This window comes from Mucilaginibacter tolerans, from assembly GCF_030519375.1.
In the GTDB taxonomy this organism is placed as follows: domain Bacteria; phylum Bacteroidota; class Bacteroidia; order Sphingobacteriales; family Sphingobacteriaceae; genus Mucilaginibacter.
In genome coordinates, this window is sequence record NZ_JAUMKB010000011.1 from 1 (window position 1) to 57671 (window position 57671).

Sequence of the window (57671 nt, forward strand, 5' to 3'; positions counted from 1 at the left end):
CTGAAATTGGGGATGAGTTTCAGCACTAACTCACTGAAGAGTATTCAGAATCAAAATGAGCAACTTTCGTGTCGCAAAAGAGCTTCTTGTTTCATGCCACGTAACTCGCGAATGCGGCTTATTTTTCTTCCTATATGTAAAGTCTCTGCCATCGGTTAAAGGTATTGGTATTTTGTAAATGTAAGAAACAACTTTCGGTTTGTAAAACACAACCGCAGATGGTTCGGTACGACACCACAACTGATTTCCTTTGAATATCCGGACAATGTCGCCCGGTCTCAGATTTTTTGCAATGGAAACTGAATTCAACGAATGGGCCATTTGTCCGGTTACTTTTAGTCCTAATGAAATAAAAGCCCCTTAGAAGAACTAAGAGGCTACACACTTTTGGTGAACCCCATGGGACTTTTTTCGAACCAATTTATACAGAATCTAAAAGCTTTTGCCAACATTTAAAGGGGTTTGATTCCCTAGGGGCCAGTTGTTTCATGGAAATATCTTTGAGATTTTTATTGTCTGCGTCACAGTATAAGACTAACTATTGGGAGTTCAGGCTAATATCCGTAAATTTAACCAGTAGAATCTTGATTAAAAGGTCTTTATGGATGTTGAATTAATTAAGTTGCCGACTGAAACTCTCCTTGGAAAATTCGGACTGGGAAATCACGTTCCCGGCTCCGGAAGTGCCACTGCTTTACAAGGTCTGTTGTCTGCTCAATTGATTTCGACCGTAATAAACCTGACAAGCAGCGAAAAGCATAGAAATAAATATCAATCAGTTCTACCACAACTTAAAAAAATATCTTCAGAAATTGATGCTCGTATTTATCCTAGACTAGAGGAACTATTCCAACAAGATTCCGACCAATTCGATTCCGCTATAAAATTGCGCATAGCAAGAGACAAAGAAAATGGATTTAGAAAAAGTAAAGAGTTAGATCAAGCATCTCAAGTCGCGCTAAAATTGGCAACAGAAACATTAGTTGAGGTCGCGAAATTATGTGTCGAATTGGGCGACTTTGCGATATTTATATTCAACAATGGGTTTAGATCTGCCAGAGGAGATTCGGGTGTCGCTTTGAATAGTGCAATTGCTGCTGTTGCGGGCTGTTTATCGATAATCAATTTAAACTTCCTTACTATCGACGATAGAAGTTGGGTTGAAGAAATTAGATTCATCACGAGCGAGATAAAACTACATCATGAGAGATTGCTTGTGATGGCAAATGACAACCTTAGGGCTCTTGAAAGAGAAGTCGAAAGGAATCTATCCCTTAGAAGCGAAGTTGAAATACTTCAAGATAATGCCTTAAAGTCCAAAAACTTATCGAACGCCGACATTGAAAATATTGCCAAGAACCTTCAAAATATTTTATGGAAGTACCGGGATATTGTTTGGAAAAAAAATAAGCCAGAAGACCCTCGGGAAATCTTAAGGCCTAATTTTGCTATTGAAAAGCTGTTAGATTACAAAATTGTAAGGCGGGAATCGCTCGGCATGTATAACATATATGGCGAGTCAGCTGAGGTTGCTGGAATAATTGATAATAAAAATAAGGCAATTGGTATTTCTGAAAAGTTTTCACCTGAAGTTCAAAATTTTACCTTAGCGCACGAACTTGGCCATGCACTTTTACATAGGGAAACGGTTTTACATCGCGATAGAGCAATGGACGGCTCTGGAGGGGCGCCAAGAGAATCAATCGAGCTACAGGCAGATAAGTTTGCAACATATTTTTTAATGCCGGAGAAGCAAGTAAGAAAGCTTTTTCAAGAAATGTTTTATATGGATAAATTCTCTATTAATGAGGATAATGTCTTTGCATTAACCGGGGGCAGTGTACATTTATTTCAATCTAAGTTAAAGAGTCCTCGCGACCTATCAAGGATTATTTCTTCTGCAGAGTCATTTTATGGAACCCCATTCAAATCCATCGCGAAGGTATTTAATGTTTCTGTCGAAGCAATGGCTATTCGGTTGGAAGAACTTGGTTTAGTCGATGTTGAATCGGCTGTTTTTTCCAAATTGTCAGCATAGTAAAACTGAAACCAACTAATTTTGATATTTGGTCACTGTCCATTTAGCCCCTGGGGAAACTTTTCGAACCCCTTTTTAGCAGATTTACGCCTTTTAGCAAGCGTCTAAAATGTCGGCACAAGCCTATTCACTATTCGCTTTGCTGTTTTAATATTTTCACACTTTTGATAATAATATAAACGAGGCATCTTATTCCAAATAAAATTACAAGCAGAATAATTAATAAATTCACACTGTAATCAAGTTGATTTTGATGGGATATTATTTCAGTTTCTTTGATATTCCTTTGTTGATTTAATTGTATTAACAGTTTATTAATATCAATTCTTTTATTGTAATTAGTGATCTCTTGATTAGTCAAAATATTTGACTCTATAAACTTCTTAAAACTTATGGGGTTGTTATAGCCTAGTTTAATATGAAAGGTTCTAAAATTTCCATTTTGCTCATCCCATCTATTTTTAATACTGTCAGTTTTTGCTAAAAACGCTAATCTCTCCCAAAGCTTATCGCTTGTATTGTATTCGCTTTTGGTTAAATCAAACTCACTCGTAACGCTATTGAAATAGCTTTCTTGATTATTTAATTTAGTATCATAAGTTTTTTTGAGACTGTCAGCCCGGAACGAATTCAGAAAAATAACGTTATTTAACCGGTTAAGTTGATAGTGTTTAGAATAATTATAGATATATATTGAACAAAAAAAGAGTAAGGTCAATATGACTGCTGACATTAAAATTAGGAATTCGCGCGCTAAAAGCTTTTTTGTTTTAAGGTTCAAGTGTTTCTGGCTTTACTAATTATAAATTTAGCAATTTGTATCTAATTTATAATAGTTTAATTTTCCTGTTGGGGCTACTTTTCTTTTCTTCAAACGCCTCAAAGAAAAGTAGCAAAAGAAAATGGCTATATAAAAGTGCCTGGGAGGACTACAAATAAATTTAGAGATGTATTTTGATCAGATCGCTATTTCGATAATTGTAGTACCTGGAATGTCGCGTCGAGATTTCTCATGCTTTTTGTTAGCTCGTTCAATGAGAATTTGGCGATATTGGATTCAAAATCAGTCATATTACCAAGTAAGGTACGGGTGCCTGCCCGGGAAGTGTCCATTACCGCAAGAACGAAAACGATCTTTCGTGCGATGAATAAATCGATAAATTGCTGGCGGGTGATTGTTTGCAGCTGTTTTTTCGCTTTTTTGATGTAGGGGGAATTGCCATTGTTATTAGCTAGTTTGTCATATAATTGCCCGACAAAATCGAACTTGATTTTTGAATCTTCTATCACTTTTCGAGCGGAAATAAATACCTGGTTGCACAAGTCCCGCATCGAGTTGTCAAACCCTTGTTTCACGTGATATAGATAAATATTGTCCTTATCCCATCTAACAATGTCACATACCTCAATATTGGATGGAGTGATTTTATCAAACACGAGGCTGTTAGGTTGCCCAATATAGGAAGCGTTGTATTTATTTTCGTCAGTGTGGGTGGCCCGCCACTTGTTAACTTGAGGTCCTTGATATTGTCGATCTTTTACAAAGCCGGTGCAGGTCTGATTTATGCTATCTATCATGGTAACGCTGATCTCATACCAGTCTTTTTCGATGAGGAAATAACTTTTTCCAGCATGTCGAATTTCGGTACAATAATGATCGCGGATAAAATCGTTTGTTAATAGATTTCCATCGGCATCTTCCGTACGGATTATACCTCGGTCAATCACCTTGTCAAAATCTTCTTTTGACAAGGTTGGCAGTTTATCACGAAATACGCTAACAAGTGATTGGATATCACGGATAGGATCATCAAATGATTCGCTATGCAATTTTCGCGCGTACCAAAACGTGATCGTCGTTCTTTGTGCCTGGAAATATTTTTCAAAATCTTTATGGCCTATTTCGATACTGTATGATGAGGTTGGTTTTTGATAGACAGCGAATACATTTTGGTCAATGGTGGCATTTAAACTGTTAATAAGAGCGGTTTTGTTTTTGTTGACCTTCGTGACGGCGTTAATCTGCACGATAGGACTATTTTTCAGAATCTTTTCACAGGCAGATATCACCCGGAGCAATTCCTTGAAATTCAATGATTTTTTGAGGGAAAATGAATTCTTAGCAATACAAGTGCTGTTTGAGCGCAAATCTTCAATTGAAAAACCAAACATGTTAACCAGCTTGGATTTGTCAATAGAGGCAGTTAGCTCTTGATAAATGACCCCGAAACTTTCGTTGTCGTTAAGATTGTAGTCATTTCTGAAAAACTTAATTGCGCCTTGTACACCGCCGGTAAAACTTTGTTCCTTAGTTGCTCGCAAGGCTTTGTCTTCCTTTTTTACAATCCGTGAAAGGATTTCAATACCAAGGTCGGTTGTGGCAACTTCCTGAATATCGATATGCCCGAATCCTCCAGTAACTGCAAAAAACTTGTTTGTGACCTTGCTGATAAGGATAAGAATAAAACTTTCGGCAATGGCATCGGGGTATTTGAGAATATCAGCGTCAGGGTCTGCAATAGTCGCAATGAAATCTTTCCATTTTACAGCGGACGGCTTTCGCCTGTAAAAGAGGCTGATATCATAATCTTTATAGGTAACGGGTTTCAGCTTTTGTTCTTTGTAACCCTTGTTTTTAAAACGTTTCTTAAGATAAGGAAGATCAATTTGTTTTTGCGTGCGTTTGCCGCTTGCTTCCTTGAATTCAATTACTTGCTCTTTAAGCAAGTAAAAGCTGTTTTGAATTCTGTCTGACATAAGCTAAAAAGGTTAGGTTTAATAAATTGCTGGTAATTACGCAGTTAAATTTACAATAATATTGAAAAATAATAATATCTGACTAATGTCGTGGTTAGTTTACAAGTTGCTCGTGAGGAAGTTATTCGAAGTGGAGAATTCGCTGATATTGATAACTCAGCTTCCGGTAACCCTAACAAACCATCAAACAGAGCTGATCGAATGGCCGCATTGAATAGCATGATGGATAAGTCCATTACTATTTCACTGACTGCATATAAAATTGATCGTTAACTTGCGGTAATCTGCTCCCCTATGCTTCGATTCTAACATCACGGAAACAGATTGATATTTTCAGCGCTATAGTTATATTTGTTTTACTTAAATCGAAGATGTTGACTCTCCATCGATACGCTACCCACAAAGTGAAAGACTTCATGGACTATATGAAATGGGTACACGCGGATGCCAGTGTTTCTGGGTTTGTATCAGAAAGCTTACTACTTTATCGGGGTCAAGAGGATGCAGATTGGAGATTAATGCCACGAATCGCTAGACTTAGTGTAACTACTGGATTCACTGATCGTGAGAACGACTTGATTGAAGAATTTAAGCTACAAGGCCGAAGTTGGATACCAAACGATGTTTTAAACAACCCCTGGGATTTATTGGCTTTGGCACAGCATCACGGGTTAAAAACTAGACTGTTGGACTGGAGTTCCAATCCACTGGTAGCGCTTTGGTTTGCATTTGAAAAGGAATCAACGGTTAAAAAGAGATCTGTGTGGATATTGGAAGTATCAAAAGATGAGCTCGCCGACATACACAAAGGTTCACCCATGAATCAAGGAAAGACGAAGGCATTTAAACCCAGCCATATCACAAAAAGGATAACTGCTCAAGCCGGTTGGTTTACAACCCATAAGTATCTAGACGACAAGGGTAAGTTTATACCCTTGGACAGGAACAATACCTATGTCACCAAGTTGGTGAGATTAGATATTGACAATGAGAAGAGAGAAGAAATACTGTTGGTATTGGACAAACTTGGGATCAACTCATCTTCGCTATTCCCTGACCTTGAAGGCCTAACGCAATACCTAAATTGGCGATATTAATAAGCCCCCGCCTGCCTTACTCGATTTGGTTGCTTAGACCGAGAAAGGCAGGCTTTGCTTATTCCTTTCCATCGCAGAGGCCTCACACACACCAGATAGAAAGGTATTCCGCAACTGAAATGCTGTCAAAGCACAATGCCTGATTTCGTTTCGTCCAAAGAGGCTACGCCACATTGAACTACACCGCTCTCGCGATCTGTCATAGGCTTTGAATCAGCAAATGACGTTGCTCCATATTCGCTCTCTTTGTCTGAAGATTAGTTTCACTTTGTGCTGCGCTTTTCACTTGGTCTATCGACCAGGTGAAGCTTGCAACGCTCAACAGATCTTCAGTCAATCGCTCATCTATATTTTACTCGCCTGCGCCAACGTTTCGGGCTGCGCGATTGTCATAACATTTGAATTAGCCCAAGCTGTAGCCTTACAGGTCAAATGTTTCGCCAAACGCTTGTGCATAGCATACCCAGCGGTCGCCTATCGGCTTTCTCCGCTGAGACCCTTCACTTAACTCGCACCACCTCCGTTTCTCTACGGTGGTTTGGACGGCTCGCATTTGCGTACCTAACAACAAGTGGCTATCTTGCTCCTCTATTATTTACAACCGTTCTTTGATAACAGCAGGGCTAGTACACTGCTATAGTTCCAGCCCCACACATGAGTATCTTTACAATAAGAAAGAGCTACAAGAGGAATTAGGTGAGTATGATTATGGCGCGCGCTTTTACGATCCTGTTATAACAAGGTGGAGCATGATCGATCCTTTAGTTGAAGCAGGACAAGAAGCCGTTACACCATATGGCTATGTATTTGATAATCCAATCAAGAATACCGACCCAGATGGTAGATATCCGGATGGAGGTCCCGGAGACGATAATGGACAATTAGATGCTGTTAAGATAGGACTGGCATTCGGAAGCTTTGTCCAGAGCGTTAAAGAATCAGTTATGAAACTCGCTTACAATGCAGGAGATGCTGTTGGAATTACTCCGAATAAGCCAGGAATGAAATGGGAAGCGACGCAAGTGTTAGGTTCAGACGGGACATATTCAACTGTTATGCAAGAGGTGCCGAGAGGAACCCTTATGCAGGACTTAGGTGGGCACGCCGTTGACGGAATAACCGTGGCCGGTGGTTTGTCAATGCTTAGCAAAGGAACGACAGGGTCTTTTTTTGCCAAACAAGAACCAGAGGGTGTGACAGCTGGGTCTGCGGCACAGGCAGCTAAGAAATCATTTACTGAACCTACATTACCCGGCAGAACGATCGCAAAAAAAGATGGAGGTGAGATTGTTCATTATACTAAGAGCGGCGATCACGGTCCTCCTCATTTACATGTCAACGGAGGAGGGAAAGGTACAAAAATTGGCTCTGCGGGAAAACCTTTAAAAGGAAGCCCTGAATTAACAGGCCAACAACAAGGTGTAGTCGATGAGTTTAAGTCTGAAATAAGATCAGCTGTAAGAAAAATAGGTAAATGGTTTAATTATCAATCAAAATAAAATGAATAAAGAGTTCAATAACGGATCAATTTGGGTGTTTCATGGAGAACAGGGAAGATTCTCTAGTGGGGTTTTTACTTCTCAACAAATAGCAGAAGAATGGATTAAAAAACATAAATTATCAGGATTACTAACTGAATATCCATTAAATAAAGGTGTTTATGATTGGGCGTTAGAAAATGATCTCTTTTCAATAAAAAAAGATAGTCATAAAAGTTCACAATTTATTCAGGGCTTTACATCAGGCAGTCAAGAACATTTTCATTATGAGTACGGAGAGTTGATATAAATGAATACTAAGCCCAACCACAGTGTTGGGCTTTTACTTTTTATAATCACGCCTGGTCTTAGCATGCTGTAACAAACCATCTATAACCCACAATAAGTTAAAGTCATGCTGCGCTTCGTTCTCACTACGCTGGTGTAAACATACTCCATAGTCGCCTGGCGGCTTACTCTATGGAGACCTGAACTCAGCTCGTCGACAGCTTCGTTTCTCTGCGCTGTCTTAGCGGACTCGTCGAACTTCTGATCGCATTCGATTAGGTTTGTAATTTCAAGTATATCAGTTATCTTAGCATCACCTTAACCATTTAAATCCATGCATCCAATCTTACTTGACATTACCGATGCGCTGAGAGACTTATCTGATAAAGTACTTGGCGCAACCGAAGAAAATAGGCCACTAATAGAAGTATATGGTTGGCAATCTCCGGCAGTCACCAGAAGAGAACTTTCATGGTTTCCATTGGCACTTTCGAACAAAATTGTTGCCGCTGATGTATCAAACCTTCCTAAGCCGCTAGAAGAAAATCTTAAACTGGTACCAGCTCAACTGTCGTTACTACATGCCACAACGATTGCTCAGATGTTTACATCGAATTCAGCAACTGCGATCAGTTCGTATTTATTGACGCTTGAAGTATTAGAGCGCACTTTAGATCCTATTTTGGGCTGGGAACAAATATCAGATAGCAAGGCAATTCCATCAAAGCTCGCGTCACGGTTAAGGTCTATGCAATCAGCGATAGATGATTTGCAGCCAGATAAAGAAAAGTTAGAACGCCAAATCAAGCTTATTGAAGAAGCTACTGAAGCAGCGGAGTCTCTTCCTACTGATCTCCAAGCCTTGAAGGCAGCTCGTTCACAGGTAGCCGACGTTTCTACGGACGCAGCAGAAAATATAGGAAAGATACAAATTCATGAAGCTGATGCAGGAAGAATAGCGCTATCTTTAAAAGACTTAGAAGCGGAAGCAGAAAAAATTGTTGCTCAGTCTCAGGAGGTATTGAGAATTGCTACATCTACAGGCCTTGCAGCTGCGTTTGACGAAAGAGCGGAGCGGTTAGATACTTCAATGTGGTGGTGGTTGGTCGGTTTAATATTGGCTCTTAGTGGCGGTGTAACGATAGGAGTTTTGCGATACCAATCTCTTGAGGCATCGTTAGCCGCTCCACAACTAAATTGGAGCATTATTTGGTTACAATTGCTGTTGTCGTTATTCAGCGTTGCAGCACCGGTGTGGCTAGCATGGCTGGCGACAAAGCAGATCTCGCAGAGATTCAGACTATCTGAAGATTATGCATTCAAATCTTCGGTGGCGAAAGCTTACGAGGGATATAGACGAGAAGCTGCTAGAATAGACACTGAGTTAGAAGAAAAACTATTTGCTTCAGCCCTCTCTCGCTTTGATGAGGCTCCTTTGAGATTGGTAGAAACAGAAACACATGGAAGTCCACTTCATGAATTAGTTGCTTCTGATGCATTTCTGGCAGCACTCAAAGCAGTTCCTTCTCTTGCAAAAGAGCTAGCAAGGGTTTATGGCCCAAGCAAAAGGCCTGCGCTGCTTAAAAAGAGAAAAGAGAGCAAGGATGTCAACATCGGTGAGGAGCCAGCGACTGAGTAATGTGTTAAGTAATGCCCTAGCCACTTTACTTTTCAATATCTCGTATGAACAGACTCATTCTTCTTGGTAATGGTTTCGATTTAGCACATGGATTAAAGACTGGATATACCCACTTCATAAAGTGGTATATTGCACAATCTATCCACCGATGCAGCAACGATGGTGAATATAAGGATGGACTATTAGAGGTGTCTGTAAACGATGACTATCGAGGTTCAGCAGAAGGAAACCGCAATTTCGATGATATATTGTATTGGGTGAATCAATCATACAACGAAAGCCTTGATCTACGAAGTATTGGGCCTGTCTGGATGGGTTGGGATGGGAGAACGCCTCATTATCCCTACATAATCAAAAGTAACACATCTCTCTTAGACGCTATTGTTTATCAGTGCAATGTTCATCGTTGGGTTGACGTGGAAGCAGTCTTTTACCGCACAATCACCAGGCTTTTGCAGGGAAATGATAATTATCCTGACCTAGTCGAATCTGAGCTTAGGATAATTAATGATGGCATGCGAACTATAATTGAAAACCTTAGACTGTATCTACTTTCCTTACCTGCACCTCAACTAATACAATCATATTTTAAAATATTTAGTGACTACGTTCATAAAGACGACCTCGAATCCTTAACCAGTGAGTTGAGTGGCGATCAGTTCAAAGATCACGCGCCAAATCGAACCATGGTAGTCAACTTTAATTACACTTCCACTTTTGAACAGTATTACAGTGAGCGAGAGAGAAATGAACAAAGAATAGAACTTAACTACTTGCATGGAACACTAACTGATAGTTCTAATCCAATTGTGTTCGGTTTTGGGGATGAATTAGACAGGCGATACGAACAGATTGAGCAGCATCCTTCTAAAGGATGGTTTGAACACATTAAATCTTTTTGGTACTTGAGAACTCGGAACTACCAGAACCTGATTCGATTCGTCGACGGGGAAGAATTTCAAATTCTCGTTCTTGGCCACTCTTGCGGTCTGTCAGATAGAACCATGCTGCATATGCTATTCGAACATGTTAACTGTAGATCACTGAAAGTATATTATTGGGGCACGGAAGAAGCAAACAACTATACTGATACTACCTTTGAGATAGCTCGTCACTTCAAGGATAAGGCCCTAATGCGTAAAAGAATTGTGAAAATGCCACAATGTGAACGTATGCCTCAGCATGACGATGCCTAAATTACTTTGTAAGCATAGATTAACTTTAGTGGTAAGCTCAGACTATGATAGTGACTTACCTCAAATTAACGCCAAGATGCCACTCATTATAAATTTACGTAACATGAGTCCTCTTTTAAAGTTAGCTTCTCATTCTGTCATAGCCGTTTCACTTCAAGGTAGTATCTAGTAATTGGGTATCATTCGTCGGACATGAGCCTTCGCAACCACTCAATGACAAGCTTGCCTTTGATTTTCTATTCTTAATAGCTTCTAAAGGAGATCGGTAAAATATTTTCTTCTCTCTTATGGAAAATTAAAAACATCTGCATCCTACTGTAAATTAATGGACGTAGCCGAAAATCCTAAGAGTAGGCATCACAATTAGAACTGACGATATGAAAACCTTAGCATTAGTAGTAATATTGCTGCTGTTATCTTGCGTAGGCTTCGCGCAAGTACGAAGTGTAGAAACAAATGTGCGACCTGACGGAACAAGGGAAATCAAAACCATTGATTTTAATGGTAGAACACAAGTAACGGTCGATCATGTTAACCCACCTGGCCCACATGATATAGTTCATACCGAAGTTTCTTTATCGAACGGTGTACGCACTGAATTCGAGCAAAGAGCAGATGGGAATGTTGAGTCTAGAAATATTAATGATTCTCATCCTCATGAAGGTGGCGGCGAACCACACGGTGAACATGGTGGAAATGGAGGTGGCAGTGCTGATCGCGAGCCTCATGCACACGAACCGCACGAAGGTCATATATAAGATCATAGTAAATGAGAACACTAGGCTACAGCCTAGTGTTCTCATTTAGTCAGTTCATCTACTCCTCTCATCAATTCTATCAAGTTACCACGGTTCTGTAAATAGCGCCTAATTAACTTTCCATCTAGCCAGGGTAAGCCATCTTGCTCTGAATACTGCTGAGTTAAGGTATCTTAAAGCTAAGCTTCTCCTCATCAGACATAAGAACAGTTTTGTTGTGACACCATTGATGTGCTAACGTTTGCCCAATTTCAGACTCTTCTTTAAAAGGTAGATTGATAATGGACATTCTTGAATATGAACTGAACTTCTTATACAATGGCTGGCCTTCAGATATAGGGTTAATATTGAAGTTCAACCCACAGTAATAACATTTGCAATCCACAGCAAGCAGTTGAGCCTTGACTTCTTTCTTTCTAATCTTCATCGCCCAAAGGTATAATTATGAATAGATGTGGGTTAGTCAATGTAGCACCTTAATATGTAAATGTCCCTCACCAAGTTAGCTTCTCATACCCACATAGCTGCTACGCTGCAAGGTAGTATTTCGTAGTTGGGTATCATTCGTCGCTCACGAACCTCTGCGTAGTCGAATCAATGTTATACAAGGCACTTTTTTTTAGTAAAAAGGTTTATATTTGGGTTCAAGCCTAAACATATGCTCAATATACCCAACGACGTTCTCGAATTCATGAGGGATGAATTTGCACAATGTAATTATGAGATAAGTAAAGACTTGTCGCTTCATCCATCTACTTCTGAAGACAGTATTAACGAACATTTCGTTAAATATTGGTTAGGCAGACAAGGTCCAGTCAAACTTCCCTCAAATTGGACGATTTACGTCAAAAGCTATTTTATGGGTAGAGGTAGGCACTACGGTATATGGGAAGTAGCCGATATTGGGCTGATTTTAGTTTTTAGAAGAAAAGGAAAGATACTTAGAAGCAAGATGGTCTACCTGCAATCAAAGAATCTTTATGCTGACCCTTTAAAGTATAACGAAAGCGTGGAAGAACGATACTATGGATTGGGAAGTTTATTAATGCCAGAACAGTATCATAATGAATTGGTTGCCGACAAGGTGTATATGTTTACCACGAAATCCAAATATCAGGCATTTAGTGTTGAAAGTGAACAACAACAGGCAATGAAAGCATTTCAAGATAAGTTCAAAATGACAATGCATTATATGCTATATAATCCTTTGACAATTCCAATGACAATGTCAGTTCCATACAACTTTAATATCGAAGTGCCACACGAGAATGAGGTCGGTTGTCGGATAATGCGTAAAGACCATCTTGCAGAAGCGTTAAAATCTTACGGTAAAGGCTACATACCTACTTATGGCGATATCTCAAACCTTTTGCCGATAGAATTTTATGGGGAACACACAGCTGGCTGGAAGCTGGAATATTTCATAGCCGACTTGATGATGCAATGCAAGGAAGGCATAATTGATGACTCGCCAAACTTTGAAACCTTATACAATATGATGAGCAGGAAGGACAGAATTATGTCTACAGGAGTAATGTTTACTTTTGATGTTGATGAATGAAATTGAGAAGCAAAAGAAATGCCCTCAAAGCCAACTTAAGCCTATTTTCTGAATTTACGACAGTTCATAAAAGGAGGTTTAACAACCCATTCTTATATTTCTTATCGTCCCTGTCACATTGTGGTTGACGTTGGGTTAACGTCAAGGGTTAATTTATCGTATAAATATATTACCTTAGAGAAAGATCAGAACTTTATGAACGAAAGAGAAGAACGTGTCTTGCTTTTCGGAGAAGATCGGGTGAAAAAAGAGGAAGATTTTGATGCTCTGCTAGATAATATCGAACAAGAGTATCATCATTGGTTTGAACAGCGCCCGCCAATTAATAATAACTTTAAACACGATCAACTTGGCAATCATATTATATGGGGATACAATAACCGATGGTTTATTTCTCAGGTCAAAGAATCTGAGTTGCCAGGCGAAATTTGGAAAGATATTGTCCAAGCATTTAAATCCGTATTTGAAGCATAACGTTTTTATTTTAACCTCACTATCTATTCGTATATAAGATGAAAATCTTGCCTAAAAGAAACAAGCATACAATGAACAAACTTCTTATTAAGGTTGAGAATGCTAACCAGCAATGGTTTTTAGATAATGCCGGCAGGGGTGGAATATTTGACTACTTTGAACTAAGGGAAGACGATAACTTCCCAATATTTAAAGACGAAAATAAGAAGCCTCCTTGTTGGATTTGTAATCAAATCTATGATGCATTGATCGAATAAACATAGTCCTAACTAAAAACCTAATTTCGCTATCAAGGCTATCATAACCCTTTATACTCGATTAAAAGACACGATATAGATGATGTTAGCAACTCTGAACATTTCTTATTATAAGGGGCATTCTTAATACACCTTGTCAAGAAAATGTTCTTTAACTGTTTACTGGCGAAATATACCTTGTAAAAAGTCAGGATAATACAGCAATAACAATTATTTTCGAGAATCTCATTTTGCGACAGTTAATAAAAAGGGGCTTAATAACCACTATTTTCGAAAAAGTGTAGCAGTAAATATGGGTGTTTTTACGGTATAAATTAATCTGATCTTTTATTACATTGTCTTCACGACCAGCATTCGAAGAATGCTATTTATTACAATAAGCATCTAAGGCTTTAGATTTCAATTTGTTTTCTTAAACCACTTTGGAATTCTAAAGTAACGCATAGAAATCTTGTTATTAACTCTACGAAAAATGAATATGGACAAAGAAAGAATAATTAACGTCATCGTTGATAGCGCTGAATCAAATCAAGCTAAGAACGCATTTCCTGATGTAAATAAGATTTTGAACGAAACTTCCTCGCGTATAAAGCAATTCACAATCGATGAGATTGGTGATAACCTGGCTTTCACCGTATCGAGCATCAAAGAAATGATTCAAAAGATTCCCAATTCAGAGAACCCTAAAGTCACAACAATTACGGTATCACTAGCAATTGAGGCATCAGGCGAGGTGGGGTTAATAGGCAGCTTGAAAGGAGGCCTTAAATCAAGCTCTGCAATAACTGTATCCTTTGATTTAAAATGATATATTCGGACGACAATATAATTCGTACCTATTTCCTTATTTTGGAAGAATCTCCAATTACGCAAGAGGTAATTCGAGCCAATCGTGTTATTTACGAATTGATTTTTGAACGAAACAGCTCTACCCCTTATGACAGAAATGAATTAATTAATGCCATTAAAAGCTTTCGGAGCCATCCGATATTAAGTGGTGCTAATTTATACAGCATTCATAGAATTCATGAAGACCTTTGCCGTCAAGTAAACAACGAGTATCCAAATCTTCCTGATATAAATTGCTATTCTGGCGAATTTCCAACCCATTCAATGAATGCGGAATGTCGTTTAACGACAAGCGGCTATCTTTTTTTAATAAACTCTGGATTTATTTATTTAACCCACGAAGTATCAAAAGTTATGACATTATTGGCGTTAAATGCGTCTAATAATATTAATGAGGGCTATACTGATCGAGTTTTCGCGATGAATTTAAGCAATCTACTGATTACCTATCTTTTTTTAGATTTCAATGCGAGACCAAGGGCACGCTTAGAAATTAGGTCGAGGGAACAATATGTTATTTTTAGTCTTGTCTCAGCTGCTTGCACAAAATTTGTTTTGGCACATGAGTTCGGTCATGCTTTATCTGGGCATCTAACAAGTAATCTGGTCATTAATGACCAGGATTTTATACAAAAGAACTTTGAAGAGGAATTAGAAGCAGATCGGGTAGGCATAAATTTACTTCTTTTCCATAAGGAAAGTATTCACCAAGATGAAATTGATCTTTCTAATACAGTGTCCGTCGCGGCAATTACACTTCTATTCGAATTAGACAATTTATTGCAATTTCTTATGAATGATCCGATCATAAAAACTTTATTCGTAAATAGATTTGAAAAGAATAATCCTCACTTTACACATCCATCTTCAACGATTAGAATGACCCAAATGGTCGATTTGCTAGATTCAAATTATCCTTTTATTGATATACAGCTAGCATTGTCTTTAGCTGAATCATTTAAAAAATACCGTGAACCAGTACTTTTAAACCTGCAAGAATTCTTGATAAGAAATTCTTTATGATGTCGATTAGGAGAAATGAGTTTGAATAATCATGAGCGCAATTAACGCTGTATCTTATAAGAAGACAAGTAGGAAGGTCTAACTAACATTCCACCAATCCAAGTTTTAACATACCTCTATAAAGTAAGATTTTTTAAATTTCATGGATTAATAAGGCGAGAGCACAATGTATATTTGGCTCATGAGTAGTATGAACATTTTTCAAATCTGGGATTCAATAGGTAGAAAGACCCCATTCGCAGTACGAAGAGCCAATTGGCGAGATGAGTTTTACGCCGTCGTAGAAAGAATAGATTGTGAGCAATTGCCTTATGGTAAAGCTTATGGCTATCCTACAGTCAATGGGAAATACTCTGATCATTGGGAACATGACAAGAAATGGAAAGTAGATCGCTGGATTCCCAATGGCGGAAGTTACCAATGGACCTTAGTTGAAGACGTGGCAATTACCACGAACAACCTATATTCATCGAACGAGGTCGATGGCGCTTCCGAATTCACTAATCCAGGAATTTCTATACCCCTATAAAGCAGAATATCTTCATTTTCTTGGATTGTAACGTAGGGCTGTAGGTGGTTGAAAATGCATAATTATCTTAGCAAAGTTAGGGCTGGTGCTTCTGAAGCGCAAGAAAGACTACGGCATAAACCCACATGCCTTACATTGCCCATTTATTCCGTTTCCTTCCTTGCTTGATCGCACCAAACCTGAGTGATGGCTAAAATAATTATTCATTCACACTTAGCTTATTTATCATGAAAAACATAGTTCAACTACCACCTTAAAAGTAAAACTGCACCCAAACTGCACCAAAGGCAATCCTTTACTGATCCATTAACATATATTTGAATCAGCTTGAAGTATGACAAAACAATTAATTAATAGATTTATTAACTGTGTACTTTGCTGTAAAACAGTACATTAAGGCAATAAAAAACCCCTCAGTCAAGACTAAGAGGTTAGTACGTTTCAGTGACCCCGCTGAGGCTCGAACTCAGGACCCACAGATTAAGAGTCTGTTGCTCTACCAACTGAGCTACGGAGTCGGATTTTTTGGTTGGCAAATAAACGAAAAATTTCCTTACTCCGAAAGCACGAAGCCGTAATAAAATTGTAACATTCAATTTATGGATCTGCCACCTTCCATTTAGGCACATAACCGGTCTGATCGTTATATACTACCTTATAAAACTGCCTGCCTTTTTCTACCACAGTAACTTTAGAGTGGTCCGGGATTTTGCTTATTACCGCAGAGGTATAATTTGGTAATTCGTGCAGGTAGATCACGCCTGTTGCATTTGCCTGCAAATAAATGGAATAGTTGGAAGATGATTCGTTCTGAATTGTATCTTGTTGAATGACTGTTGGTTTGCTGGCGATAATCGGAGCAGGTTTTATACTATGATGAATCACAGTGTCCTTTGCCAATACCGCTAGTTGATTAATAAGAGGTGCTTCTAACTTAACCTTGTGCTTTTTCTTGTGATGAAAGCCTGGCGGTGAAGTTATTACCGGAGCTTGCGCCACAGGCGCTAATGCGGCTACTTTTTTCTGTTTATTGCTACTTCCGAGCATTTTCATCACATACCAGCCAAATAAGCCTGTAAACAACAGCAGTGCAATGGTAGCAACAATATTTAGGTGCCTGATCTTGAAATAATATAAACGCCGCTGATAGTTCTTTTTAAAGGCCGCATCATATTTGCGGCGTTGATCGGGGTCACTTAATACCTGATAGGCTTCTGTGATCTCCTTAAAATGATCTTCGAGAAAATAATCATGTTCCCTTTCGTCGGGCTGAAGCTTCCGGGCCAGCTTTTGATAGGCAGCATTCAACTCACGCGGAGTACAGTTACGATCAGTTCCGAGGATGTAGTACAGATCCTTCATTATTAATCAAATACGGTATGTTGTTTTGATTAATTTTCTAGATTATAGTTTAGTCGTGCCAAAAATATGCCAACAAAAAAGGCCCTCAAATGAAGGCCGCTCTATATGATTCGTCTGCAGATTATGCAGTTGCGTACAAGTCGTCTCGTTGCTTCTGCACGACATCACTATCGATATATTCATCATAATCCATCAGCTTATCGATATAGCCGCCTGGTGTTAGTTCGATGATACGGGTAGCAACGGTTTGTGTCAACTCGTGATCTCGTGAGGTGAATAGAATAGTTCCTCTGAAATCGCGCATGCCATTGTTCAATGCAGTGATGGATTCCAGATCGAGGTGGTTGGTTGGCTCATCAAACAATAATACGTTTGGCTGTTGCAACATCATCCGGCTGATCATGCAGCGCATTTTTTCGCCACCTGACAGTACATTGCTTTTCTTCAGCACTTCTTCGCCCGAGAATAACATACGACCTAAAAATCCACGGATAAACTGGTCGTCTTTTTCGCCTGGAGAATATTCACGCAACCAGTCGATCAGGTTATCATCTTTCCCTTTAAAATATTCAGCATTGTCAGCAGGAATATCCGCGGGATTGATGGTGACACCCCATTTAAATTCGCCCTTAAAATCTTTATCGCGGCCCATCAGGATGTCATAAAAAGCGGTAGTAGCCAAACTGTTTTGAGACAAGACAGCGATCTTGTCGTTTTTATTAACAGTGAAAGTGATGTTGTCAAACAACAACTCACCATTCAACGACTTGCTCAGGTTTTCAACCCGTAGTATCTGGTCTCCGGCTTCGCGTCCCAAATTATTAAATATGATGCCAGGGTACTTACGATTTGATGGCTGTATCTCGTCCAGGTTGATTTTATCCAAAGCCTTCTTACGGCTGGTCGCCTGTTTCGATTTAGAAGCATTGGCGCTAAAGCGGCGAATGAACTCCTGCAACTCCTTCACCTTATCTTCCATTTTCTTATTCTGATCGGCACGTTGTTTCAATGCCAATTGGCTCGACTCATACCAGAACGAATAGTTACCAGTATAGATAGTCATCTTGCCAAAGTCGATATCCACTACGTGGGTACAAACCGTGTCCAGGAAGTGCCTGTCGTGGGATACCACCAATACGATAGCCTCATATCCGGCCAGAAAATCTTCCAGCCAGCTAATGGTGTGGATGTCCAAATCGTTGGTAGGCTCATCAAGCAATAATATATCTGGCTTACCAAACAGTGCCTGCGCTAATAATACACGCACCTTTTGGGTATTATCAATGTTTTTAACCAATTGATAATGGAATTCTTCTTTGATGCCAAGATTGCTTAATAATGTGGCGGCATTGCTTTCAGCATTCCAACCATCCATTTCAGCAAAAAGGTTTTCCAACTCCCCAGCACGCTCACCATCAGCATCAGTGAAATCTTCTTTCAGGTAAATGGCGTCTTTTTCCTTCATGACGGCATACATTTCTTTATGCCCCATCATCACTGCTTCTATAACGGTGAATTCGTCAAAAGCATAATGGTTCTGGCTCAAAACAGCCATACGCTCACCGGGTGTAAAACTTACCGAACCGCTTGTTGGGTCGATTTCACCCGAAAGGATTTTGAGGAAAGTAGATTTCCCGGCGCCATTGGCACCTATGATGCCATAGCAATTGCCCTGGGTGAACTTTAAATTAACCTCTTCAAACAGTGTACGTTTACCGTAGCGTAATGAAAGATTGGATACTGTAATCATGCTGCACTTTAATTTGCCGCAAAAGTACGGTTATTATGCCGAATTTCATCGGGTTCAGCAACTTATATTATTCAGAGCGGGGTAATATTTCAGTTTGAAATTTGATAAATGAACATAGTTCTCCTTTTATTATCAAATAAAAATTAAAACCACTTCATACAAAAATAGAGGCCGGTAACCAATAGTATTTGGATGCAAATTACCGCCGAAAGTCTCCTAATACCATTCATTTTGGAAGGGCCGAATGCATATGCCACATAAGATAAAAAATATACAGCCAGTGCCAGACCTACAACTACTAAAAGATTTGGGCCTTCAGGGTCATTGAAAAAGAAGAAAAGCATTCTGGAACAAATGATGGCCGTTACCGCCAATATGATCATCGAAATCTTTTTTGACTTGAAATATGGATTTGCGATGTTATCACTCATGTCTATTAGATGAGTATTTTCACAAATATAATGTTTCGCAAAAATTCCTCACCTGCATATTTGCCAATCTAAGCTTTAATTTTCAAACTGAGACGCTACCCATGGCTGTAGAGTACGAAGTTTACGTGGGTTACGAACAACAAATTACCCAAGCACTTCAGCTAAACTCTGTACCTCGTGATCTGTTAGTTTTTGCAGCGGTCCGCTTGCCAGCATTTTCATCATCATATTTAAATCGGCAGCGATTGTAAGGAGAACCTCGGTATGTGTTCCGGCATCGGCCAGTTTCCAGTTGAGTTGCAGATCGAAGGGCGGTTTCTCAGAAGGGATGATGTTTATTTCAGTATTCTCCATCCGTCTATCAATCTTTAGCGCTAATTTCCCCATATTTTGAATATCGAACCGGGCTTCATCAGGCGTTGATGTCCAATTCACAATATTCTCAGGCATCAGTTGCTGATGATTATTCATATCAGCCAGAAACTGATATACCTCATTTACTGACTTGTTAATATTGGTTTTGCTTTCAAAAATAGTCATAGGTAGTTTAGAGTGTTAAGTATCGAGTTATGAGTAAAAGACTCATAACTCAGTACTCTTGACATAAGACTTTAATTATTGTCCCCAGGTAGAGGGCGATACACGCCATTTTCTCAATATTTCTGATTCATCAGCGGAGATATAGCTGTTTGCCTCAGCGTATTTTAATAGCGCATTATAGTTTGATAACGTATAGAATTTACATTTGGCTTCATGAAAGTTTTCAGTTGCCTGATCGAACCCATAGCTGAAAATGGCAGCAAGGCCGGCAACTGTACAACCCGCATCTCTCAAGGCCTGAACTGCCTGAAGACTGCTTTTGCCGGTCGAGATGAGGTCCTCAATAACTACTACTCTTTGACCTGGGATTACTTCACCCTCGATCATGCTTCCGGTGCCGTGGTCTTTTGGTTTAGAGCGAACGTAAATAAAAGGGAGTCCTAATTCCTGCGCAACCAATACACCCTGTGGGATACCTGCTGTTGCAACTCCAGCAATACAGCCCGCAGAACCAAATTCTTCCTGGATAACTTGCACCAGTTTTTGCCTGATATAGGTGCGTATGGTTGGATGGGATAGGGTGACACGATTGTCGCAATAGATTGGTGATTTCCAGCCTGAGGCCCAGGTAAAAGGATTATCAGGTTGCAATTTAATTGCTTTAATTTGCAGCAGGAACTCCGCTACTTGTTGTTCTATCTCACTTTTATTAAACATGGCCCAAAAGTACAGAATTTATATCAACGAAAAAGTTATATTGATAACCCAGTCAGTTCCTAAACATGTGGAAAGATATCAAAAAATTGATGCTCAGACATTTGATCTGAAAGCTTTTTACACTAAGTATAATGGAAAGCCGGGGAATAAATTCTTTTTCCTACACTGTACAGACGCTAAAGAATATCTTAAAAAGGTGATGAATAGCATCACGGTGATCGAAGCAGCGGGCGGAATGGTGATTAATTCAAAGGGAGAATACCTGTTTATTTATCGCAATAAAAAATGGGATCTGCCCAAGGGCAAGCTTGAAAAGGGTGAGCTTAAACGCGAAGGCGCGGTACGCGAGGTGGAAGAGGAGTGTGGGATTATGGTAAACAGCATTGGCGCACGTATATGCAAAACTTATCATACCTATACTTATAAAGGCGAGGTGGTGTTGAAGAGAACCTACTGGTACCAGATGGGTTATAAGGGTAGCGGCAAACTTAAACCGCAAAAAGAAGAAGGAATTACGTCGGTACGCTGGTTCAGGAAAGGGCATATCGAGGCTATTATAAAGAATACCTTTCCGTCAATAATGGATGTGCTGGCAAAAATGGACCTGTTTACAGAAAAGCCAGTGCCTCTTTCGGAATAAACTGGCTAACATCGCCCTGGTAACGCAATATTTCGCGTACGATGGTTGAACTAATAGATGAATAGCCTGGTTTGCTTACTATAAAAATGCTCTCAATATCAGAGGCCAGTGCATGGTTCATCTGGGCTATAGCTTTTTCATACTCAAAGTCGGACACTGTACGTATGCCGCGAATCATGTAGGTTGCTCCAATACTTCGACAAAATTCAACAGTTAACCCATCGTAGGCAACTACATGAATCTTAGGCTCATTCTCAAATACTGCCCTGAGCATTTGTTCGCGCTGACCAACACTCAACAATCCTTTTTTTGAACTATTGTCGCCGATACCAATATAAATCTTGTCAAATAATCCCATTGATCGTTTAATAATATCAACATGGGCCTTGGTAACCGGGTCGAACGAGCCTGGGAAGAGAGCAATCTTCATAGTTTTGTTGTGCTTAGCTCACCAAAAGTAATAATCCTTTAGCACATTAATTGCCTGTGATATCTTCGATATGATAATAAACAGGCAGACCAAGTTCCCGGGCTACTTTTACATCGTTATCCGCTCCGGTTGACTGTCCTTCCATGCGTAATATCGCGTCGCATTTGGTAATAAGACGGTGGGCAACAGGGTAGGATATTTCCTGGTATATCTCATCGCCTGTTTTCTTCGACCCGGCCATTTTCAGCAAAGGCAGAGCCATCCATTCGCCGATGAGCGGAATATGCCCTGCGCGGAACAATGTTAATGCAGCCGACTCCAAGCGCTCCAGGTTTTGTTGCATCAGCATGGGATCGTCATTTGTACCCGAGCGATAAGGCCCGGCGACCAGAATAGTTAGTGGTTTAATATTCATATCAGGTTATGGATTTGCGCATATTGTAAAAGCATAATGGTTTTGCCGTCTTTTATCTCCCCTGTTTTTATCATCTCTAAAGCTTGCTGAAATGGAATTTCGAGTACTTCAATGTCTTCGCTTTCTTCCTCAATGCCGCCGCCATCGCTCACTTTCATCTCTTTGGAGTATTCAGCGACAAAAAAATAGATCAGCTCGGTAACCGAGCCGGGCGACATGTATACTTCGAATATTTTCTTGACGTCGGCGATTTTGTAGCCAGTTTCTTCTTCGGTTTCTCTTTTGATGCATTCCTCAGGATTATCTTTATCTAAAAGGCCGCCGCAGCTTTCTATCAGGTAGCCGGTCTCGTTTCCGTTTACATAGGTTGGGATTCGGAACTGGCGAGTAAGTATCACGGTTTTTTGTGCTTTGTTATACAACAGAATAGTAGCCCCATTACCGCGATCATATGCTTCGCGGCTTTGCACTGTTACCGAGCCGTCCGTATAATGAGTTTCGTAAGTGATTTTGTTCAGGACATACCAGTTGTCTGATAGCAATTCTCTTTTTATGATCTTATAATTTTTCAAAATGAATTTGATTGTTTTTGATTTATTTTGATTATTTTTGAACAAATTAAAACATAATAAATGAACTTTCAAAAAAGAAAGCAAATAATCCTGGATAAGCTGAATACTGAAGGGGAGGTAGATGTGAAACTAATAGCCGTCGAACTGAATATTTCAGAAATCACTATCCGCCGCGATTTGAACCAATTGGCGAGTGACGGATTGCTATACCGCACCCACGGCGGCGCAATGAAAGTGAATCCCTTAGAGATACCGCATGAGTTTGTTAATAAAGCAGCCAAAAATGTAGAGGCGAAAGATAAAATATGCCGTGCTGCAGCCGAACAGATCCAACATGGAGATATTATTTTTATGGATTGCGGTAGCACGGTGTTCAGGCTATGCCAGTTTATTAAGGGGAAGAAGATCAAAGTAATTACCAATTCCATTCCGGTAGTATATGAGTTGCAGAATAGCCTGGTGTCATTAAATATCATAGGCGGAGAGTTTAATGCCGAGCGTCAGGCGGTACATGGCTCGGTGGCTAATGAACATATAGCCCGTTACAAAGCCCATAAAGCATTTTTAGGAGTAGACGGCATTTCGCACAAGGGCTTGTTCGCCAACAGCGAGCTGGAGGCGGAAATTACCCAGGCTTTTGCATCGCATAGTTCGAAAACGTATTTATTATGCGACGAAAGCAAAATAGGGAAGGAGAGTTATCTGCGATTTGGCGAGTTAGCGATGATCAATACTGTTATTACGAACTCACAATGGGAGGAATTAGCCTTTTTAAGGAAGAATGGTGTTAATGTGATTAGTGTTTAACTTAGGTTACGCTTTAATAAATTAAGTAATTTAAATTAGATAATGGTGAAACAAGACATATTTGAGACAATTTTAGTGTTGTTTTTGATTGATCGAATGCCAGAATATCAAAAATCATTTAATTTAAATAAAGTACTGGAACGGATATTCGACGTTTACAATCAGCATTAGTTGGACGGTCTAACAGAGAGAAAACTGATTTCGAAAGAATGGGTTGATAATTTCCATCAGTACACCGTTCAACCTGTAGGATTTGATATCCTGCATCAAAACGAGGAAGAATTAAAGGCGATATTGATAGATCGTTATATGGAACAGCATGAAGATTACATTACAGCGCTTTTAAAGTTGTAGAAATCGAAATAGAGAAATGTTAAAACTATTCTGCTGCCCTAAAAAATGAAAACGATGAATGCCCATACTTCCTCTGCTCCACAAAAGCCGGGTGATTGCTTAAATTTTGAAGCGATTGATGCTCAATAATTAATAATCCATCTGGCAATAACAGGTTTTTATCAAAAACAACTTTAGCGATCTCCGGGATGCGGTTCAGATCATACGGCGGATCAGCGAAGATCAGGTCATATTGATCCGTTTCTAACTCAAGATATTTAAATACATCAGCTTTGTAAGTCTTGATCTGTTCTAAACGATGCTGACGCGCGGTATCCTTGATGTAATTGATGCAATGTATGCTGCGGTCGACCGAGATAACCTGTGCTGCTTCCCTTGAAGCAAATTCAAAAGAGATATTCCCGGTTCCGGTAAAAAGGTCCAGTACTTTGATATTTTCAAAATCGATCTGGTTTTGCAGGATGTTGAACAGGGCTTCTTTTGCCAGGTCGGTAGTAGGGCGTACGGGCAAATTATTAGGCGGATTAAGCCTGAGCCCCTTTAAATTACCTCCGATGATCCGCATAGCGATAAAGCGGTGAGGGTTAATATCTCTTGCGAGGCAGTCTGCCCTGACAAGGCGAGCGCACTCATGGTATTCAATTTCAATTTGCCGAAGAAACGGTCAAGGCGAATACCATTTTCATCCTCCGGAGCAATAGCTCCGCTTAAAACAAGCGTAATATCACCCGGCTGCAACTGCAGTTCTGTGGCAACGAGCGTAGCGAAATAAGCCAGCTCATCCGGTATCATAAACTCAAAACTGTTATAAAAACGCAGCTTATCTCCTTTAAAGTTCAGGAATTCGACATTGTTGCCTTCCACATTAACATAGATCTCATTATCCGCCGGATTGTTTGCCGCAGTGAGTTTTATCCAGCCTTTTGGTGCAAATACAATGCTGTTGATGCCAAACTTTTCAGCAACTAAATCAACTAATGTTGTATTTGCCTTAAAGATCACCTGGTTGTCGGCGTCGAGTGGCTGCGAGAAAACTTTTTCATTGCGTTTTACATCCAGGAAACGTGCAAAATCAGCTACTTTCTCAGGATTGAACAAACTTGCAGGAACAATGGTAAAACCTGTGTGGGGAATACTAACGATATGTTGATTATAATCAGCAGCCAACATTTTGTTACCATCTGACGGTTGACCAAGTTCGGTGAGCTCAAGATTTTCTTTTATGGCAAGCAACCGACCCTGACCCGCAACAGCATATGAAAACGAATTTAAGCCAATCTTAATCAATAATGTATAATCGGCGTGTTGATCTGTGTTCAAGTTAATATGATTGTTTTAGATAGTTGCGGTTAGTAAAGCAGCTATTGGCAAAAGTAATATTTTTTGGATGTAATTATGATTTACGAATTACGATTTTAGATTTACGATTTAAAAAGTAAGAATCAGCGCAATCGTAACTCGTAATTCTAAAATCGTAAATAATATTCAGCATTTTTGCTCGTGCCCTCAACAGATCAGATCGTCAAAGCCTTTCCTCATGAACCCACCGCTCAGCAGTTGGAACTATTTGACAAACTGCATGAATTTCTGATCAGCGATAATGGCGACGAATGCTTTATACTGAAGGGGTATGCGGGTACGGGCAAAACTACGGTTGTAGGGGCACTGGTAAAAGCGCTCAAATATTATAACTATAAATCGGCATTGCTGGCGCCTACGGGTCGTGCTGCAAAGGTGATCACCAATTACTCGGGCCGGAAAGCATTTACTATTCACAAACGCATTTATCGCAAGAAGTCGGCGATGAATATTGAAGATGCTTTTCGCCTGGCTGATAATCTGGTATCTGATACGCTGTTTATTGTTGACGAAGCCTCCATGATCTCGGACGTACTGGCGGGCAACACGCGCGAAACCCTGCTGCACGACCTGGTTAGCTATGTTTACAATACCAAAAACTGCAAGCTGATGCTGGTAGGTGATACCGCTCAGCTACCGCCTGTGGGGGCTGATAACAGTCCGGCCCTTGATATGAAATTGATGAAGAGCGAATTTGCTTTGGAGATGTTTGGCTTCGAATTAACGGATGTGCTGCGTCAACAAAAAGATTCGGGTATACTGTTTAATGCAACCGCCTTGAGAAATGTTATCAGGCAGGGGAAAGTCGTTACACCTAAAGTTATTACCAAAGGGTATAAGGACGTTTACCGTATGACCGGCGAACGCCTGGAAGAAGGCCTCAATTACGCCTACAATAAATACGGTTATGATGGTACGCTAATCGTCTGCCGGTCGAATAAAAATGCAAACCTGTATAACCGCCAGATACGCGGGCGGATTTTATTGCGCGAAGAAGAGTTAACCGGCGGCGACCAGGTGATGGTGGTGCGCAACAATTATTTCTGGCTGCAGGATCAGGAGGAGGGAAGCACGGGCTTCATTGCCAACGGCGATATCGCACGGATAAAAAAAGTGCGTCGCTTCGAAGAAATGTATGGTTTGCGGTTTGCCGATGTGCAGCTGGAGTTTATTGATTATGCCGAAGACCCGGTAGTGGAATGTAAAATATTGATGGACACGCTTTATTCTGAAGCTCCAGCCTTACCACCAGCTGATCAGAAGCAATTTTTTATGGAGGTGATGAAGGATTATGAACATATTACCAGCCGCAAAGCCAAACTGGACGAGTTGAAACTAAATCCCTATTATAATGCATTACAGATAAAATTTGCCTATGCTGTCACCTGCCACAAAGCCCAAGGCGGACAATGGGAAGCGGTGTTCGTCGACCAGGGTTACCTGACCGAAGAAATGATCAATATGGATTTCCTGCGCTGGTTTTATACGGCTTGTACCAGAGCATCCAAGGAATTGTTTTTGGTGAATTTTAATCAACGATTCTTTGACACGATTGCAGAATTTGAATAACAAGTCTGAATCATTTAAGTCGAAAAAAAATCCTAAAACCGTGTCTTAGTCTACCACCGGAAGTTGAATGATAAACGTCGAGCCTTTTTTCTCCTCGCTGGTTACGTCAATAGTGCCGTGGTGATTTTCGATGATTTGTCTGGAAATGCTTAATCCCAAACCAGTGGATTGCTCACCCCTGAGGCCGGGGCGGCGGGCCTTCGAGAAACGTTCAAAAATGTGCGGTATAAGATCTTCTGGTATGCCCAGGCCGTAATCCCTCACTTCGATGATTGCGCTTCCGTTTTTTGCACTCAGATATATTTCGATTTTATTGTTGTTTTTAGAAAATTTCAAAGCATTTGTGATCAGATTGTCCATCACCCGCTGAAATTTATCGGCATTAATCTGTACATAAACCTGGTTTTTAGAGCTTATCAGAAAGATATTGTTTTTAGCCTCTTTCTGAATTTTCCATTCATTAATAATGTTTTTCAAAAAGTAGTTCAACTCGGTGCGCTGTGTTTCAACAACATTGATGTTCTCATTATTAGCGGCATCCAGCAAATCGGCAATAATACCCCGGGCTTTCACGCATGAGGTCTTGATCATCTCCAGATTTTCGCGGGTCTCATTATCAATGTCATCCATTTCCATCATCAGCGCCAACGTCTCAATTGCGCCGATCGGGTTACGCAAATCGTGCGCTACCATGCCCAGTATTTCATTCTTAAATGCACCTGCTTTTTCAATTGCGATATTTTTCTCCCTGATATCCACCAACTGCAGAAAGTAACTCGACTTATAAGAATAGAAATACCTTGATATAAAATAAAAACAAAACAACAGTATAACCGATATCAGCTGATTGTAGATCATCTGCATGCCCTCATTTTGGGTATTGTATAGCAAGGCAGTAAATAACCCTTCGGTGATAAAAACCAATAATAACGCCTCGTCCCACTCAAACACAAATACCACGCTGATAATGCTCAACGCGGTAAGGTAAATGGTCATGGAATTGCGCGGATCAGAGGTGGCTATAAAGCTCGAGAACATACCGCACAGGATGATGTACAAGGCAAACAGAAAAACAAAAACGGTCATCACAAAATTGGCCTTTTTCTGTTTGTTGTACAGGTAAACGAGAAGATAACTGCATCCAAGGAAAATGGGCGTAATGGCAATATATAACCAGTTGGTAAAATTAAATTCCGGATAGTTTTGTGCCCGCGTAAGGCTTTCGGGAAATATAGTGTAGAGTAAACGCAATACGACGTTCAGAATCAGGAATATAATGCTACCTGTTCTTACAGCTCCAAGGTTCTTTAGCGTATAATAGTCGCGGTACGAGATCCTGGTTTTACCCCTGACCTTATGGTTGTTTTGGTTACTCAATACATTAAATTATGGCAAATCAAATATAAAAAAATTAGGAGTATACACAAGCAGCAATAGGGTTTTACAGCCTGATAATGTTTCGGTTATAGGTATAAAAGTAGACAAAATGTCTTTCAAAACTAATTTCTTCGTGACATTTTTTCATTTTCATTAAAATGGCAATTCTTTTGATGACAAGTTGTATACACAATAATCAATTACTATGAATTTTAACAACTTTACCATAAAGGCTCAGGAAGCTGTGCAAAAGGCTTCCGAAATTGCAACTGGTAATCAGCAGCAGGCAATTGAAAATGCACATTTGCTGAAAGGCTTGTTATTGGTTGATGAGAATGTAATCTCCTATTTGTTAAAGAAACTAAATGTTAACCTTAACCGGTTGAATGACAACCTGGATCATCAGATTGCATCCTACCCTAAGGTGAGTGGAAGCAATGTTTATCTATCATCGGAGACCAACTCAGCTTTACAAAAAGGGCAATCCTATCTGAAGGAATTTAAAGACGAATTTGTATCTGTCGAACATATTTTATTAGGTATCCTGGCTGCTGGCGGTAAAACCAGCACTACGCTCAAGGACATGGGTGTAAATGAAAAGGACCTAAAAAAAGCCATTATTGAATTGCGCGGCGACAATAAGGTAACTGATCAGAACGCGGAAGCGACCTATAATGCGCTAAACAAATATGCCCGTAACCTGAATGAGTATGCCGAATCGGGCAAGCTCGACCCGGTTATCGGCCGAGATGAAGAGATCAGGCGTGTGATACAGATTTTATCGCGCCGTACCAAAAACAACCCTATCCTGGTTGGTGAGCCGGGTGTTGGCAAAACAGCGATTGCCGAAGGCATTGCTTTCAGGATCATCAAAGGTGATGTGCCGGAGAACCTGAAAACCAAAACCGTTTACTCGCTGGATATGGGCGCATTGATAGCAGGTGCCAAATATAAAGGCGAGTTCGAAGAACGTTTAAAAGCTGTTATTAAAGAAGTAACCCAGGCCGATGGCGAGATTATCCTGTTCATCGACGAAATACATACCCTGGTTGGTGCAGGTGGTGGCGAAGGTGCTATGGATGCTGCAAACATTCTGAAACCAGCCTTAGCACGTGGTGAATTAAGGGCCATTGGCGCGACTACCCTGAACGAATACCAGAAATATATGGAAAAGGATAAAGCTTTGGAGCGCCGTTTCCAGATGGTATTGGTTGATGAACCGGATACCCAGGATGCCATTTCTATCCTGCGTGGTTTGAAAGAACGTTACGAAACACACCATAAAGTGCACATCCGCGACGAAGCTATTATAGCTGCTGTCGAAATGTCACAACGCTATATTTCGGATAGATTCTTACCAGATAAGGCTATCGACTTAATGGACGAGGCTGCTTCAAAGTTGCGCTTGGAGATGGACTCGGTTCCTGAAGAGGTTGATGAGCTCGACCGTAAGATCATGCAACTCGAAATTGAACGTGAGGCGATCAAACGCGAAAAAGATGATAAACGTGTAAAAGAATTGAGCGAAGAAATAGCCAATCTTTCATCCCGCCGGGACTCATTACGTGCGCAGTGGAAAAGCGAAAAGGATGTGGTAGATAATATTAACCAAAAGGTTGAACAAATTGAAAACTACAAATTGGAAGCTGATCAGGCCGAACGTGCCGGTGATTATGGCAAGGTAGCCGAATTGCGTTATGGCCGTATCAAGGAGGCACAGGACGAGGTAGAAAAACTGAAAGCTACGTTGCTTGAAAATCAAAAGGAACACCGTATGCTGAAGGAGGAGGTTACTGCCGAAGATATCGCAGGAGTAGTATCACGCTGGACAGGTATACCAGTTTCCAAAATGATACAAAGTGAACGCGAAAAACTGCTTCACCTTGAAGATGAGTTGCACAAGCGCGTTGCAGGTCAGGAAGAAGCGATTGAAGCGATCAGCGATGCTATTCGCCGCAGTCGCGCAGGTTTACAGGATAAAAAGAAACCTATTGGTTCGTTCATATTCCTGGGCACTACCGGGGTTGGTAAAACTGAGCTGGCAAAAGCCCTGGCCGAGTACCTGTTCAATGACGAAAATGCGCTGGTGCGTATCGATATGTCTGAATACCAGGAACGCCACGCCGTATCACGCTTGATCGGTGCGCCTCCGGGCTATGTTGGGTATGATGAAGGTGGTCAGCTGACCGAAGCAGTTCGTCGTAAGCCATATAGCGTTGTGTTGTTGGATGAGATCGAAAAAGCGCATCCGGATGTATTCAATATCCTGCTGCAAGTGCTTGACGATGGCCGCTTGACTGATAACAAAGGCCGTGTGGTAAACTTTAAGAATACCATAATTATCATGACCTCGAATATCGGCTCGAACCTGATCCAGGAAAACTTCCAGAATTTTGAGGATAGCGATAAGGAAACAGTGATTGCCAAAACCAAGAACCAGTTGTTTGAATTGCTGAGGCAAACCATCCGTCCGGAGTTTTTGAATCGTATTGATGAGATCATCATGTTCACCCCGCTTAGCCGCGATGAGATAGGCGAAATTGTGAAACTGCAGTTCAAGCATGTTCAGGATTCGCTGGCGGAAATGGGTGTAAGCATCGAAGCTTCACCAGAAGCTTTAGATTGGCTGGCACAATTAGGCTACGACCCTCAATTCGGTGCAAGGCCATTGAAACGTGTGATCCAGAAGAAGATACTGAACGAATTGTCTAAACAGATACTTAGCGGTAAGATAGACAAGGACAGCAAGATAAAACTGGATATGTTTGACAACCAGTTCGTGTTCCTGAATACACAGGAGCCGGAACACGCAGGATAATAAGTCAATTAACTAATTTTAATTATTTATATGCAGAAAGCCACCTTTGGGGGGCTTTTCTGTTTTTGGTCTTTTGCATAAAAGCCTTTATCAGAATTTCAATCTGTTCATGTCTGTTAAGGAATCCTGACTTGATAAACTGGTGTCGTTTTCGGCAATTTCGGATGCAGCCTCAATATCTGCAAATAATTTCCTGTTCTTTGTCAATGTTGGCGCTACGCCAAATATACCAATGCCGCTTGCTGCCAGCAGCATAAATAGGATCAATGCGCATACCCTTAGCATCCTTTTAAGGTATTTCATTATTTTTTAATGTGGAGCGCGCCGCAAATAGGTGCAGCATACACTACAGAATGTGATCAAATAGATTATACCGCCGCAACGGTCAAAAACAGAAGTGGGTGGATAATTACCCTAAAGGTGCAGGATAATCGCTTTTATTTGGAGGAAAGGTTTTCAAGGGGGGGTAAAAGGTAATTTTTGCTCTGCACCTATAAGACGTCAACAGGCAGTTAATGCGAGTTCGAACTTGATGGCAGTGTAACCGGTTTATATCAAAAGTTGATGTAGCGAAAAAAAAGCGGGTAGAATTGTCATTATAAACTTGTCGCAGAGCCCGCTTATAGCTGATACTTCTCACGAAGCCAGTCTGGGGGTTTGCAACTATGGTGGTTCGCTGAACATCCAGCCTGGCCGGTGGTTTAAGAACTGACCCCGAAAAAGTAAAAAAGCTCAGCAACAAAATGACCACGAATAGCCATTTTGAGCGTTTGTTTTTAAAGCCAGATGCAGGGGATGTATTCATTACAGAAATAAAGATACAAGAAAAAGGGGTTAATGTATCTTGTCAGAGCAACGCTATTCCAAATCTGGTTGTCTGATAGCGGACGAGATTAGTCATTAAATTATTTTTCTTTCACAATCTTCAAATTGTTCCAATCACCATCACTATCAGTCCAAAGGCCGATTAAAATACCATTGGTATGCACAAGCGGTGCCACCACCAATGATGGCGTCGTATTGCCGTTTACATAAACTTTGATATTCTTATTGTCAACGGTTATACGGGCGTGAACCCACTCGTTTGGGGCAGGAGCAGGGGAAATCGGTTGTTCATATTTGCCTGGGAATTCGTTCCTGAGTTTTTCCCATCCAAATTTGGGTGAGGCAATATATTGTACGGCATGTAGCTTCCTCACCGGGTCGGTAGAGCGAAAATTAAACGGACGGAAATAGACAGCCTCAAATGTAGAATCGTTCACTCCGTGAAAGGCAATCCCAACAAAACTCGCTTGTAACTTATCCTTTCCCTTGATATCAACCTCAATAGTTCCGTAAGTAAATTTTGTATTGTTCAGCCAGGCATGGCCTTCACCTTCCGCATCGCTCAGATGGACGCTTCCGGGTTCTGCTCCGGGGCTTATCGTCCTGTTAAAGACGGTATATTTCTTTTGAAGTTCTTCAACTGTTTGGGCCTGGCAGTTTAGACTAGCTGAGAACAGGGTTGCAATAACAAGCAGACTTAAAGTTTTCATAGACAGTTCAATAGAATTGGATGAGTAAATTTCCGCATAATAATTATCGGTGCCAATTCATTTTCTGTTCAAGTTTTTTCAAGTTTAGGTTTTGTAATTTTAAACTAAGATGCTGTCCGGCAGTCTTACACCAAAATCATTAAACCAAACACAATGCCCGCCAATTGCGGGCATTGTGTTTGATGTTTACGTTTCTATTATCAAACCGATAGGCTTGCAGGTCAATTATCTTGACAACGGCGTTTCCGCGTTTTTGTCCATCCTAATACCCGAATATCCATCTATTCCCATTTCAGGCAAATCCAAACCATACATTTCTATTTCTGGTTTCACCCTGTTTCCCACAATCAAATTCAAGAATTTGAACATCAGCCAGCCAGCCAATCCAATAAATACTAAATTGGTAAGTGCACCAATGGCTTCAGCGATAAACTGGCCCCATCCACCGCCATAGAACAACCCGGTTACAGTCCCCTTTACGCCATTGAAGCCGTCACCATATTGGCCGTCGGCGAATAATCCCAACGCCAATACCCCCCAAATACCATTAGCCCCATGTACAGCAACAGCGCCCACAGGATCGTCAATTCTTAATTTTCTCTCCATAAAGAAGGTAACTTCTACCACTATAATTCCTGAGATCAAGCCAATGACCAATCCACCAATTGGTGTTACATACGCGCAAGGTGCAGTAATGGCTACTAACCCTGCCAGCAAACCATTGCACATCATACTAACATCCGGTTTGCTTCCCCTCACAAACCAGATCCATAAAGTTGAAGCCAATACTCCTCCGCACGAAGCGACCATCGTGTTGAAGGCTACAACAGCGAACCGAAAATCAGTTCCGGCAAATGTTGAACCTGCATTAAATCCAAACCAACCGAAAGCCAGTATCAGTGTGCCTAAAACAGCCATTGGGATATTATGCCCGGGAATTGCATTTGGTGTTTTGTCTTTATTGTATTTTCCTAAACGCGGACCGATCATCCTGGCGCCAACAAAAGCAAGTACCCCGCCTGATAAATGCACTACAGAAGACCCGGCAAAATCCAAATGTCCGTGACCCAATCCAAAGTTGGCTCCTAGTTGAGACAACCAGCCACCGCCCCAAACCCAGTTTCCGTAAATCGGGTAAATAAGGCCGCCGATCAGTACTCCGGATATTGCAAACGATGCAAATTTCCATCTTTCTGCCATTGCACCTGTCGGGATGGTAGCTGTTGCATCCATGAATACTGCCTGAAACACAAAGAAACCCAATACTCCTACATCGTATACACCGTTCATGAAAAACCCTTTTGTACCAAACAAGCCAAACGCGTGACCAAATAAATTGATGCTAAATTCCTGGTTTAGGCCGTCAAAGCCCCCCAGGGTCCCTAAAGCCCCCACACCGCCAAACATTATAGCAAATCCGCAAATAAAAAAGCCAAGTACTCCTGCGGGATAAACAAATAAGTTCATAGCCATAGTATGGGCTACGTTTTTTGCCCTTGTCAGCCCCGTTTCTACCAAGGCAAAGCCAGCCTGCATAAAGAAAACTAAAAATCCGGTAATCAATAACCAAACCAGGTTAATAGCCACCTTGTTTTTTCCATCTGCATTAGCAACTGTCGAAACTGCTGTAGCCAGTTTTTTTACTGAACTATTTACAGCAGCTACTGTAGTATCTTTTGTTTTGGCTATAGTGTCAACCACCTTTAAAGAAGTTGGGTCAATATCAGCCGATGTTCCCGTCGTCACACCAGCGGGGTCGGGCTTCCTTGGGGTTTGGGCAATTGTGCTACTAAATGAAATAGTCAATATTGTAACCAATAGGAGAGTAAAAATTTTTCTATTCATGTGGAGAGTCTTTTGAGGGTTAAAGGTTATTTTTTTCATCACTGGGCCCTGCGGTAGAAGCACCGCCTCTTTCGCCTGTTCTAATCCGTATTGATTCTTCAATATTGTATGTGAAAATCATACCGTCTCCAATTTCGCCGGTGTAAGCTGCTTTTTCTATGCAAGCAACCGTTTTTTCGAGATTCTCATCTTTTAAAACGATGGAAATAAATAACCTGGAAAGAAAATGAGTATCATATACAGTACCACGATAACTGTGATGGTCCGACACTTGCTCGTTTCCGACTCCATAGGCCTCCCAATAAGAGAAGAAATCGATTCCTGCGTTTTTTAAGGCCTCTTTGACAACTTCAAACTTAGAAGTTCGAATAATTGCTTCAATTTTTTTCATGAAATGATTATTTAATATGGGGTTTATAATTTATTGCGATGGTTTATATTGGCAATACAATGCAATATAGAATTATTGGTAATATTTTTTAGCTTTTTCATGATATTTGTAATATATTAAAAAATGACGCTAAAAAAACTTGCTTAAATGCAAATATTGCAACCAGGTGTTTTTGTTTTTGATGTTTTTTTATTTTTTTAAGCTCATTTTTATACAATTATGGTCAAGATGGAATGGCCAAATGCAAATAGCATATCGTAATATCGAAAAGAGTTTAGTGTTTCCGCTTTTTACTGCCGGAAAATTGATGAGTTGTTAGATTAAATTGCGCGATTTCCAAAAGGGGAGAGGTGCATTTTTTTGTGATTCAGATCTAAGCTGCGGGAATATAGTAGGAATTAGCGAAAGAATGGTTTAATCAATAATCGACAACCCATTCGCATCCGTCGTCAGCACCTCACTCATATAATCCAAAAATGGGCGCAGGTTTCTGAAAGCACTATTGGCAATAAATAAGAAATCGGGACTGAGCACTTCGTCATCCGTAAACTCATGCCTGAACAGAAACTGCTTGTGACGCAATAAGTCAATAGCCGGATGGTCTTTAGCATAACCGCGGGGAGCAGATGTCACTTTTTCGCCCCGTATATTACCAAATGTTCCTTTCAATAGCGGATTGCCCAGAACTTTTCTCCAATCCTCATAGTTGGCATCAATATCCTGCCTGATCCGTTTCATATCATCCGGCACCGGACCGAAAAAGCCGCCAACTACTCTCGAATCACCTGGCTCGATCCTTAAATAATAACCGCCGCGTAGCTTGTTGGTAGCTCTTCTGAATGCGCAGCTCCAGTGCTTGTTGTAAGGGGTTTTGTCTTTCGAAAAACGAACATCCTTGTATATCCTGAACATGCCTTCCTTGCCAGAGCGTGTTTCGATCCTGTCATGCTTATTCAATTCACCGATCAGCGCATCGGCAAAAGCAATAATGTTATTATGCGCCTCTGTATAGCGATCTTTATGATTATTAAACCATTCCCGGTTATTGTTTTGTGATAGATCTTTTAAAAAATCAAGCGAATCCTTCTTTATAGTGGCAACGGTCATTTTTTTTGTTTATATGATTTCAAAGCTAAGTGGATCGGGTTAATCTTCATTGAAATTTTATAAAAGTTCTGTACTGATATGATTTGTGTAACATTATTATTACCAACTTTGATTTAACCAGCTTCGTATAATTAATAAAGTAGTTAAATTAATTGAACTGCCGGGCGCGAGGTCTGGCTTTTCTCGTTTTTATAGCTTGCCTTCTCAAAGTAGTTTAACCATCCGGATGTTAAATTTCCTCCGAAACATTTTAAACAAACAACAACCAAGGTTTTAAGGTTTACTTATAATTACCTTAATACAAATACTTATGAGAAGCTATGAAACTTTAGTGGATGCCACTAATGATCTGAATAAAAGAGGATATACGGCAAATTTAAGCCTCGAAGGCGATACATTAGACGATAAGGACAAAGACATACACATGGGAGCCGACGATTTTGAGATAAATGAGTTTTACCGGTTCGAGGGCGAAAGCAATCCATCGGATATGTCGATAGTCTATGCCATCAGTTCACCAAGATATCATTTAAAAGGCGTCTTGATAAATGCTTTCGGCACTTATGCGGATGACAGCCAATCAGCCATAGAGGCTAAGTTGCATCACTATCACGTAAGTAGTCATTTACATCGGGAGGATCAGCCAACTTCTGATTGAGTTTGCAGTTGCCAGTGTGTTGTTTGCAGTAGGGTTAATTTAAACCTGAGCTATATTTTATATGCTAAGCAACTTAAAGTCTGGCTAATAGTTTCCTTCCCCTGGACTGTATGGCCGCCGTTCCGTCACGCATCAAAAATCGGATCTGGTTAGCCAATTCTTCGGCAATCCATGGATAGCGTTCACGCATATTGAATAAAGTTTCGGCAGCGAACACTTTAACAGCAATCAACACTTTAGGGTCGATCAGCCAGTCAAACAATTGTTCAACTACAGGCTCCAGATTCATCTGGGCTAGTTTCTGCCTTATAATTGCTGGGGCTTTGGGCGAGGTAATATGCATAAGTATCTTGGCATAATGCCTTTTGCAACTGGGATTATCCACATCCTTAACCCTCGAAATAAGATAGTCCAGATTGTCAATATAGCTTTCCGGTTTTTGCAAAAACAGATTCTCAAGTATCCAGGCTGCCCTGAACGCAATGTTTTTATCGGGATTAAAAGTAATATCGATCAGATCTTTTACAGCAAATTGCTGCTTTTTGATAATCGCGCCGAGCTTAACTACCTTGGTTTTGGTTAGGGTAGCGCTAATTTCTTTTATCAGTTCATCAGATGTAAGCATCTTAAAACCCAATTAGGATGGAATCAATCTTCGGGATGCAGGTAGCTTAGAATATAGTTGCACTTCGCCAGTAGGTTAGGAGTGGCGGTACGGGTCATGAATTCTACTTGTTTTGAAAGTTCTTCCGCAATCCACGGATAACGGTGACGCAGGTTGAATAAAGCCTCTGCGGCATATGAGCGTACGCTAACCAGCATTTTAGGATCAATCATCCATTCAAAGCACACCTCTACGATGCGTTCCATTTCAATCTCCTTCATCTTTTCACGTACATCTCTGGGAACTTCGGGCGAGGTAATATGCATCAATATTTTTGCATACGGTTTTTTTCTGCTTGCGCTTGGTATGTCAAAAATATGATCGATAAAATATTGAATATCCTGGTAGTAGTATTCGGGAAATTTGAACATTACATACTCTAGCAAGCGCGATGATTTCAAGGCAATTCCCTTATCGTCATGAAAAGTCATGTCAACTAATTCCCGTAAAGAAAAGTTTTCTTTCTTTATCTGGCGCCCCAGTTTGGCTACTGTGGTACCCTTACCGGGAGCGGACATATGCTGAATTAATTGCGACTGCGTCATTGCGGTTAGGATTTTTGTTACTTACCTGTTCTCAGCTGTTTAAAAGTTATTAACAATTGTGACAAACGTATGTGGAAAGGCAATGTAAATATAGTATTAGTTTATATTTTCTACAAGATTTTTTAATTAAAAAAATATTTTTTATTTTATACTGACAAAGCATGATTTAGCTACTTCCGCTAAAAATTCTACATTTGCAATCCACTTTATACTTATTTTTTTGATGGTTAAATTCAACCGTTTTACTTTGAATAACGGCCTTCGTGTTATCGTTCACGAAGATCATACCACGCCTATGGCCGTTTTGAATATACTATATGATGTTGGCGCACGTGATGAAGACCCGGATAAAACAGGCTTTGCGCATTTGTTTGAACACCTGATGTTTGGCGGATCAATCAACATTCCGCAATACGATGAGCCCTTGCAGCGGGTTGGGGGAGAGAATAATGCCTTCACCACCAATGATATCACTAACTATTATATCACGCTGCCTGCGTCCAACATTGAAACGGCCTTTTGGTTGGAAAGTGATCGCATGCTTAGCCTTGCTTTCAGCGAAAAGAGCCTGGAAGTACAGCGTAATGTGGTGATCGAAGAGTTTAAGCAGCGTTATCTGAATCAGCCTTATGGTGATGTTTGGCTGAAACTGCGGCCGTTGGTTTACAAAAAGCACCCGTACAAGTGGGCTACCATCGGCAAAGAGATTAAACATATAGAGGATGCCCGCATCGGGGATGTAAAGGCTTTCTTCAAAAAGCATTATAACCCGCAAAACGCTATCATGGTAGTTGGCGGAAATATAACAACTGAACAGGCTAAGCAATTGGCCGAAAAATGGTTTGGCCCGATACCCGCCGGAGAAAAATATCTCCGTGACCTGCCGCAAGAGCCTGTCCAACAGGAAGAGCGCAGATTAACAGTTACCGCTAAAGTGCCATTAAATGATGTATACATAGCGTTTCACATGCCCGGCCGCCTGGATGAGGGTTATTATGAAACCGACCTGATATCAGATATTTTGTCACGGGGCAACTCTTCGCGTTTGTATAAAACCCTGGTAAAAGACAAGCAACTATTCAGCGAGATACATGCCTACAACATGGGCAGTTTCGATAAGGGAATGTTTGTTGTAGAGGGTAAGCCCCTTGAAAATGTAAGCATTGAAATGGCTGAAGCAGCCATTTGGGAAGAACTGGAGATTATTAAAAATCAATTGGTTCCGGCTGATGAGTTGACCAAAGTGAAGAATAAAACGGAGTCGACGATGGTGTTTTCTGAAATGTCGTTATTGGATAAAGCAATGAACCTGGCCCAGTTCGAACTTTTTGGCGATGCGGATAAACTAAATCACGAAACCGATAAATACCTGGCTGTAACAGCTGAGCAGATACAAAAACAGGCTAAGGAAATTTTCCGGAAGGAAAACTCCTCGACGTTGATTTACCTGGCTGCTTAGCGTTAAGAAAGGTTGTAGAAGTTGTAAATGTTTTGCAGGGCAAAAGCTTCCAATCATTTCAACATTTACAACTTCTACAACATCTGTAACCATTATAAATTTGATTAATGAAACTAGAAAGGACAATAGCACCTGAATTTAAAGCGGTAGGGCAGATAGAACTAATCAGACCGGAACAGATCGATCTGGACAATGGCTGTAAAATATTCTGTTTCAACTCGGGCGATCAGGATTTGGTTCGTATTGAGTGGATATTCGGCAACCTGCATTTTGACCCAGCCAAGCCGTTAATGAACGTAGCAGTAAATACCATGCTGACCGATGGTACATCGAAACTATCAGCAGCGCAAATCGCCGATAAAATCGATTTTTACGGCGCCTTTTTGCAGGTGGATTATGGTTACGACCATTCGCAGGTAGTGCTCTATACTTTAACCCGTCACCTGGCGGCTACTTTGCCGGTGATGAAAGACATCATTACCGACTCGGTTTTCCCTGAAAAAGAACTGGCGACTTTTATCCGCAATCAGCAGCAAAAATTGCAGGTAAGTCTGCAAAAAAATGATATTATTGCCCGCCGTAAGTTCAATAAAGCAGTTTATGGCAACACCATCTACGGATTAGGTGCTGAACTTGACGATTACAAAACCCTTCATCGAGAGGATATGCTGGAACATTTTAAACAGATGTATCAGCCGTCAAATTGTACCATTTTAGTGTCAGGCAAAATTGAACAATCAACGCTTGATCAGTTAAAAGAGGCTTTTGGAAAAGAGTGGTCCAATTATTCAATCAAAGCAGCTACGTCTCAGCCCGAACTAAAACCAGCTCCCGATCATTTTTATTTTGTGGAGAAGCCGGATGCGTTACAGTCGGCTATACGGATGGGCTTGCCTTCCATCAATCGCACCCATCCTGATTTTCCTGCCTTGCAAGTAATGAATACCGTTTTGGGTGGATACTTTGGTTCGAGATTGATGGCCAATATTCGCGAGGATAAAGGCTACACCTATGGCATTGGGTCTGGATTTAGCTCATTGAGCAAAGGCGGCGCATTTTTTATTGCGACCGAAGTTGGCGCCGATGTTTGCAAAGCGGCAGTAAATGAAATAGAGAAGGAAATTAATATTCTAAAAACGGTCCTGGTACCGGAAGGAGAGTTATCCCTGGTGCGTAATTACATGCTCGGCTCGCTTTTAGGTAGTCTCGAAAATATTTTCTCCCACGCCGATAAGTTCAAAAACATTTATTTCTTCGGACTGGATTACGACTATTACGACCGTTACACGGAAGTGGTCAAGTCTATCTCGGCTGTTGACGTGATGCAAATGGCAAAAAAATATCTTGATACAGATAATTTCTATAAGGTGATTGTAGGAAAGTATTGATTTGCAAATGTGCTGATGTGCAGATATGCAAATGATTTATTCATCTGTACATTCACGCATTTGCACATCCGCACATTAAAAGTATGTCAATTTAAAGCAATCAAATGATTGTTTTTTAAATCCGAGCATCGGTTCATTTGCACATCCGCATATCTATTGCTATCTTTGCCCGGCAAATAATAGATACAAAAAGTTATTTGCTATGCAGTTAGATCCCTCCAAATTTGTCGCCGAAGGCTTAACTTACGACGATGTTTTACTACTCCCGGCTTATTCAGAAGTTTTACCGCGTGACGTAGATACCGGTTCATGGCTTACCAAAAAGATCAGGCTAAATATCCCTGTACTTTCAGCGGCGATGGATACCGTAACCGAGTCTGCTTTGGCTATTGCTATTGCGCAGGCAGGTGGGATGGGTATCCTGCACAAAAACATGTCGATCCAGGCGCAGGCTGATGAGGTGCGCAAAGTGAAGCGTTCTGAAAGCGGTATGATACAGGATCCAGTAACTCTTCACGAGAATTCAACCGTGGCTGATGCTGTAAAAATCATGCGCGAGTACCGCATAGGCGGTATCCCAATTATTAATGGCGACCGTAAACTAAGAGGTATCATTACCAACCGCGATCTTCGTTTCCAAAAAGAAATGGACCGCCCGGTAAGCGAGGTAATGACTAGCGCTAACCTAATCACCGCGCCACAGGGCACTACGTTATTTCAAGCCGAAGAAATTCTGCAAAATCATAAGATCGAAAAACTACCGGTAGTGGATAACGGCGGTCATCTTTGTGGTTTGATCACTTTTAAGGATATCCAAAAATTTAAAAACTACCCAAGTGCTTGTAAAGACGAGTTCGGTCGCCTTCGTGTAGGTGCCGCTATTGGTGTAGCTGCCGATAATATCGACCGTGTAAAGGCCTTAGTGCAGGCAGGCGTGGATGTGATCACTGTTGATACCGCTCATGGTCATTCAAAAGGGGTGATTGACATGGTGAAGGCGGTAAAATCCTTGTTCCCTGATCTGCAAGTGATTGCAGGTAATATTGCTACTGCTGATGCTGCCATTGCCCTTGCCGACGCAGGTGCTGATGCAGTTAAAGTTGGTATCGGTCCGGGTTCTATCTGTACCACCCGTATTGTTGCAGGTGTAGGTGTCCCGCAATTATTTGCTGTTTACGAATGTGCCACTGCATTAAAAGGCCGTGGTATCCCTGTTATCGCGGATGGCGGCATTAAGCAAACCGGTGATATTGTAAAAGCCATCGCCGCAGGTGCAAGCTCTATCATGGCAGGCTCATTATTTGCCGGCGTAGAGGAATCACCTGGCGAAACCATTATCTACGAAGGCCGTAAATTCAAATCATACCGGGGTATGGGTTCGGTTGAAGCGATGGACAAAGGCTCGAAAGACCGTTATTTCCAGGATGAAACAGATGTAGTAACCAAACTGGTTCCTGAAGGTATCGTGGGACGTGTTCCTTACAAAGGCACACTGGCTGAAGTGATCTATCAGTACATTGGTGGTTTACGCGCAGGTATGCATTATTGTGGAGCTGCCAATATTGATCAATTACAAGAAGCTAAATTTGTACGTATCACCGCTGCCGGCATGCGCGAAAGCCATCCGCACGATATTACGATCACGAAGGAGGCTCCGAATTATACGAGTAAGGGATAGAAACTAAAGATTAGTGATTAGAGATTAGTTGTAGTCTCTAATCGCTTAAATAAGGTACTAATCTCTAACCTCTAATTATCTAATCCCTAATTATGAAATCCATTTGTATCTTCTGTGGTGCTAATTTCAACGGTGATCCTGTTTTAAGGGAAGCTGCCGAACAATTGATCGAGGTGATGTTCAACAGGAATATCAGTCTTGTTTTTGGTGGCGGAAAAGTAGGCATGATGGGGTTGCTGGCTGAAGAAATGATCAGCCGTGGAGGGAAAACAACAGGAGTGATCACTCGGTTCCTGATGGATAAGGAAGTTGGCCATACCGGACTAACAGAATTACACATTGTCGAGACCATGCACCAGCGCAAACAACTAATGAATGATCTGTGCGACGGCATTATCATGCTTCCGGGCGGCTTTGGTACATTGGAAGAGTTTTTTGAGGTGCTGACCTGGTTGCAGCTCGGTCTTCACAATAAGCCCATTGGCGTACTCAATGTAAATGGCTTTTATGATAACCTGCTTAAGCAGATGGATGTAATGGTTGAGCAGCAGTTTTTGAAACCTACCAATCGTAAACTGGTACTTACTACCGGCGATCCGATAGAGTTGGTTAGTCTGATGGAAAACTTCAATGGCGTTCCCGACGAGGTTTGGTTCAGGGATAGAAATCTGACATAGATATTTCATAGAGATGCGATGCATCGCGTCTCTACTTTTCTCCGCCACCCCGACCATAAAATATCACCCAGGTCATAAAATCATCAGTAAAATTCTCAAAGCGGTGTTTTACTCCGGCCTTTACAAAAAGCACATCCCCCTGTTTAAAAGTAGTACGTTCGTCGCCATTCAAAAACACACCGTTCCCGCTGATTATTACGTACAATTCATCCTGCTTATGCGGCGTTTGAGGATCATTCTTTATCGGGCGATATATCTCGACAGACATACTGCCATGCTCCATCACTTTGGCAAATAATTGACCATGCGCCTGATCTAATTTTTCTAAGGCTTGAGCTATGCTTACTTTCATTATGAATAAATAACTTTTTGTTTATGTTTGTCGTAACAGCTACTTGAAATATCACAATTAAGCCGACATAGCTCAGCTGGTAGAGCAACGCACTCGTAACGCGTAGGTCGCAGGTTCGAATCCCGTTGTCGGCTCCTATTCAACTTACTTCTTTGATGAATTGCTGCAGCACCAGGGTATGGTTGTGTTCCTCGTCCCTTGCAGCAAACAACAGAGTAACAGTCCTATGTTTCTTAATATCAGCCAAAAGCTCCTTCACAGCTGGTGAATTATTTAGCTCGGTATGATAAGCAACTTTGAATTGTTCCCACTTGTCAACCATATGGTTAAACTCTTTTCGCAATTCTGTTGAAGGAGCGATTTCTTTTAGCCATTTATCTATGTGCGAATCTTCTTTTTTTATACCGCGCGGCCACAACCGATCTATTAATATGCGGTAGCCATCGTCATTCGAGTAAGGCTCATATATTCTTTTTGTTTTAATAGGCATGGATAATGAAATTGGTTTGTATGAATTAAGTCCATAAATTTAAAAACATATTACCATTAAAATCATGCCTAAAGAAGAAGTTAACGACCTGGTTAAGTTCCTTTTACCTTACCCTGACAAGGTAAAGGCCGCAGCCTTGTGGTTGCGTGAATTTGTGTGGGACTTATACCCTGACACCAATGAACTGATTTATGATAACTACAATGCCGTCGCTTTTGGCTGGTCGCCTACGGATAAGGCCGGAGATGTATTCTGCAGTATTGCAGTTTGCAGTGACCATGTGAACTTTGGTTTTAATAGGGGCGTGGATATCGAAGATCCCGCCAGAATGTTATTGGGTGACGGTAATCAATACCGGTATTTAAGGATAAGGGATAAGGAAGACTTTCCTGAGTGGTATATGAAAGAATTGCTTGAAGCAGCTTATCAGAACTCATTATCGCGGATGAAGCCGGTTAAAAATCAGGTAAAAGGTACAACGATTGTTAAATCAATTTCACCAGTGAAGAAAAGGCCGGGGGTGAAAGATTAGAGCCCAGTTACCGGATATCAGGGATTGGGTTGATAATCCTTACAATTATTACCTTTACCGTAATTCAGCTGATCACTGATTAACCAATCACTCACACCTATGAATCTCGAATTCAATAAAAATGAAGATATAAATAAACAGTTGTCGTTCGATCTGCAAACGAGGCTCAAGAAAGTACATGCGGGTGGCGGAGAGAAGGCGGCTGCTAAACAAAAAGAAAAAGGCAAAATGCTGGCCCGTGAGCGGGTGTCTTATTTAATAGATAAAGACAAACCATGGCTGGAGATTGGTGCTTTTGCAGGGGATGGCATGTATATAGAGCATGGTGGTTGTCCATCGGGCGGGGTAGTTTGTGGGATTGGCTACGTATCGGGCCGCCAGTGCGTGATTGTTGCAAATGATGCGACCGTAAAAGCAGGTGCCTGGTTCCCCATCACGGCTAAGAAGAACCTGAGAGCACAGGAAATATCCATTGAAAATCGATTACCCATCATTTACCTGGTTGACTCAGCAGGAGTATACTTGCCGCTTCAGGACGAGATTTTTCCGGACAAGGAGCATTTTGGACGGATTTTTCGTAATAATGCCATTATGAGCAGCTCAGGTATTATCCAGATCTCGGCTATCATGGGTTCATGCGTAGCGGGTGGGGCCTATCTGCCTATTATGAGCGATGAAGCCATGATTGTGGATGGCACAGGCTCTGTTTTTCTGGCGGGATCATACCTTGTAAAATCGGCAATCGGTGAGGATGTGGATAATGAAACCCTCGGCGGAGCTACTACGCATTGTGAAATATCCGGCGTAACGGATTATAAGCAACCCAACGACCAGGCCTGCCTCGATTCGATCAGGAATATTATGAGTATGGTGGGTGATTCTGTCAAAGCAGGGTTTGACAGAATAGAGCCTGTTGCACCAAAGCAGGATGAAAAAGAGATATATGGTATTTTACCCGACAACCGGGAGAAACCATATGATATGAGAGAAATCATTAACAGGCTGCTGGATAACTCTGGTTTTGAGGAGTACAAGGAAGGATATGGGCAGTCAATTATCTGTGGATTGGGTCGTGTTGATGGCTGGGCGGTGGGCATTGTTGCTAACCAGCGCAAAGTAATCAAATCCAAAAAAGGAGAAATGCAGTTTGGCGGTGTGATCTATTCTGATTCGGCGGATAAAGCAACCCGTTTCATAATGAACTGTAATCAGAAGAAGATACCACTTGTCTTTCTGCAGGATGTGACAGGCTTTATGGTAGGCAGTCGCTCAGAGCAGGGTGGCATCATCAAGGATGGTGCGAAAATGGTAAACGCTGTATCAAATTCTGTCGTGCCTAAATTTACTTTCATTATCGGTAACTCTTATGGTGCAGGCAACTATGCTATGTGTGGCAAGGCTTACGATCCACGATTGATCTACGCATGGCCCTCCGCAAAAATTGCCGTGATGGGTGGCGCACAAGCTGCCAAAACCTTATTGCAGATCCAGGAGTCGGCAATGAAAGCAAAGGGCGAAGAGATCGACTCAAAAAAAGAAGAAGAACTACTAAAACAAATCACCGACCGCTACAACTCACAAACTACGCCATACTACGCCGCAGCCCGGCTTTGGGTCGACGGTATTATTGACCCGCTCGAAACACGCAAAGTGATATCCATGGGCATCGAAGCTGCTAATCATGCGCCTATCGAAAAGGCTTTTAATGTGGGGATAATACAGACGTGAGGTTAGTTAAATGATCACCCATTAACTGATTACTGCACGTAAAACTTTTGCTACACATCAAAATATCGGGCTGCTGACACAACAAAACGATTTCAACTTATGTTAGCAGAAAAAAAGCAATAATCACCCCCAGATGTATCATGAAATTATTGCTGCTACAGGCGGCTTATTATTTATCGCGCTAGGAATAGCAAGGCAAAGAGAACGTAAGCACCTGATAACAGCCGGAGTAAAAGCTGAAAGTCCACTAGTGTGGGAAGTGTTCGTTATATCCGGGGTGTGCCTTTTGTTTTTTTCATTTGGTTTAATCATTTATCAATTGACCAAGTAACGTATTACTAGAGACGCCATGCATTGTGTCTCTACGCGGATTTACCTACCTTTCATCCATGAAAAAACTGCTACTCCTGTTCTCATCATTGCTGGGTACCTGTGTTTATGGCCAAAATGCACGCGAAATTCACGATAAAGCGATATTGGTAGATACACACAATGATGCGATTTCCAACGAGTTGATTACCAAACTCGATTTATCTAAGCGTCAAACTGTCGGAAATCTCGATTTGGTACGCGCAAAGGAAGGTGGTTTGGATGTACAGGTTTTTTCCATCTGGTGCGGCGGAGATTATGGTAAAGGAACAGCTTTCAAATTTGCCACCAGGGAGATCGACTCATTGTATGCACTAATTCAACGTAACCCCGGTAAAATGGTGTTGGTACGTAATGCAGAGGAGCTGGAAAAGGCGGTCGCCCAAAAGAAATTTGCCGCAATGATAGGTGTGGAAGGCGGACATATGATCGAAGACAGAATGGATTATATCGATGCTCTGGCAAAACGCGGTATGCGGTATTTGACTCTTACCTGGAACAACAGTACTTCGTGGGCCACCTCAGCCCATGACGAAACGCATCATCGGGATTCGTTAAAGCATATTGGGTTGACTGATTATGGCAAACAGATTGTTGGCCATCTAAATGAATTAGGCGTAATAGTAGATGTATCCCATGTAGGTGAACAAACCTTTTACGATGTGATCGCAACCACTTCGAAGCCGGTTATTGCCTCGCACAGCTGCGCCTATACGCTTAACCCCAATCAGCGGAATATGAAAGACGCTCAATTGAAAGCATTGGCTAAAAATGGCGGGGTAGTATTCGTGAACTTTTATAGCGGTTTTGTGGATAGTGCTTATGCTAAAAAAGAATCCAGGTTCATTCATAAGCATAAGTCAGAATTGGACTCACTTGTAAAAATCTATCATGACAGTGATTTAGCTAAAATAAGACTGAACGCCATTTATCAATCCGAATCCGATCAGGTACGCCCGTCGTTGAGTATGTTGATTAAACACATCGATTACATTGCCAAACTGATTGGGGTAGATCATGTCGGCATTGGCTCCGATTTTGATGGAGCAGAGTCCTATCCTTTAGGTATGGATGATGTGACCGATTATCCGAAAATTACCGAGGAACTGCTGAAGCTGAACTACTCTCGGACAGATATCGATAAAATATTGGGTGGCAACTTTATCCGGGTGTTAAGGGCCAATACGGGCAAGTAGTTGATTTTACGGCTGCCTGACTAATAAAATCCGCTTTTTTGTTAGATTTGTGTCCTTTAAAATAATCTGATGTCACAAGAGATTGAACATGTAAAATGCCTTATCATAGGCTCTGGTCCAGCCGGTTATACTGCTGCTATTTATGCCGCACGTGCCGATTTGAAGCCAGTTTTATATACGGGGTTACTGGCCGGTGGTCAGCTTACCCAGACTACGGAAGTGGAAAACTATCCAGGGTATCCTGATGGGATCCAGGGCCCGGCTATGATGGAAAACTTCGAAAAACAGGCTTCCCGCCTTGGAACAGATATTCGTTTTGGTTATGTAACCTCCGTTGATTTTTCCGGCCCTCCGCATAAAGTGATCGTTGATGAAACAAAAACTATCATCGCCGATACCGTGATCATTTCGACAGGTGCATCTGCTAAATGGCTGGGTTTGGAATCTGAGCAAAAATATAACGGCTTTGGCGTATCAGCTTGTGCGGTTTGCGACGGTTTCTTTTTCCGTGGTCAGGACGTAGCTATTGTTGGTGCCGGGGATACTGCCGCTGAAGAAGCAACCTATCTTGCAAAATTATGCCGCAAGGTTTACATGCTGGTAAGACGCGACGAATTCCGCGCATCAAAAGCCATGATGCACAGGGTACTGAATACCCATAATATTGAGGTGATTTATAATACCGAAGCCAAAGAGATAGTAGGAGACGGACAGGTAGTTACCGGCGTTAAGACATTCAATAACAAAACAAACGAAGAAAAAACGCTGGATGTAACGGGCTTCTTTGTAGCAATCGGTCATCATCCGAATACAGAAATATTCAAAGACTGGATCGACATGGACGAAACCGGCTATATTAAGACCGAACCGGGATCAACCAGGACAAACAAAGAAGGTGTTTTTGCCTGCGGCGATGCACAGGACCATGTTTATCGCCAGGCAGTTACCGCAGCCGGAACAGGCTGTATGGCTGCTATTGATGCTGAGCGTTATCTGGCGTCGAAGGAACATGAGGTAACTGCTTGATAGTTATCAGTTAACCAAGCAGACAGAGACAACCAGTCCCGGTTAACTGATTAACTAATCACTATTTCAAACAAAAATGCGTATTATTGATTATCAGTTCATAAACATCATAATACCATGGGAAAAGGTGATCAAAAATCAAGAAAAGGGAAAATTGCAATAGGTTCATACGGAAAAAAACGTCCACACAAAATCAAAAAGAAAGTTGAGACGGCCGAAGTAGCAGAAACCAAGCCTGCAAAGAAATAATCAGAAGCCATTCGTGTAAAAGCGGATGGCTTTTTCGTTTATTTCAGATTTTTTACAATAACTGAAGCATAGTTTTTTGTAAAATCTTTTAACTTCACCGCCTTGTATTTCCGTATAAGTAATTATGTATAAAAATATTGCGCTTTCTATCTCAATTCTTTTGCTTTGTTTGGGCTTAAACGCCAATGCCCAGGATAATGATCCGTATATGGGTATCGTTCCGGCTCCGGTTTCTGTCAAAAAAGCTTCAGGGGAGTTTATTCTGGGTCAGCAGACCATTTTACTGGCTGATAGTCTTAATAATAAAGCTGTGAATTTTTTTACTGAATACATACACAGCAAACTAAACCTTCGTAACGACGCGAAAATCAATACAGGCGAAAGTGTAGCCAACAGCATTGTTTTTACAGAAAAAGGTACTGAGGGCTTACCAGATCAGGGTTATCGTTTAACGATTACTCCGCAGCAGGTTATTATTGCAGGCAGGGGAGCAGGCTTATTTTACGGTATACAAACCCTGTTACAATTGATCCCGGTTGATCATGGCGCTACGATCAAGCTGCAGTGTGCACAGATCGAAGATTATCCGCGTTTTGGTTACAGGGGATTTATGCTCGACGTATGCCGTCACTTCTTCTCTGTCGAGTTTGTAAAAAAGACGATCGATATGATGGCTTACTATAAGCTGAATAATTTTCACTGGCATTTGACGGACGACCAGGGATGGCGCATAGAGATAAAGAAATATCCAAGATTAACGGAAATTGGCAGTAAGCGAGCGCAAACAGTGATTGGTAATTACCACGACCGTACACCACAGCAATTTGATAATACGCCCTATGGCGGTTTCTATACACAAGACCAGATCCGTGAAGTAGTAAAATATGCCGCTGACAGGTATATCACCGTCGTTCCTGAAATTGAAATGCCAGGTCATTCCATGGCTGCTTTAGCTGCCTATCCTGAACTGAGCTGTGACCCGGGCAAAACTTATAAAACTTATGAAACATGGGGCGTAGTTAAGGACGTGTATTGTCCTTCTGATAAGACTTTTGATTTCTTGCAGGATGTATTGACCGAAGTGATGGAACTGTTCCCAAGCAGATATATCCACATTGGAGGTGATGAAGTGCCGAAGGAGGCCTGGAAGAATTCTGCATTCTGCCAAAAACTGATCAAAAAATTAAAACTGAAGAACGAAGAGGAACTGCAAAGCTACTTTATTCAGCGCATTGAAAAATTTGTGAACTCAAAAGGCCGTAGCATTATCGGCTGGGACGAAATACTGGAAGGCGGCTTATCGCCAAACGCTACGGTGATGAGCTGGCGCGGAGAAGAAGGAGGTATCGCAGCTGCCCGTCAGGGACACAATGTAATCATGACCCCAGGCAATGGCGGGTTATATTTAGATCATGCACAAAGCCGTATTGGCGAGCCGCTGAGTATCGGCGGATACACGCCGCTGTCGGCCACTTACAGTTATAACCCAACACCTGCAGCATTAAATGCCGATCAGCAGAAATTCGTCATGGGTGTGCAGGCTAACCTGTGGACAGAATATATCCCGACCGAGCCCAAAGTGGAATATATGTTGTATCCGCGCTTACTGGCCTTATCAGAAGTAGCATGGTCGCCTTTGGCAAATAAAAACTTTAAAAATTTCTCAGAAGCGCGTCTGCCCAATCAATTAGCCTTTCTGGATAAGAACAATTACAACTACCGGGTGCCTTCGGTAATAGGTACCCAGCAGGATACTATTATGTTTGGCAGTTCTTTAAATGTGGCATTAAAATCGCCGGTTGCCGGTGCAAAAATATACTACACTATTGATAGCTATACACCACGTGAAACAGATATAGAGTATCACTCTCCGATGACCTATGATGTGCCGCAGGATCAATACCGCGACTTGCAGACCATTGTGATCACTCCATCAGGAAAACGCAGCCAGGTAACTCATACGGTAATGTACAATAAAGCACCATTGGCGCCTGTTGCTTATCAGGGTAATGCAACGGGTTTAAAATATCAATATATGCAAGGTACTTTTACCAGCACCAATGATCTGACAAAGGCTGCTGTAATTGATAGTGGTATAGCTAAAAGCTTTAATCTGTCTGTCCTGAAAAAGAATAATCCAGGTTTTGGGGTAATATATAATGGATTTATTCGTATTGATGCAGATGGTTTGTACCAATTCTCAACACGCTCGGATGACGGGTCGGTGTTGGTAATTGATGACCAGCCGGTGGTGAATAATGATGGGAAACATCCGATAGCCGAACAGGGTGGTGCCGTAGCTTTGCAAAAAGGGTATCATAAATTTACATTAAAATATTTTGACGCTGGTGCCGTAAGTGCCTTGCGCGTTTATATGACCACGCCAGGCAAGCCAAAAGGGGAATTATCGCCGGATGCACTGTATAATTAATTAGTGAATTAGTGAGTTAGCGAATTGGCGATTATCTTTATGCAACGGTTCACTAACTTATTAATTCAGTAATTCGCTAAATGATTGGGATGAAATACAGGTTTTATTTATTCGCGTTAATCGGATGCCTTATAGTCGCATCAGCTTGTAACCAGCAGGAACAGAAAGTGGCAACACCCGCAGCTCCGGCAAAGAAGGTGGATTTTGCTGATCCGTTTCGCTTTCATAAACTGATCGAAGTTTCGCCCGGTGAAGATTACGACGTGCTAAGCTGGGGCAGAGGATCGACAACCCAGGGCGCTTTTCTGATACTGCATTCGGATTCATCAGGCAAGAAATATACAACCACCACCGGTGATCTGGATGGTTCTATTGTTGATGTATATAACTCAGATATGGACCTGGATGGCAATCCGGAAATACTGATACAAGCTAAAGCTAAGGATACTACCAACTACGCCACTATTTATGCCTTTGAGTTTAACAATAGCAGAGCCAATAAACTGGAGTTCCCTAAGCTAACCAGTTCACAGCGCAAAGGCTATCATGGTGACGATAATTTTTACATCAAAGAAGGTAAGTTTATGCGTGAGTTCCCGATCTTTGACGGAAACGGCAAGGACGCTAAATCAACCGGCCAAAAACGTATATTGGAATACGGCCTGCGTGGAAATAACCTCACCGTAAAACAACTCAGCACCGACTCGACTGATAATAAAACGACCACTACCAAATCAACCGCGTCGGCTGCTCCGGCAAAGTCTTCTTCAAAATCTGAAAAGAAAGAGACTACTTCTAAAAAGAAAACGAAAAAGCATACTACTGAAAAGAAAAGTAAAAAGAAGAAAAAGCATCATAAGAAGCAAGAGGAGAGTGACGACTCAAACAATTAATGTGGTCATTTCTTCGGCGTTTCTCACACCAACTGCATCATAATCGTTATTGAAATAGAACCAGCCTGTTTTAACCTGATTGTTGCTTTTGACTGCATTAACTACTTTTTGAAGAAATTCTTTTGAGTAGCGTGAGCGATAAAGGGTGGGCACCCCATGAAAACGGTAATAGACTGTTGATGTGTTTATTATTACATCATCAGGTAAGGCTGGGTGACTCATTCCGCAGAATGTAATATTTCGTTCAGTTAGTGCCTTATAAACATCTTCTCTCCACCACGTTTCATGACGAAACTCAACTATATTATTAAACGATGGATTCAGGTTGTTCATGATGCGCTCTAAACGTTCTTCATCATAACCCAAACGTGGTGGCAACTGAAACAATATAGGTCCGAGTTTTTCCTTCAGACCATTATTGATAGTTTCGTAAAAATCAGTGATCATTCGGGCTGAATCATGAAATTGTTTGTAATGTGTAATCGCTTTTGGTGCTTTTACAGAAAAGCTGAAGTGTTCCGGACATTTCTGATACCAGCTTTCAAGAAATGATAATTGCGGAAAACGATAGAAGGTAACATTCAGCTCTACAGTATCAAAAAATTGAGTGTAATAATCGAACCAGTTTTTCTGCGCCAGCTTTTCAGGATAAAACTTACCCCGCCAATCTTTATAATGAAAACCCGAACAACCGATGTGCCATTTCATATTTACGCCATATGGTAAATAAGTTACACAAGCTGCCGATTGTTTTAACCGTTAAATAACTTATGCCTTTTAATGGTTTTCCCTTTCCTTATCAGCACAGCATGGTAGACTGAGGGTACATCGTTTGTCCAGCTTTTGATGATTAGAAATATGCTGATGATCTCAAGCCGGGTAATTATTCCCAGGTAAAGACAAACGTTGAATAATATCGCCGAATGACTTACCGCAATGAGCTGTATCAATGTCGCCAAAAGCGTAAGTGTCCATATCTTTGATGAAATGGCGTGGGTAGCAACTTCTTTTCGGAACTTTACAAAACTTATAATATAACAAACTGCTTCTAGACCAATCAGGATAATTATTGGCGTCAGGTTGCTTTTAAAAAAATCAGGGGCGATAATACAGCACGATGTCACAACTGCAAGCCAAAAGAATTGGTCGACGGTCGAATCCATCCTTCTCATTTTGGCAGTTGATATACCTAACCGACGTGCAATTATCCCATCAAAAATATCCGATATTAAACCCAATGCTATCAGCGTTATAATAATAGCCCTGAAGAAAGAAGGCTGCAGTAGGCTCAATCCAATAATGATGGCACCAAGAACAATTCTTGAATAGATGAGCAAAATGGGAAGTCGTTTCATTATGCGACAAGGTTTAATAAATTAGATTGCTAAATAAAGTATTAAATGGTTAATCCGCAAGATCGCACATTTGCGCATAAATTTGCACATTTGTAATCAGCACATTCGCACATTTGTAATGCATTTTCTATATCCTGCTTTTCTGTTTGCATTAATATCGCTGGCTATCCCTGTTATTATCCATCTTTTTAATTTTCGCAGGTATCAAAAGGTGTATTTCAGCAATGTGCAGTTTTTAAAGGAGATCCAGGAGCAGCAGGCCTCGCGCAGAAACCTGAAAGAACGGCTAATCCTCGCAGCCCGGTTATTGGCTTTATTATTTTTGATATTCGCCTTTGCCCGTCCGTATATTCCTGGTAAAAATGCTACCAATGCCGGTAAGCAACAGGTAGTAAGTATTTTTATAGATAACTCTTACTCCATGCAAACCCTAAATAAAGAGGGAACATTGCTGGACGAAGCCAAACGCCGTGCAAAGGAGATCGCTTCGGCTTATAGTATTAACGATCGTTTTCAATTACTTACGCAGGACTTTGAAGGTAAGCACCAACGCTTATTAAGCCGTGATGAGTTTAATGATGCAGTTGATGCCGTAAAGATCAGTCCCCAAAGTCGTGGCTTACAGCAAATAGTTAGCCGGCAACAAAGCTTATTGAATACACAACAGGGTGCTATCCGGTCCGCATACATAATATCTGACTTCCAGAAGAATATGACCGATGGTAAGGCCGTGAAAACGGATGGGGGAATACATTTTAATCTGGTCCAACTAAAAGCCAGCGAATTGCCCAATGTCGCGGTAGATTCAGTTTGGTTATTGACTGCCGTTCATCGCCCAAATGAAAGCGAAAAACTGGTAGTTCGTCTGCATAATTATGCCGGGGAGAAGGCCGAGCGGATGCCCCTGAAGTTGTTAATCAACAAAGAACAAAAAGCGCTGGGCAGTTTTACCATCAACCCAAGATCGGTACAAAACGATACGCTATCCTTCTCAGGCTTGAAAAGTGGCTGGCAGCGTGCTGAAATACAGCTGCAGGATAACCCGGTGACATTTGATAATCAATTTTATTTCACCTTTAATGTACAGCAGCAATTGCCTGTTCTATTGATCTATGGCGAAACACCCAACCCTTTCCTGAAGACTGTATTTGACACCGATCCATTCTTTGCGGCAAAACAAGCTGACGATGGGAATGTCGACTATGCGGGATTAAGTACCTATCCGTTGATCGTTTTAAGTGATGTGAAGACCATCTCGACAGGTTTAGCACAACAGGTGCGCACATACGTTTCCAAAGGTGGTACGCTGCTTTTTTTCCCCTCTGCAGATGCTGATCTGGCGAATTATAAAACCTTTTTGCAATCCATGGGTGCTGCTTATTTAGATAAACTGGTTACAGCAGATACAAAGGTTTCTGCAATCAATCTGCAAAATCCGGTCTTCAAGAATATTTTCGAATCCTATCCTGAAAACCCTGATCTGCCTACTGTAAAAAAATATTATCAACTGGGTTTAGCTTCTGCTAAAGGCGAAAGCCTGATGGAATTGCCCGGTAAACAGCCATTCTGGACAGAATATAATAGTGGCAAAGGCAAAGTTTATGTATCAGCTGTTGCTTTAAATGACGACTTCAGCAACCTGCAGCGCCATGCTTTGCTGGTACCCGTGTTGTTTCGTGTTGCATTGTTGAGCGGACATGATCAACCTTTATTTTACACGCTTGGAGAGGATGAAAGCATAGAAGTACCGCCAATTCAAAGTAGTGAAAAACAAATACTGAAACTGGTGAAAGGTGATCAAAGCATTATTCCCGACGTGAGGCAGCAGGAGGGAAGCACTCTGCTTTATGTCTCTGATCAATTGCAGGAAACGGGCAATTATGAATTGAAAAAACAGGACAGTACACTAGCCGTTCTGGCCTTCAATGACAACCGAAAGGAGTCGGATATGAGTTATCTGGATGCGGGTCCATTGAAACAAATATTCCCGCAAGCCGGGAATGTTTGGCAGCCCGGACAGGGCTCAATAAAAGGCGAAGTATCCGATTTAAATTTTGGCCTTCAATTATGGAAACTTTGTATAATTTTGGCATTGATTTTTCTGGCAGCCGAAATATTGCTCATCAGGTTCTATAAGCCTGAAAAACAGCGGCTTTCAAGCTTGCCGTAAGTCGAAAATATTCCATTCTTAAAGCAGCGCTAATGAATTTGCTTATCAAATCTGCAACTATTACTGACCCGGGTTCGCCCTTTAACCAGCAAATTGTTGATGTATTGATCGAAAAAGGACACATTGCCAAAATTGCCCCTACTATTACTTCTGATTTTACTTCTGATTTCGAAAGCTTTGAAGCCAAAGGCAAATACCTGGCCCCCGGCTTTTTTGATCTGAACTGTAATATCGGCGAACTTGGCCTGGAAACAAAGGAAGATTTGCATACCGGAACCCAGGCAGCTGCTGCTGGAGGCTTCACTGGTGTGGCTTTAATGCCAAACACACAGCCGCCGGTTCATTCAAAAGCGGAGATCGAGTACTTGATGAACCGGGCAAAAAACAACCTGGTTGATTTTTATCCATTGGGCGCTATATCCTATAAGAGAGAAGGTAAAGACTTAGCAGAGATGTATGATATGTACCAAAGCGGTGCAAAGGCATTTACCGATGGAAACCGTCCTGTACAGGACGCTGGCCTGATGGAACGTGCGCTTTTGTATACCAAGGGCTTTAATGCGCTCGTGCTGTCCTATCCGGAAGATACGGCCATTGCTGGAAAAGCAAAAGTGCATGAAGGCGAGGTAAGCACCTTGCTGGGCATGAAGGGCATCCCAGCGCTGGCTGAAGAGCTGATGGTAGCGCGCGATCTTTACCTTGCTGAATACACGGAGTCGAGAATACATTTTAGCACCATATCAACTGAACGCTCTGTCGACCTGATCCGGGAAGCGAAAAAGAAAGGCTTGCAGGTAACCTGCGATGTGGCAGTTCACCATTTACTACTGACTGACGAGGCTTTAATGGGCTTTGACAGCCAGTATAAAGTAAAGCCTCCGCTGCGTACGCACAAAGACGTAAACGCTTTATTAAAGGGATTAAAGGATGGAACCATCGATGCTATCGTCTCTCAACACACGCCACACGAAGTAGAATTCAAAAACGTAGAATTTGAAATGGCCGAATTTGGTATGATTAGTTTACAGACAGCCTTTGCAACTGCATTGGAGGCTGGTTTAAGCGTTGATGCCATCATTGAGAAAATGGCCATCAATCCGCGAAAAATATTGAATGTGGAAGTGCCTGTGATAGCTGAAGGACAAAAAGCAAACCTGGTAGTGCTGGACAAAGATGCGGAATGGACATACGATAAATCGAATAATAAGTCGAAATCTTATAATTCTCCTTTCATCGGGAAAAAACTTAAGGGCTCAGTTTTGTTAACCTATAACAACAATAAGCAATTTAAATCTTAAGCCATGATCGATCCCAAAATAGAGTCAGCTTTAAAAGCTGCTTTGACCGCTTTTTCGCATTACAACAATATCGATGCAGCGCCATTGATTACAAAGTTTAAAAGTGTATTTGCATCTGACGAAGACTTTTTAGGTAAGGCAGATATGCTGGATGAAGTTTTTGACGACAATCCGAATATCGAATCGCTTCGCGAAGTGTTTTTTGATCTGCTGATGGTAAATTTCTTCAGCGCCGATGTAAAAAAACTGGAAGATGATTACCTGGAATCACCCGAGTGGGAGGAGATAGAAGAGGAAACCTTAGACAGAGGGACGGAATTGCTGAATCTGCTACTTTATCTGAACGAATGTGAAGACGAAGATATCGAGCCGGAATTGAGTGATTACCTGAAAGAGTTTTTGTTGGTTGATGAAGACGAGTTTCAGGACGAATACCGTATTTACGAGCCGGTGATAGAAAACCAGATATTGATGGAGAGCCCGGTGTCGGAAATTAGCCGTGTAGCCAAAGCCTTGCCGGGTGATTCAGAGATCAAAGAGATATTTTATC

Annotated in this window: 58 protein-coding genes and 2 tRNA genes (1 of these 60 running past the window's edge); 35 read left to right on the plus strand and 25 right to left on the minus strand. The window is 41.3% G+C overall.

Annotation, left to right across the window (positions count from 1 at the left end; all coding sequences use genetic code 11):
• The first annotated feature begins 601 nt into the window (after positions 1–601).
• The gene (locus Q3A68_RS15570; protein WP_302902035.1) at positions 602–2038 is read left to right on the plus strand and encodes a cyclodeaminase/cyclohydrolase family protein; all 1437 of its coding nucleotides are present in this window, start codon (positions 602–604) and stop codon (positions 2036–2038) included.
• A 130-nt stretch (positions 2039–2168) separates the two neighbouring features.
• On the opposite strand, the gene Q3A68_RS15575 is transcribed toward Q3A68_RS15570, so the two are convergent.
• Together Q3A68_RS15575 and Q3A68_RS15580 are read right to left on the minus strand one after the other, a co-directional pair.
• Complete coding sequence (locus Q3A68_RS15575; RefSeq protein WP_302902036.1) at positions 2169–2771, minus strand: hypothetical protein; 603 nt, start codon at positions 2769–2771, stop codon at positions 2169–2171.
• Between the two features lie 233 nt (positions 2772–3004).
• Entirely contained in the window at positions 3005–4795 is a 1791-nt protein-coding gene (locus Q3A68_RS15580; RefSeq protein ID WP_302902037.1) for a DUF6119 family protein, read from the minus strand.
• A gap of 425 nt (positions 4796–5220) precedes the next feature.
• On the opposite strand from Q3A68_RS15580, the gene Q3A68_RS15585 reads away from it, so the two are divergent.
• From Q3A68_RS15585 to Q3A68_RS15640, 12 genes are all read left to right on the plus strand, one after another.
• Positions 5221–5892: an FRG domain-containing protein gene (locus tag Q3A68_RS15585; protein ID WP_302902038.1), complete on the plus strand. Its 672-nt coding sequence runs from the start codon at positions 5221–5223 to the stop codon at positions 5890–5892.
• A gap of 533 nt (positions 5893–6425) precedes the next feature.
• Positions 6426–7391, plus strand: a complete 966-nt coding sequence (locus Q3A68_RS15590; protein ID WP_302902039.1) for an RHS repeat domain-containing protein — start codon at positions 6426–6428, stop codon at positions 7389–7391.
• A 1-nt stretch (position 7392) separates the two neighbouring features.
• On the plus strand, positions 7393–7680 hold the full coding sequence (locus Q3A68_RS15595; RefSeq protein WP_302902040.1) for a DUF7710 domain-containing protein: 288 nt from the start codon (positions 7393–7395) through the stop codon (positions 7678–7680).
• 312 nt (positions 7681–7992) lie between these two features.
• Entirely contained in the window at positions 7993–9297 is a 1305-nt protein-coding gene (locus Q3A68_RS15600; RefSeq protein WP_302902041.1) for a hypothetical protein, read from the plus strand.
• Between the two features lie 44 nt (positions 9298–9341).
• Positions 9342–10493 (plus strand): AbiH family protein, encoded by a 1152-nt coding sequence (locus tag Q3A68_RS15605; protein WP_302902042.1) that lies wholly within the window; start codon positions 9342–9344, stop codon positions 10491–10493.
• A 458-nt stretch (positions 10494–10951) separates the two neighbouring features.
• Positions 10952–11251: a hypothetical protein gene (locus tag Q3A68_RS15610; protein ID WP_302902043.1), complete on the plus strand. Its 300-nt coding sequence runs from the start codon at positions 10952–10954 to the stop codon at positions 11249–11251.
• Between the two features lie 859 nt (positions 11252–12110).
• Positions 12111–12812 carry a hypothetical protein gene (locus Q3A68_RS15615; protein ID WP_302902044.1) on the plus strand — a complete coding sequence of 234 codons (702 nt, stop codon included), beginning with the start codon at positions 12111–12113 and terminating at the stop codon, positions 12810–12812.
• Between the two features lie 195 nt (positions 12813–13007).
• Positions 13008–13286: a hypothetical protein gene (locus Q3A68_RS15620; protein WP_302902045.1), complete on the plus strand. Its 279-nt coding sequence runs from the start codon at positions 13008–13010 to the stop codon at positions 13284–13286.
• A gap of 71 nt (positions 13287–13357) precedes the next feature.
• Entirely contained in the window at positions 13358–13543 is a 186-nt protein-coding gene (locus Q3A68_RS15625; RefSeq protein WP_302902046.1) for a hypothetical protein, read from the plus strand.
• Between the two features lie 472 nt (positions 13544–14015).
• Positions 14016–14351: a Pepco domain-containing protein gene (locus Q3A68_RS15630; protein WP_302902047.1), complete on the plus strand. Its 336-nt coding sequence runs from the start codon at positions 14016–14018 to the stop codon at positions 14349–14351.
• Positions 14352–14392: 41 nt separating this feature from the next.
• A complete protein-coding gene (locus tag Q3A68_RS15635) occupies positions 14393–15415 on the plus strand; it encodes a M48 family metalloprotease (protein ID WP_302902048.1) in 1023 nt (340 codons plus the stop codon).
• A gap of 190 nt (positions 15416–15605) precedes the next feature.
• Positions 15606–15944, plus strand: coding sequence for a hypothetical protein (locus Q3A68_RS15640; RefSeq protein WP_302902049.1), 339 nt, complete (start codon positions 15606–15608; stop codon positions 15942–15944).
• Positions 15945–16389: 445 nt separating this feature from the next.
• On the opposite strand, the gene Q3A68_RS15645 is transcribed toward Q3A68_RS15640, so the two are convergent.
• The 6 genes from Q3A68_RS15645 to pyrE all read right to left on the minus strand — a co-directional run bounded on the left by Q3A68_RS15645 (position 16390) and on the right by pyrE (position 20744).
• Positions 16390–16462: transfer RNA gene (locus tag Q3A68_RS15645), tRNA-Lys, on the minus strand.
• 79 nt (positions 16463–16541) lie between these two features.
• Positions 16542–17306 (minus strand): DnaJ domain-containing protein, encoded by a 765-nt coding sequence (locus Q3A68_RS15650; protein ID WP_302902050.1) that lies wholly within the window; start codon positions 17304–17306, stop codon positions 16542–16544.
• A 121-nt stretch (positions 17307–17427) separates the two neighbouring features.
• Complete coding sequence (locus tag Q3A68_RS15655; RefSeq protein WP_302902051.1) at positions 17428–19056, minus strand: ABC-F family ATP-binding cassette domain-containing protein; 1629 nt, start codon at positions 19054–19056, stop codon at positions 17428–17430.
• A 143-nt stretch (positions 19057–19199) separates the two neighbouring features.
• Entirely contained in the window at positions 19200–19487 is a 288-nt protein-coding gene (locus tag Q3A68_RS15660; RefSeq protein WP_302902052.1) for a hypothetical protein, read from the minus strand.
• Between the two features lie 144 nt (positions 19488–19631).
• The gene (locus tag Q3A68_RS15665) at positions 19632–20027 is read right to left on the minus strand and encodes an SRPBCC family protein (RefSeq protein WP_302902053.1); all 396 of its coding nucleotides are present in this window, start codon (positions 20025–20027) and stop codon (positions 19632–19634) included.
• Positions 20028–20102: 75 nt separating this feature from the next.
• Positions 20103–20744: an orotate phosphoribosyltransferase gene (gene pyrE, locus Q3A68_RS15670; RefSeq protein WP_302902054.1), complete on the minus strand. Its 642-nt coding sequence runs from the start codon at positions 20742–20744 to the stop codon at positions 20103–20105.
• A 67-nt stretch (positions 20745–20811) separates the two neighbouring features.
• Here pyrE and Q3A68_RS15675 point away from each other — a divergent pair, with 67 nt between their 5' ends.
• Positions 20812–21384 carry an NUDIX hydrolase gene (locus tag Q3A68_RS15675; RefSeq protein ID WP_302902055.1) on the plus strand — a complete coding sequence of 191 codons (573 nt, stop codon included), beginning with the start codon at positions 20812–20814 and terminating at the stop codon, positions 21382–21384.
• Here Q3A68_RS15675 and coaD read toward each other — a convergent pair.
• The 3 genes from coaD to nudK are packed head-to-tail and all read right to left on the minus strand — an operon-like array spanning position 21353 to position 22801.
• Positions 21353–21814, minus strand: coding sequence for a pantetheine-phosphate adenylyltransferase (gene coaD / locus Q3A68_RS15680; protein ID WP_302902056.1), 462 nt, complete (start codon positions 21812–21814; stop codon positions 21353–21355). The two genes, Q3A68_RS15675 and coaD, sit on opposite strands and share 32 nt — an antisense overlap.
• Before the next feature lie 46 nt (positions 21815–21860).
• Positions 21861–22229 carry a DUF4406 domain-containing protein gene (locus tag Q3A68_RS15685; protein WP_302902057.1) on the minus strand — a complete coding sequence of 123 codons (369 nt, stop codon included), beginning with the start codon at positions 22227–22229 and terminating at the stop codon, positions 21861–21863.
• Entirely contained in the window at positions 22226–22801 is a 576-nt protein-coding gene (nudK, locus tag Q3A68_RS15690; RefSeq protein ID WP_368045686.1) for a GDP-mannose pyrophosphatase NudK, read from the minus strand. Before nudK ends, Q3A68_RS15685 begins: the two co-directional genes overlap by 4 nt.
• A gap of 60 nt (positions 22802–22861) precedes the next feature.
• On the opposite strand from nudK, the gene Q3A68_RS15695 reads away from it, so the two are divergent.
• Together Q3A68_RS15695 and Q3A68_RS15700 are read left to right on the plus strand one after the other, a co-directional pair.
• Positions 22862–23608 (plus strand): DeoR/GlpR family DNA-binding transcription regulator, encoded by a 747-nt coding sequence (locus Q3A68_RS15695; RefSeq protein ID WP_302902058.1) that lies wholly within the window; start codon positions 22862–22864, stop codon positions 23606–23608.
• Positions 23609–23779: 171 nt separating this feature from the next.
• Positions 23780–23962 carry a hypothetical protein gene (locus tag Q3A68_RS15700; protein ID WP_302902059.1) on the plus strand — a complete coding sequence of 61 codons (183 nt, stop codon included), beginning with the start codon at positions 23780–23782 and terminating at the stop codon, positions 23960–23962.
• A 25-nt stretch (positions 23963–23987) separates the two neighbouring features.
• On the opposite strand, the gene rsmD is transcribed toward Q3A68_RS15700, so the two are convergent.
• Positions 23988–24527 carry a 16S rRNA (guanine(966)-N(2))-methyltransferase RsmD gene (gene rsmD / locus Q3A68_RS15705; RefSeq protein ID WP_302902060.1) on the minus strand — a complete coding sequence of 180 codons (540 nt, stop codon included), beginning with the start codon at positions 24525–24527 and terminating at the stop codon, positions 23988–23990.
• The gene (locus tag Q3A68_RS15710; RefSeq protein ID WP_302902061.1) at positions 24503–25282 is read right to left on the minus strand and encodes a DUF3822 family protein; all 780 of its coding nucleotides are present in this window, start codon (positions 25280–25282) and stop codon (positions 24503–24505) included. Before Q3A68_RS15710 ends, rsmD begins: the two co-directional genes overlap by 25 nt.
• Before the next feature lie 180 nt (positions 25283–25462).
• On the opposite strand from Q3A68_RS15710, the gene Q3A68_RS15715 reads away from it, so the two are divergent.
• The gene (locus Q3A68_RS15715; RefSeq protein ID WP_302902062.1) at positions 25463–26890 is read left to right on the plus strand and encodes an ATP-dependent DNA helicase; all 1428 of its coding nucleotides are present in this window, start codon (positions 25463–25465) and stop codon (positions 26888–26890) included.
• Between the two features lie 45 nt (positions 26891–26935).
• On the opposite strand, the gene Q3A68_RS15720 is transcribed toward Q3A68_RS15715, so the two are convergent.
• Positions 26936–28267, minus strand: coding sequence for a sensor histidine kinase (locus Q3A68_RS15720; RefSeq protein WP_302902063.1), 1332 nt, complete (start codon positions 28265–28267; stop codon positions 26936–26938).
• A 205-nt stretch (positions 28268–28472) separates the two neighbouring features.
• On the opposite strand from Q3A68_RS15720, the gene clpB reads away from it, so the two are divergent.
• Positions 28473–31085 (plus strand): ATP-dependent chaperone ClpB, encoded by a 2613-nt coding sequence (gene clpB / locus Q3A68_RS15725; protein ID WP_302902064.1) that lies wholly within the window; start codon positions 28473–28475, stop codon positions 31083–31085.
• 90 nt (positions 31086–31175) lie between these two features.
• On the opposite strand, the gene Q3A68_RS15730 is transcribed toward clpB, so the two are convergent.
• The 5 genes from Q3A68_RS15730 to Q3A68_RS15750 form a co-directional block, all read right to left on the minus strand.
• Positions 31176–31388, minus strand: a complete 213-nt coding sequence (locus tag Q3A68_RS15730; RefSeq protein WP_302902065.1) for a hypothetical protein — start codon at positions 31386–31388, stop codon at positions 31176–31178.
• Positions 31389–31990: 602 nt separating this feature from the next.
• A complete protein-coding gene (locus Q3A68_RS15735) occupies positions 31991–32620 on the minus strand; it encodes a LamG domain-containing protein (protein ID WP_302902066.1) in 630 nt (209 codons plus the stop codon).
• Between the two features lie 225 nt (positions 32621–32845).
• Complete coding sequence (locus Q3A68_RS15740) at positions 32846–34465, minus strand: ammonium transporter (RefSeq protein ID WP_302902067.1); 1620 nt, start codon at positions 34463–34465, stop codon at positions 32846–32848.
• A gap of 19 nt (positions 34466–34484) precedes the next feature.
• Positions 34485–34856 (minus strand): P-II family nitrogen regulator, encoded by a 372-nt coding sequence (locus tag Q3A68_RS15745; RefSeq protein ID WP_302902068.1) that lies wholly within the window; start codon positions 34854–34856, stop codon positions 34485–34487.
• A gap of 414 nt (positions 34857–35270) precedes the next feature.
• Positions 35271–35963: a DUF2461 domain-containing protein gene (locus Q3A68_RS15750; RefSeq protein ID WP_302902069.1), complete on the minus strand. Its 693-nt coding sequence runs from the start codon at positions 35961–35963 to the stop codon at positions 35271–35273.
• A 310-nt stretch (positions 35964–36273) separates the two neighbouring features.
• On the opposite strand from Q3A68_RS15750, the gene Q3A68_RS15755 reads away from it, so the two are divergent.
• Positions 36274–36621, plus strand: coding sequence for a phosphoribosylpyrophosphate synthetase (locus tag Q3A68_RS15755; protein WP_302902070.1), 348 nt, complete (start codon positions 36274–36276; stop codon positions 36619–36621).
• A 73-nt stretch (positions 36622–36694) separates the two neighbouring features.
• On the opposite strand, the gene Q3A68_RS15760 is transcribed toward Q3A68_RS15755, so the two are convergent.
• Positions 36695–37246 carry a hypothetical protein gene (locus tag Q3A68_RS15760; RefSeq protein WP_302902071.1) on the minus strand — a complete coding sequence of 184 codons (552 nt, stop codon included), beginning with the start codon at positions 37244–37246 and terminating at the stop codon, positions 36695–36697.
• 23 nt (positions 37247–37269) lie between these two features.
• The gene (locus tag Q3A68_RS15765) at positions 37270–37803 is read right to left on the minus strand and encodes a hypothetical protein (RefSeq protein ID WP_302902072.1); all 534 of its coding nucleotides are present in this window, start codon (positions 37801–37803) and stop codon (positions 37270–37272) included.
• 250 nt (positions 37804–38053) lie between these two features.
• Here Q3A68_RS15765 and Q3A68_RS15770 point away from each other — a divergent pair, with 250 nt between their 5' ends.
• From Q3A68_RS15770 to Q3A68_RS15785, 4 genes are all read left to right on the plus strand, one after another.
• A complete protein-coding gene (locus tag Q3A68_RS15770; RefSeq protein WP_302902073.1) occupies positions 38054–39289 on the plus strand; it encodes a M16 family metallopeptidase in 1236 nt (411 codons plus the stop codon).
• A 107-nt stretch (positions 39290–39396) separates the two neighbouring features.
• Positions 39397–40677, plus strand: a complete 1281-nt coding sequence (locus Q3A68_RS15775) for a M16 family metallopeptidase (RefSeq protein WP_302902074.1) — start codon at positions 39397–39399, stop codon at positions 40675–40677.
• Between the two features lie 202 nt (positions 40678–40879).
• Positions 40880–42355: an IMP dehydrogenase gene (gene guaB, locus Q3A68_RS15780; RefSeq protein ID WP_302902075.1), complete on the plus strand. Its 1476-nt coding sequence runs from the start codon at positions 40880–40882 to the stop codon at positions 42353–42355.
• Between the two features lie 92 nt (positions 42356–42447).
• On the plus strand, positions 42448–43032 hold the full coding sequence (locus tag Q3A68_RS15785; protein WP_302902076.1) for an LOG family protein: 585 nt from the start codon (positions 42448–42450) through the stop codon (positions 43030–43032).
• 31 nt (positions 43033–43063) lie between these two features.
• Here the strand turns inward: Q3A68_RS15785 and Q3A68_RS15790 are convergent, their stop codons facing one another.
• The gene (locus tag Q3A68_RS15790) at positions 43064–43384 is read right to left on the minus strand and encodes a cupin domain-containing protein (protein ID WP_302902077.1); all 321 of its coding nucleotides are present in this window, start codon (positions 43382–43384) and stop codon (positions 43064–43066) included.
• A gap of 61 nt (positions 43385–43445) precedes the next feature.
• Here Q3A68_RS15790 and Q3A68_RS15795 point away from each other — a divergent pair.
• Positions 43446–43518, plus strand: a tRNA-Thr gene (locus Q3A68_RS15795).
• Positions 43519–43523: 5 nt separating this feature from the next.
• Here the strand turns inward: Q3A68_RS15795 and Q3A68_RS15800 are convergent.
• On the minus strand, positions 43524–43874 hold the full coding sequence (locus Q3A68_RS15800; RefSeq protein ID WP_302902078.1) for a DUF488 domain-containing protein: 351 nt from the start codon (positions 43872–43874) through the stop codon (positions 43524–43526).
• Between the two features lie 64 nt (positions 43875–43938).
• On the opposite strand from Q3A68_RS15800, the gene Q3A68_RS15805 reads away from it, so the two are divergent.
• The 8 genes from Q3A68_RS15805 to Q3A68_RS15840 all read left to right on the plus strand — a co-directional run bounded on the left by Q3A68_RS15805 (position 43939) and on the right by Q3A68_RS15840 (position 52298).
• Positions 43939–44406 (plus strand): DUF1801 domain-containing protein, encoded by a 468-nt coding sequence (locus Q3A68_RS15805; RefSeq protein WP_302902079.1) that lies wholly within the window; start codon positions 43939–43941, stop codon positions 44404–44406.
• 99 nt (positions 44407–44505) lie between these two features.
• A complete protein-coding gene (locus Q3A68_RS15810) occupies positions 44506–46134 on the plus strand; it encodes an acyl-CoA carboxylase subunit beta (protein WP_302902080.1) in 1629 nt (542 codons plus the stop codon).
• Positions 46135–46267: 133 nt separating this feature from the next.
• The gene (locus Q3A68_RS15815; RefSeq protein WP_302902081.1) at positions 46268–46465 is read left to right on the plus strand and encodes a hypothetical protein; all 198 of its coding nucleotides are present in this window, start codon (positions 46268–46270) and stop codon (positions 46463–46465) included.
• A gap of 58 nt (positions 46466–46523) precedes the next feature.
• Positions 46524–47699, plus strand: a complete 1176-nt coding sequence (locus Q3A68_RS15820; protein ID WP_302902082.1) for a dipeptidase — start codon at positions 46524–46526, stop codon at positions 47697–47699.
• A gap of 69 nt (positions 47700–47768) precedes the next feature.
• Positions 47769–48725, plus strand: coding sequence for a thioredoxin-disulfide reductase (gene trxB / locus Q3A68_RS15825; RefSeq protein ID WP_302902083.1), 957 nt, complete (start codon positions 47769–47771; stop codon positions 48723–48725).
• 117 nt (positions 48726–48842) lie between these two features.
• On the plus strand, positions 48843–48974 hold the full coding sequence (locus Q3A68_RS15830) for a 30S ribosomal protein THX (protein WP_302902084.1): 132 nt from the start codon (positions 48843–48845) through the stop codon (positions 48972–48974).
• A 124-nt stretch (positions 48975–49098) separates the two neighbouring features.
• Positions 49099–51405: a family 20 glycosylhydrolase gene (locus Q3A68_RS15835; RefSeq protein WP_302902085.1), complete on the plus strand. Its 2307-nt coding sequence runs from the start codon at positions 49099–49101 to the stop codon at positions 51403–51405.
• Positions 51406–51494: 89 nt separating this feature from the next.
• Positions 51495–52298 (plus strand): hypothetical protein, encoded by an 804-nt coding sequence (locus tag Q3A68_RS15840; protein ID WP_302902086.1) that lies wholly within the window; start codon positions 51495–51497, stop codon positions 52296–52298.
• Here the strand turns inward: Q3A68_RS15840 and Q3A68_RS15845 are convergent.
• On the minus strand, positions 52287–53006 hold the full coding sequence (locus tag Q3A68_RS15845) for a DUF72 domain-containing protein (RefSeq protein ID WP_302902087.1): 720 nt from the start codon (positions 53004–53006) through the stop codon (positions 52287–52289). The two genes, Q3A68_RS15840 and Q3A68_RS15845, sit on opposite strands and share 12 nt — an antisense overlap.
• A gap of 44 nt (positions 53007–53050) precedes the next feature.
• Entirely contained in the window at positions 53051–53653 is a 603-nt protein-coding gene (locus Q3A68_RS15850; RefSeq protein ID WP_302902088.1) for a CDP-alcohol phosphatidyltransferase family protein, read from the minus strand.
• Positions 53654–53771: 118 nt separating this feature from the next.
• Here Q3A68_RS15850 and Q3A68_RS15855 point away from each other — a divergent pair, with 118 nt between their 5' ends.
• The 3 genes in view from Q3A68_RS15855 to Q3A68_RS15865 are tightly spaced (at most 32 nt apart) and all read left to right on the plus strand, a layout consistent with a single transcriptional unit that may run on beyond the window.
• Positions 53772–55823, plus strand: coding sequence for a BatA domain-containing protein (locus tag Q3A68_RS15855; RefSeq protein WP_302902089.1), 2052 nt, complete (start codon positions 53772–53774; stop codon positions 55821–55823).
• Positions 55824–55855: 32 nt separating this feature from the next.
• On the plus strand, positions 55856–57121 hold the full coding sequence (locus tag Q3A68_RS15860; protein WP_302902090.1) for a dihydroorotase: 1266 nt from the start codon (positions 55856–55858) through the stop codon (positions 57119–57121).
• A gap of 3 nt (positions 57122–57124) precedes the next feature.
• Positions 57125–57671, plus strand: the 5' portion of a protein-coding gene (locus Q3A68_RS15865; RefSeq protein WP_302902091.1) for a hypothetical protein. Its footprint extends 122 nt past the window's final position; the window shows 547 of its 669 coding nt (coding positions 1–547); the start codon lies at positions 57125–57127; the stop codon falls past the right edge of the window.

Excerpts from the sequence above, each read along its gene's own strand:
- Q3A68_RS15615 (WP_302902044.1), top strand. The coding sequence starts at position 12,111 with ATGGGTAGAGGTAGGCACTACGGTATATGGGAAGTAGCCGATATTGGG.
- rsmD (WP_302902060.1), bottom strand. The coding sequence starts at position 24,527 with ATGCGGATCATCGGAGGTAATTTAAAGGGGCTCAGGCTTAATCCGCCT.
- Q3A68_RS15735 (WP_302902066.1), bottom strand. The coding sequence starts at position 32,620 with ATGAAAACTTTAAGTCTGCTTGTTATTGCAACCCTGTTCTCAGCTAGT.
- Q3A68_RS15785 (WP_302902076.1), top strand. The coding sequence starts at position 42,448 with ATGAAATCCATTTGTATCTTCTGTGGTGCTAATTTCAACGGTGATCCT.
- trxB (WP_302902083.1), top strand. The coding sequence starts at position 47,769 with ATGTCACAAGAGATTGAACATGTAAAATGCCTTATCATAGGCTCTGGT.
- guaB (WP_302902075.1), top strand. The coding sequence starts at position 40,880 with ATGCAGTTAGATCCCTCCAAATTTGTCGCCGAAGGCTTAACTTACGAC.
- Q3A68_RS15660 (WP_302902052.1), bottom strand. The coding sequence starts at position 19,487 with ATGAGTGATAACATCGCAAATCCATATTTCAAGTCAAAAAAGATTTCG.
- Q3A68_RS15820 (WP_302902082.1), top strand. The coding sequence starts at position 46,524 with ATGAAAAAACTGCTACTCCTGTTCTCATCATTGCTGGGTACCTGTGTT.
- Q3A68_RS15750 (WP_302902069.1), bottom strand. The coding sequence starts at position 35,963 with ATGACCGTTGCCACTATAAAGAAGGATTCGCTTGATTTTTTAAAAGAT.
- Q3A68_RS15790 (WP_302902077.1), bottom strand. The coding sequence starts at position 43,384 with ATGAAAGTAAGCATAGCTCAAGCCTTAGAAAAATTAGATCAGGCGCAT.
- Q3A68_RS15760 (WP_302902071.1), bottom strand. The coding sequence starts at position 37,246 with ATGCTTACATCTGATGAACTGATAAAAGAAATTAGCGCTACCCTAACC.
- Q3A68_RS15605 (WP_302902042.1), top strand. The coding sequence starts at position 9,342 with ATGAACAGACTCATTCTTCTTGGTAATGGTTTCGATTTAGCACATGGA.
- coaD (WP_302902056.1), bottom strand. The coding sequence starts at position 21,814 with ATGAAGATTGCTCTCTTCCCAGGCTCGTTCGACCCGGTTACCAAGGCC.
- Q3A68_RS15630 (WP_302902047.1), top strand. The coding sequence starts at position 14,016 with ATGAATATGGACAAAGAAAGAATAATTAACGTCATCGTTGATAGCGCT.
- Q3A68_RS15810 (WP_302902080.1), top strand. The coding sequence starts at position 44,506 with ATGAATCTCGAATTCAATAAAAATGAAGATATAAATAAACAGTTGTCG.
- Q3A68_RS15830 (WP_302902084.1), top strand. The coding sequence starts at position 48,843 with ATGGGAAAAGGTGATCAAAAATCAAGAAAAGGGAAAATTGCAATAGGT.
- Q3A68_RS15855 (WP_302902089.1), top strand. The coding sequence starts at position 53,772 with ATGCATTTTCTATATCCTGCTTTTCTGTTTGCATTAATATCGCTGGCT.
- pyrE (WP_302902054.1), bottom strand. The coding sequence starts at position 20,744 with ATGTTTAATAAAAGTGAGATAGAACAACAAGTAGCGGAGTTCCTGCTG.
- Q3A68_RS15840 (WP_302902086.1), top strand. The coding sequence starts at position 51,495 with ATGAAATACAGGTTTTATTTATTCGCGTTAATCGGATGCCTTATAGTC.
- Q3A68_RS15595 (WP_302902040.1), top strand. The coding sequence starts at position 7,393 with ATGAATAAAGAGTTCAATAACGGATCAATTTGGGTGTTTCATGGAGAA.
- Q3A68_RS15685 (WP_302902057.1), bottom strand. The coding sequence starts at position 22,229 with ATGAATATTAAACCACTAACTATTCTGGTCGCCGGGCCTTATCGCTCG.
- Q3A68_RS15575 (WP_302902036.1), bottom strand. The coding sequence starts at position 2,771 with ATGTCAGCAGTCATATTGACCTTACTCTTTTTTTGTTCAATATATATC.
- Q3A68_RS15640 (WP_302902049.1), top strand. The coding sequence starts at position 15,606 with ATGAACATTTTTCAAATCTGGGATTCAATAGGTAGAAAGACCCCATTC.
- Q3A68_RS15860 (WP_302902090.1), top strand. The coding sequence starts at position 55,856 with ATGAATTTGCTTATCAAATCTGCAACTATTACTGACCCGGGTTCGCCC.
- Q3A68_RS15805 (WP_302902079.1), top strand. The coding sequence starts at position 43,939 with ATGCCTAAAGAAGAAGTTAACGACCTGGTTAAGTTCCTTTTACCTTAC.
- Q3A68_RS15695 (WP_302902058.1), top strand. The coding sequence starts at position 22,862 with ATGAACTTTCAAAAAAGAAAGCAAATAATCCTGGATAAGCTGAATACT.
- Q3A68_RS15800 (WP_302902078.1), bottom strand. The coding sequence starts at position 43,874 with ATGCCTATTAAAACAAAAAGAATATATGAGCCTTACTCGAATGACGAT.
- Q3A68_RS15650 (WP_302902050.1), bottom strand. The coding sequence starts at position 17,306 with ATGAAGGATCTGTACTACATCCTCGGAACTGATCGTAACTGTACTCCG.
- Q3A68_RS15765 (WP_302902072.1), bottom strand. The coding sequence starts at position 37,803 with ATGTCCGCTCCCGGTAAGGGTACCACAGTAGCCAAACTGGGGCGCCAG.
- Q3A68_RS15570 (WP_302902035.1), top strand. The coding sequence starts at position 602 with ATGGATGTTGAATTAATTAAGTTGCCGACTGAAACTCTCCTTGGAAAA.
- Q3A68_RS15665 (WP_302902053.1), bottom strand. The coding sequence starts at position 20,027 with ATGACTATTTTTGAAAGCAAAACCAATATTAACAAGTCAGTAAATGAG.
- Q3A68_RS15600 (WP_302902041.1), top strand. The coding sequence starts at position 7,993 with ATGCATCCAATCTTACTTGACATTACCGATGCGCTGAGAGACTTATCT.
- Q3A68_RS15755 (WP_302902070.1), top strand. The coding sequence starts at position 36,274 with ATGAGAAGCTATGAAACTTTAGTGGATGCCACTAATGATCTGAATAAA.
- Q3A68_RS15730 (WP_302902065.1), bottom strand. The coding sequence starts at position 31,388 with ATGAAATACCTTAAAAGGATGCTAAGGGTATGCGCATTGATCCTATTT.
- Q3A68_RS15770 (WP_302902073.1), top strand. The coding sequence starts at position 38,054 with ATGGTTAAATTCAACCGTTTTACTTTGAATAACGGCCTTCGTGTTATC.
- Q3A68_RS15745 (WP_302902068.1), bottom strand. The coding sequence starts at position 34,856 with ATGAAAAAAATTGAAGCAATTATTCGAACTTCTAAGTTTGAAGTTGTC.
- Q3A68_RS15845 (WP_302902087.1), bottom strand. The coding sequence starts at position 53,006 with ATGAAATGGCACATCGGTTGTTCGGGTTTTCATTATAAAGATTGGCGG.
- Q3A68_RS15850 (WP_302902088.1), bottom strand. The coding sequence starts at position 53,653 with ATGAAACGACTTCCCATTTTGCTCATCTATTCAAGAATTGTTCTTGGT.
- Q3A68_RS15815 (WP_302902081.1), top strand. The coding sequence starts at position 46,268 with ATGTATCATGAAATTATTGCTGCTACAGGCGGCTTATTATTTATCGCG.
- Q3A68_RS15655 (WP_302902051.1), bottom strand. The coding sequence starts at position 19,056 with ATGATTACAGTATCCAATCTTTCATTACGCTACGGTAAACGTACACTG.
- Q3A68_RS15625 (WP_302902046.1), top strand. The coding sequence starts at position 13,358 with ATGAACAAACTTCTTATTAAGGTTGAGAATGCTAACCAGCAATGGTTT.
- Q3A68_RS15740 (WP_302902067.1), bottom strand. The coding sequence starts at position 34,465 with ATGAATAGAAAAATTTTTACTCTCCTATTGGTTACAATATTGACTATT.
- clpB (WP_302902064.1), top strand. The coding sequence starts at position 28,473 with ATGAATTTTAACAACTTTACCATAAAGGCTCAGGAAGCTGTGCAAAAG.
- Q3A68_RS15620 (WP_302902045.1), top strand. The coding sequence starts at position 13,008 with ATGAACGAAAGAGAAGAACGTGTCTTGCTTTTCGGAGAAGATCGGGTG.
- Q3A68_RS15835 (WP_302902085.1), top strand. The coding sequence starts at position 49,099 with ATGTATAAAAATATTGCGCTTTCTATCTCAATTCTTTTGCTTTGTTTG.
- Q3A68_RS15585 (WP_302902038.1), top strand. The coding sequence starts at position 5,221 with ATGAAATGGGTACACGCGGATGCCAGTGTTTCTGGGTTTGTATCAGAA.
- Q3A68_RS15580 (WP_302902037.1), bottom strand. The coding sequence starts at position 4,795 with ATGTCAGACAGAATTCAAAACAGCTTTTACTTGCTTAAAGAGCAAGTA.
- Q3A68_RS15775 (WP_302902074.1), top strand. The coding sequence starts at position 39,397 with ATGAAACTAGAAAGGACAATAGCACCTGAATTTAAAGCGGTAGGGCAG.